The 56,691-nt window shown below is 67.4% G+C and carries 50 protein-coding genes (1 of these 50 only partly in view); 17 read left to right on the top strand and 33 right to left on the bottom strand.

Translation table 11 applies throughout. The features are described 5' to 3' along the window. The 3 genes in view from AC6CHL_RS00250 to ndk are tightly spaced (at most 10 nt apart) and all read right to left on the bottom strand, a layout consistent with a single transcriptional unit that may run on beyond the window. A protein-coding gene (locus AC6CHL_RS00250; protein ID WP_038688785.1) for a tetratricopeptide repeat protein crosses the window boundary here: on the bottom strand, positions 1-794 show its 5' portion. It extends 4 nt beyond the left edge of the window; only the first 794 of its 798 coding nucleotides appear in the window; its start codon is at positions 792-794; its stop codon lies beyond the left edge, outside the window. Then, positions 781-1,986 carry a dual-specificity RNA methyltransferase RlmN gene (rlmN, locus tag AC6CHL_RS00245; protein WP_038688786.1) on the bottom strand — a complete coding sequence of 402 codons (1,206 nt, stop codon included), beginning with the start codon at positions 1,984-1,986 and terminating at the stop codon, positions 781-783. Before rlmN ends, AC6CHL_RS00250 begins: the two co-directional genes overlap by 14 nt. 10 nt (positions 1,987-1,996) lie before the next feature. Then, positions 1,997-2,422: a nucleoside-diphosphate kinase gene (gene ndk, locus AC6CHL_RS00240; RefSeq protein WP_038688788.1), complete on the bottom strand. Its 426-nt coding sequence runs from the start codon at positions 2,420-2,422 to the stop codon at positions 1,997-1,999. A 321-nt stretch (positions 2,423-2,743) separates the two neighbouring features. Here ndk and AC6CHL_RS00235 point away from each other — a divergent pair, with 321 nt between their 5' ends. From AC6CHL_RS00235 to AC6CHL_RS00225, 3 genes are all read left to right on the top strand, one after another. Beyond that, positions 2,744-3,406, top strand: coding sequence for a TetR/AcrR family transcriptional regulator (locus AC6CHL_RS00235; RefSeq protein ID WP_498292718.1), 663 nt, complete (start codon positions 2,744-2,746; stop codon positions 3,404-3,406). Between the two features lie 75 nt (positions 3,407-3,481). Beyond that, complete coding sequence (locus AC6CHL_RS00230; RefSeq protein ID WP_447593185.1) at positions 3,482-5,854, top strand: 3-hydroxyacyl-CoA dehydrogenase/enoyl-CoA hydratase family protein; 2,373 nt, start codon at positions 3,482-3,484, stop codon at positions 5,852-5,854. 132 nt (positions 5,855-5,986) lie between these two features. After that, the gene (locus tag AC6CHL_RS00225) at positions 5,987-7,195 is read left to right on the top strand and encodes an acetyl-CoA C-acyltransferase (protein WP_038688794.1); all 1,209 of its coding nucleotides are present in this window, start codon (positions 5,987-5,989) and stop codon (positions 7,193-7,195) included. A 211-nt stretch (positions 7,196-7,406) separates the two neighbouring features. On the opposite strand, the gene galU is transcribed toward AC6CHL_RS00225, so the two are convergent. From galU to cmk, 8 genes are all read right to left on the bottom strand, one after another. Beyond that, complete coding sequence (gene galU / locus AC6CHL_RS00220; RefSeq protein WP_081797227.1) at positions 7,407-8,291, bottom strand: UTP--glucose-1-phosphate uridylyltransferase GalU; 885 nt, start codon at positions 8,289-8,291, stop codon at positions 7,407-7,409. Further along, a complete protein-coding gene (locus AC6CHL_RS00215) occupies positions 8,288-10,195 on the bottom strand; it encodes a polysaccharide biosynthesis protein (RefSeq protein WP_038688798.1) in 1,908 nt (635 codons plus the stop codon). Before AC6CHL_RS00215 ends, galU begins: the two co-directional genes overlap by 4 nt. 16 nt (positions 10,196-10,211) lie before the next feature. Next, positions 10,212-11,186 carry an MraY family glycosyltransferase gene (locus tag AC6CHL_RS00210; protein WP_498292715.1) on the bottom strand — a complete coding sequence of 325 codons (975 nt, stop codon included), beginning with the start codon at positions 11,184-11,186 and terminating at the stop codon, positions 10,212-10,214. Positions 11,187-11,189: 3 nt separating this feature from the next. Then, entirely contained in the window at positions 11,190-12,368 is a 1,179-nt protein-coding gene (gene lapB / locus AC6CHL_RS00205) for a lipopolysaccharide assembly protein LapB (protein WP_038688802.1), read from the bottom strand. Between the two features lie 6 nt (positions 12,369-12,374). After that, on the bottom strand, positions 12,375-12,665 hold the full coding sequence (locus tag AC6CHL_RS00200) for a LapA family protein (RefSeq protein ID WP_038688804.1): 291 nt from the start codon (positions 12,663-12,665) through the stop codon (positions 12,375-12,377). Between the two features lie 82 nt (positions 12,666-12,747). Continuing rightward, positions 12,748-13,053: an integration host factor subunit beta gene (locus AC6CHL_RS00195; protein WP_017355596.1), complete on the bottom strand. Its 306-nt coding sequence runs from the start codon at positions 13,051-13,053 to the stop codon at positions 12,748-12,750. 87 nt (positions 13,054-13,140) lie between these two features. Further along, a complete protein-coding gene (gene rpsA / locus AC6CHL_RS00190; protein WP_038688807.1) occupies positions 13,141-14,826 on the bottom strand; it encodes a 30S ribosomal protein S1 in 1,686 nt (561 codons plus the stop codon). 193 nt (positions 14,827-15,019) lie between these two features. After that, positions 15,020-15,700, bottom strand: a complete 681-nt coding sequence (gene cmk / locus AC6CHL_RS00185) for a (d)CMP kinase (protein ID WP_038688809.1) — start codon at positions 15,698-15,700, stop codon at positions 15,020-15,022. 194 nt (positions 15,701-15,894) lie between these two features. On the opposite strand from cmk, the gene ykgO reads away from it, so the two are divergent. The 6 genes from ykgO (at position 15,895) to AC6CHL_RS00155 (ending at position 20,837) form a co-directional block, all read left to right on the top strand. Beyond that, a complete protein-coding gene (gene ykgO, locus AC6CHL_RS00180; RefSeq protein ID WP_005409283.1) occupies positions 15,895-16,020 on the top strand; it encodes a type B 50S ribosomal protein L36 in 126 nt (41 codons plus the stop codon). 155 nt (positions 16,021-16,175) lie between these two features. Then, complete coding sequence (locus AC6CHL_RS00175) at positions 16,176-16,502, top strand: hypothetical protein (protein WP_038688813.1); 327 nt, start codon at positions 16,176-16,178, stop codon at positions 16,500-16,502. Positions 16,503-16,551: 49 nt separating this feature from the next. After that, on the top strand, positions 16,552-17,589 hold the full coding sequence (locus tag AC6CHL_RS00170; RefSeq protein ID WP_498292707.1) for an agmatine deiminase family protein: 1,038 nt from the start codon (positions 16,552-16,554) through the stop codon (positions 17,587-17,589). 583 nt (positions 17,590-18,172) lie between these two features. Further along, the gene (locus tag AC6CHL_RS00165) at positions 18,173-19,060 is read left to right on the top strand and encodes a carbon-nitrogen hydrolase (protein ID WP_498292705.1); all 888 of its coding nucleotides are present in this window, start codon (positions 18,173-18,175) and stop codon (positions 19,058-19,060) included. An 18-nt stretch (positions 19,061-19,078) separates the two neighbouring features. Beyond that, the gene (locus AC6CHL_RS00160; protein WP_498292704.1) at positions 19,079-19,609 is read left to right on the top strand and encodes a GNAT family N-acetyltransferase; all 531 of its coding nucleotides are present in this window, start codon (positions 19,079-19,081) and stop codon (positions 19,607-19,609) included. Continuing rightward, complete coding sequence (locus AC6CHL_RS00155; RefSeq protein WP_038688820.1) at positions 19,602-20,837, top strand: TraB/GumN family protein; 1,236 nt, start codon at positions 19,602-19,604, stop codon at positions 20,835-20,837. The genes AC6CHL_RS00160 and AC6CHL_RS00155 overlap by 8 nt, the downstream gene beginning before the upstream one ends. Before the next feature lie 560 nt (positions 20,838-21,397). Here AC6CHL_RS00155 and AC6CHL_RS00150 read toward each other — a convergent pair. The 3 genes from AC6CHL_RS00150 to AC6CHL_RS00140 are packed head-to-tail and all read right to left on the bottom strand — an operon-like array spanning position 21,398 to position 29,135. Further along, a complete protein-coding gene (locus AC6CHL_RS00150) occupies positions 21,398-24,487 on the bottom strand; it encodes an efflux RND transporter permease subunit (protein ID WP_038688822.1) in 3,090 nt (1,029 codons plus the stop codon). After that, the gene (locus AC6CHL_RS00145) at positions 24,484-27,990 is read right to left on the bottom strand and encodes an efflux RND transporter permease subunit (protein ID WP_498292702.1); all 3,507 of its coding nucleotides are present in this window, start codon (positions 27,988-27,990) and stop codon (positions 24,484-24,486) included. Before AC6CHL_RS00145 ends, AC6CHL_RS00150 begins: the two co-directional genes overlap by 4 nt. Beyond that, positions 27,987-29,135: an efflux RND transporter periplasmic adaptor subunit gene (locus AC6CHL_RS00140; protein WP_447593164.1), complete on the bottom strand. Its 1,149-nt coding sequence runs from the start codon at positions 29,133-29,135 to the stop codon at positions 27,987-27,989. The genes AC6CHL_RS00145 and AC6CHL_RS00140 overlap by 4 nt, the downstream gene beginning before the upstream one ends. Positions 29,136-29,340: 205 nt before the next feature. Here AC6CHL_RS00140 and AC6CHL_RS00135 point away from each other — a divergent pair, with 205 nt between their 5' ends. After that, a complete protein-coding gene (locus AC6CHL_RS00135; protein ID WP_038692290.1) occupies positions 29,341-29,751 on the top strand; it encodes a c-type cytochrome in 411 nt (136 codons plus the stop codon). Between the two features lie 9 nt (positions 29,752-29,760). Further along, positions 29,761-30,222 carry a c-type cytochrome gene (locus tag AC6CHL_RS00130; protein WP_038688828.1) on the top strand — a complete coding sequence of 154 codons (462 nt, stop codon included), beginning with the start codon at positions 29,761-29,763 and terminating at the stop codon, positions 30,220-30,222. Between the two features lie 198 nt (positions 30,223-30,420). Here the strand turns inward: AC6CHL_RS00130 and AC6CHL_RS00125 are convergent, their stop codons facing one another. Continuing rightward, on the bottom strand, positions 30,421-32,307 hold the full coding sequence (locus AC6CHL_RS00125; RefSeq protein ID WP_463600794.1) for an ATP-binding cassette domain-containing protein: 1,887 nt from the start codon (positions 32,305-32,307) through the stop codon (positions 30,421-30,423). 36 nt (positions 32,308-32,343) lie between these two features. Beyond that, entirely contained in the window at positions 32,344-33,246 is a 903-nt protein-coding gene (locus AC6CHL_RS00120) for a LysR family transcriptional regulator (protein WP_498292700.1), read from the bottom strand. A gap of 210 nt (positions 33,247-33,456) precedes the next feature. Between AC6CHL_RS00120 and AC6CHL_RS00115 the strand changes: the two genes are divergently transcribed. Genes AC6CHL_RS00115 through dbpA form a run of 3 tightly spaced genes read left to right on the top strand, consistent with a single transcriptional unit; the run spans position 33,457 to position 36,168 of the window. Then, positions 33,457-34,431 (top strand): YeiH family protein, encoded by a 975-nt coding sequence (locus AC6CHL_RS00115; RefSeq protein WP_498293478.1) that lies wholly within the window; start codon positions 33,457-33,459, stop codon positions 34,429-34,431. A 27-nt stretch (positions 34,432-34,458) separates the two neighbouring features. Beyond that, entirely contained in the window at positions 34,459-34,743 is a 285-nt protein-coding gene (locus tag AC6CHL_RS00110) for a hypothetical protein (protein WP_038688837.1), read from the top strand. A gap of 48 nt (positions 34,744-34,791) precedes the next feature. Further along, entirely contained in the window at positions 34,792-36,168 is a 1,377-nt protein-coding gene (gene dbpA / locus AC6CHL_RS00105) for an ATP-dependent RNA helicase DbpA (protein ID WP_038688839.1), read from the top strand. A gap of 185 nt (positions 36,169-36,353) precedes the next feature. On the opposite strand, the gene AC6CHL_RS00100 is transcribed toward dbpA, so the two are convergent. Continuing rightward, entirely contained in the window at positions 36,354-36,890 is a 537-nt protein-coding gene (locus AC6CHL_RS00100; RefSeq protein WP_038688841.1) for an adenine phosphoribosyltransferase, read from the bottom strand. Positions 36,891-37,197: 307 nt separating this feature from the next. Here AC6CHL_RS00100 and AC6CHL_RS00095 point away from each other — a divergent pair, with 307 nt between their 5' ends. Further along, the gene (locus tag AC6CHL_RS00095) at positions 37,198-39,639 is read left to right on the top strand and encodes a membrane-bound PQQ-dependent dehydrogenase, glucose/quinate/shikimate family (RefSeq protein ID WP_498292698.1); all 2,442 of its coding nucleotides are present in this window, start codon (positions 37,198-37,200) and stop codon (positions 39,637-39,639) included. Positions 39,640-39,734: 95 nt separating this feature from the next. Continuing rightward, positions 39,735-40,589: an IclR family transcriptional regulator domain-containing protein gene (locus AC6CHL_RS00090; RefSeq protein WP_141058436.1), complete on the top strand. Its 855-nt coding sequence runs from the start codon at positions 39,735-39,737 to the stop codon at positions 40,587-40,589. A gap of 174 nt (positions 40,590-40,763) precedes the next feature. On the opposite strand, the gene pcaC is transcribed toward AC6CHL_RS00090, so the two are convergent. The 16 genes from pcaC to AC6CHL_RS00010 all read right to left on the bottom strand — a co-directional run bounded on the left by pcaC (position 40,764) and on the right by AC6CHL_RS00010 (position 55,708). Further along, a complete protein-coding gene (gene pcaC, locus AC6CHL_RS00085; protein ID WP_038688847.1) occupies positions 40,764-41,156 on the bottom strand; it encodes a 4-carboxymuconolactone decarboxylase in 393 nt (130 codons plus the stop codon). Positions 41,157-41,362: 206 nt separating this feature from the next. Continuing rightward, on the bottom strand, positions 41,363-42,139 hold the full coding sequence (pcaD, locus tag AC6CHL_RS00080; RefSeq protein WP_498292696.1) for a 3-oxoadipate enol-lactonase: 777 nt from the start codon (positions 42,137-42,139) through the stop codon (positions 41,363-41,365). Positions 42,140-42,158: 19 nt separating this feature from the next. Further along, positions 42,159-43,502 (bottom strand): 3-carboxy-cis,cis-muconate cycloisomerase, encoded by a 1,344-nt coding sequence (locus tag AC6CHL_RS00075; protein WP_498292694.1) that lies wholly within the window; start codon positions 43,500-43,502, stop codon positions 42,159-42,161. 69 nt (positions 43,503-43,571) lie between these two features. Continuing rightward, positions 43,572-44,135: a protocatechuate 3,4-dioxygenase subunit alpha gene (gene pcaG, locus AC6CHL_RS00070; protein WP_498292692.1), complete on the bottom strand. Its 564-nt coding sequence runs from the start codon at positions 44,133-44,135 to the stop codon at positions 43,572-43,574. 4 nt (positions 44,136-44,139) lie between these two features. Next, positions 44,140-44,850 carry a protocatechuate 3,4-dioxygenase subunit beta gene (gene pcaH / locus AC6CHL_RS00065; RefSeq protein WP_038688855.1) on the bottom strand — a complete coding sequence of 237 codons (711 nt, stop codon included), beginning with the start codon at positions 44,848-44,850 and terminating at the stop codon, positions 44,140-44,142. Positions 44,851-44,956: 106 nt separating this feature from the next. Continuing rightward, the gene (gene pcaF, locus AC6CHL_RS00060) at positions 44,957-46,168 is read right to left on the bottom strand and encodes a 3-oxoadipyl-CoA thiolase (protein WP_498292690.1); all 1,212 of its coding nucleotides are present in this window, start codon (positions 46,166-46,168) and stop codon (positions 44,957-44,959) included. A 1-nt stretch (position 46,169) separates the two neighbouring features. After that, on the bottom strand, positions 46,170-46,817 hold the full coding sequence (locus AC6CHL_RS00055; protein ID WP_137189252.1) for a 3-oxoacid CoA-transferase subunit B: 648 nt from the start codon (positions 46,815-46,817) through the stop codon (positions 46,170-46,172). Then, positions 46,814-47,509, bottom strand: coding sequence for a 3-oxoacid CoA-transferase subunit A (locus AC6CHL_RS00050; protein WP_038688858.1), 696 nt, complete (start codon positions 47,507-47,509; stop codon positions 46,814-46,816). Before AC6CHL_RS00050 ends, AC6CHL_RS00055 begins: the two co-directional genes overlap by 4 nt. Before the next feature lie 150 nt (positions 47,510-47,659). Further along, positions 47,660-48,979 (bottom strand): MFS transporter, encoded by a 1,320-nt coding sequence (locus AC6CHL_RS00045; RefSeq protein WP_498292688.1) that lies wholly within the window; start codon positions 48,977-48,979, stop codon positions 47,660-47,662. Between the two features lie 49 nt (positions 48,980-49,028). Then, complete coding sequence (locus AC6CHL_RS00040) at positions 49,029-49,337, bottom strand: type I 3-dehydroquinate dehydratase (RefSeq protein WP_498292686.1); 309 nt, start codon at positions 49,335-49,337, stop codon at positions 49,029-49,031. Then, entirely contained in the window at positions 49,310-49,918 is a 609-nt protein-coding gene (locus AC6CHL_RS00035) for a type I 3-dehydroquinate dehydratase (protein ID WP_498292684.1), read from the bottom strand. The genes AC6CHL_RS00040 and AC6CHL_RS00035 overlap by 28 nt, the downstream gene beginning before the upstream one ends. Further along, complete coding sequence (locus AC6CHL_RS00030; protein WP_498292682.1) at positions 49,918-51,213, bottom strand: carbohydrate porin; 1,296 nt, start codon at positions 51,211-51,213, stop codon at positions 49,918-49,920. The genes AC6CHL_RS00035 and AC6CHL_RS00030 overlap by 1 nt, the downstream gene beginning before the upstream one ends. A 23-nt stretch (positions 51,214-51,236) precedes the next feature. After that, on the bottom strand, positions 51,237-52,748 hold the full coding sequence (locus AC6CHL_RS00025; RefSeq protein WP_498292680.1) for a right-handed parallel beta-helix repeat-containing protein: 1,512 nt from the start codon (positions 52,746-52,748) through the stop codon (positions 51,237-51,239). A gap of 300 nt (positions 52,749-53,048) precedes the next feature. Beyond that, positions 53,049-54,614, bottom strand: a complete 1,566-nt coding sequence (locus AC6CHL_RS00020; RefSeq protein WP_498292678.1) for a protein adenylyltransferase SelO — start codon at positions 54,612-54,614, stop codon at positions 53,049-53,051. A 37-nt stretch (positions 54,615-54,651) separates the two neighbouring features. Further along, positions 54,652-55,344 (bottom strand): glutathione S-transferase family protein, encoded by a 693-nt coding sequence (locus AC6CHL_RS00015; RefSeq protein ID WP_137189246.1) that lies wholly within the window; start codon positions 55,342-55,344, stop codon positions 54,652-54,654. Positions 55,345-55,498: 154 nt separating this feature from the next. Next, positions 55,499-55,708, bottom strand: a complete 210-nt coding sequence (locus AC6CHL_RS00010) for a cold-shock protein (RefSeq protein WP_017356920.1) — start codon at positions 55,706-55,708, stop codon at positions 55,499-55,501. 300 nt (positions 55,709-56,008) lie between these two features. Here AC6CHL_RS00010 and AC6CHL_RS00005 point away from each other — a divergent pair, with 300 nt between their 5' ends. Then, a complete protein-coding gene (locus AC6CHL_RS00005; protein WP_447593131.1) occupies positions 56,009-56,485 on the top strand; it encodes a YaiI/YqxD family protein in 477 nt (158 codons plus the stop codon). Positions 56,486-56,691 lie beyond the last annotated feature (206 nt).

Raw genomic sequence — 56,691 nt, 5'->3', positions numbered from 1 at the left:
CCCCGGGAATTAGGAGCCGCATCCTGCGGAAATTCGTCGCGAATTCGCTGCAGATAGCGACCGGATGCAACCGTGTCACCCAACTGCGCCTCGATTTCAGAGGCAAGTTGTAACACGGAACGTGTGGCCGGTGCAGCCGCAAGACGACGTTGGGAGAAGGCGCGCGCCTCGAAATAGCGGCCTTGGGCGTACTCGCTGCGCGCCATCGACTCCAGCGCATAGGCGTTGCCCGGCTCAACCTGCAGGGCGGCACGCAGGTCGCGGGCGGCCCGTTCGGACTGGCCCGCCTCCAGCGCACAGCCACCGGCATTGGCCAGCGCCGAGGCCGGTGTGGCATAGCCCGGCGCAGCAAGCGCGCGGTCAAACCAGACCAGCGACTCGGCGGCGCGGCCATGTGTACATAGCCAGGCGCCATAATTGTTGAGCACATCGCCGCGTTCGGGCGCCAGTTCGGCCGCCTTGCGGTAGAGCCCGCCCGCAGCGACATCTTCGCCGCGCCGGGCCGCCAGGGTGGCCAGCATCAGATAGGCCTCTGGCCGGTCGCCGTCCAGCTTGAGCGCCGAACGGGCGTTTTTCTCCGCCGCTGCCAGCGAGCCGGATTGATAGGCCCGGTCGGCCAGCGTCATCTGGTCCTGGTAATTGAACCGGCGACGCGTTGCCGCGTTGTCGCGGACCTCATACGTGGGGGCTACCCCCAGCGCGGAGGCGGGGGGCTTCATGCCTTGTTTGCCGCAGCCGACCAATGCCAGCGCGATGAAAACAACGGCTGGCAATCGGAAATCAGGCAGCGGCATCCCGGCTTTTCCCATCCTGGAGTGTCTTGTTGAACTCGGCCTGGCGACGCGTGCGGTCCATCACCTGGCCCTTGAGCTGGCCACAGGCGGCGTCGATGTCGTCGCCGCGGGTGCGTCGGACCATCGTCAGGACCTGCGAATCCAGCAGGATCTTCTGGAAAGCACGGATCTCGGTGTCACCGGAGCGCTCGTAGCGGGTGCCCGGGAACGGATTGAAGGGAATCAGGTTGACCTTGCCCGCGTGCGACGTCTGCACGGCGTTGTCGAACTGGCGCATCAGCCGCGCCAGCTGGCGGGCGTGTTCGGGCTGGTCGTTGATGCCCTTCATCAGGGTGTATTCGAAGGTGACCGATTCGCGGCGCTTGTTGGCGCGCAGGTAGCGTGCGCACGAGGCCATCAGCTCGACGATCGGGTACTTCTTGTTGAGCGGCACGAGGGTCTCGCGCAGCGCATCGTTGGGCGCATGCAGCGACACCGCCAGCGACACGTCGCTCTCGGCGGACAACCGGTCGATCTGCGGCACCAGGCCGGAGGTGGACAGGGTCACGCGCTTGTTGGCCAGGCCGTAGCCCAGATCGTCGCGCATCACGCTCATGGCGCGCACGACGTTGTCGAAATTCATCAACGGCTCGCCCATGCCCATCATCACCACGTTGGTGAGACGACGCTGCTTGTGCGGGATGTTGCCCAGATGCCGCGCCGCCACCCACACCTGGCCGATGATCTCGGCGGTGGACAGGTTGCGGTTGAAGCCCTGGGTGGCGGTCGAACAGAACGTGCAGTTCAGCGCACAGCCGACCTGCGAGGACACGCACAGCGTGCCGCGGTTCTTGTCCGGGATGTAGACCGCCTCGATGGCGTTCTTGCCATCGTTGCCCATCGCCAGCAGCCACTTGTGGGTGCCGTCGTTGGAGGGTTTGTCGAACACGATGTTCGGGACCAGGACCTCGGCGTGCTGCTTGAGCTTGGCGCGCAGCGCCTTGCCCAGGTCGGTCATCTCGTCGAAATCGGTGACGTAGTGATGGTGGATCCACTTCATCACCTGGTGGGCACGGTAGCGCGCTTCGCCGAGTGTCTCGGCGAAGAAGCGCTCCAGACCCTCGCGATCGAGGTCGAGCAGGTTCTGCTTGGCCACAGCCACGCTCGGGATGAGCACGGATGGGATGGCGGTTGGCTGTACGACCTCGTTCACGGCATCACTCTCAGCGCGAGACGACTTCGGTCGCGGCGAAGAAGTAGGCGATTTCGATCGCGGCATTCTCAACCGAGTCCGAGCCGTGGGCGGCATTGGCATCGATGGATTCAGCGAAGTCGGCGCGGATGGTGCCCGCAGCGGCTTCCTTCGGATTGGTGGCGCCCAGCAGGTCGCGGTGGGCCAGGACGGCGTTGTCGCCTTCCAGGGCCTGGATCATCACCGGGCCGGAGATCATGAACTCGACCAGCGCGTTGAAGAACGGGCGCTCGCGGTGCACGGCGTAGAAGCCTTCGGCTTCACGGCGCGACAGCTGCTTGTACTTGGCGGCGACGACCTTCAGGCCGGCCTTTTCGAAGCGGGCGTAGATTTCACCGATGACGTTCTTGGCGACGGCGTCCGGCTTGATGATGGAAAGGGTGCGCTCCAGCGCCATGGGAATTCTCCGTTGGGCGGGCCACTGATCGGCCCGAGAGTAACATGAAAAAAACCCGCGTCGAAACGCGGGCTTAGCCTGATATACGTGAGGCAATTCTAACGTGTAACCCGCCCCCGCGGTAGTGCCGGCCGCTGGCCGGCAACCCCATGAACCCCAAGCGACGCGCCCCCGTTCAGCTGTCTTGGGTTGCCGGCCAGCGGCCGGCACTACCCCCGGGGCAGATGAACGAACCCCTCCCTCCATTGTGCGCCGCACAATGCGCCCGCGCAGCCCCGGGTCTAATATCAAACAATCGTTTGATTGAACCCTGCCCGACCCATGGCCAAGCCCGCACATTTCTCCACCAAGGACCGCATTCTCGGCGCTGCCGAGGAGCTGTTCGCGCAGCATGGCTTCGCCGGGACCTCGCTTCGCCAGGTCACCAGCCAGGCCGATGTGAACATCGCGGCGGTCAACTACCACTTCGGCTCCAAGGAAAACCTGGTCAATGAGGTGTTCCGTCGGCGCATGGACGAGATGACCACCGCCCGCCTGGCCCAGCTGGACAGCGCCCGCCGCGAGCACCCCGGCCAGCTGCGCCCGGTGCTGGCCGCCTTTGTCGAGCCGGCGCTGGCGATGGCCCAGGACCGCCAGACCGGGGGCGCCTTCGTCCGTGTGATCGCCCGCGCCTACGCGGAAAAGAACGACAACCTGCGCAAGTTCCTGTCCGACCACTACGGCCACGTGCTGCGCGACTTCGGCAAGGCCATCGCGGGCTGCGTGCCGGAGTTGAGCAAGGAAGAGCTGTATTGGCGGCTGGACTTCCTGGCCGGCTCGCTGACCTATGCGATGGCCGACTTCGGCCTGATCAAGCGACCCGCCGGTGTCACCGAAGCGGCGCATCGTGCCCATGCCGCCCGCGAATTGATCCACTTCGCCGAAGCCGGTTTCCGCGCCAGCGCGGTCACCGACGCTCCGTCGATCTCCATTTCCACCCCGTAGAGCCGGGCTCTGCCCACTGAACCCTCCGTAGAGCCGGGCCCTGCCCGGCTGCCAGACCAACAAAGGCTTATCGACATGTCCAATTCCCTGCTAGTCCGCCGCGCCGCCGTGTTGGGTGCCGGCGTCATGGGTGCCCAGATTGCGGCCCACCTGACCAACGCCGGCGTCGACACCGTGCTGTTCGATCTTCCCGCCAAGGAAGGTCCGGCCGATGGCATCGTGCTCAAGGCAATCGCCAACCTGGGCAAGCTCAGCCCTGCCCCGCTGGCCAGCAAGTCCTACGCCGAGGCGATCACCCCGGCCAACTACGAGACCGGCCTGGAGCAGCTCAAGGACTGCGACCTGATCATCGAAGCCATCGCCGAACGGATGGACTGGAAGCAGGACCTGTACAAGAAGATCGCCCCGTTCGTGGCCGACCACGCCGTGCTGGCCTCCAACACCTCGGGCCTGGGCATCAACAAGCTCGCCGACGTGCTGCCCGAGCAGCTGCGCCACCGCTTCTGCGGCGTGCATTTCTTCAACCCGCCGCGCTACATGCACCTGGCCGAGCTGATCCCGGCCAGCACCACCGACGCGGCCGTGCTGGAAGGCCTGGAAGCGTTCCTGGTCACCACGCTGGGCAAGGGCGTGGTGTACGCCAAGGACACCCCGAACTTCATCGGCAACCGCATCGGCGTGTTCTCGATCCTGTCCACCATCCACCACACCCAGGAATTCGGCCTGGGCTTCGATGAAGTGGACGGCCTGACCGGTCCGCTGGTCGGCCGCCCGAAGTCGGCCACCTACCGCACCTCCGACGTGGTCGGCCTGGACACCATGGCGCACGTGATCAAGACCATGGGCGACACCCTGCCCAACGATCCGTGGCATGAATTCTTCAAGTCGCCGAAGTGGCTGGACGCGCTGATTTCCAAGGGCGCACTCGGCCAGAAGACCGGTGCCGGCATCTTCCGCAAGGTCGGCAAGGACATCGTGGTGCTGGACCTGGAGAAGCAGGACTACCGCCCTGCCGACCGCACCGCCGCACCGGAAGTGGTCGAGATCCTGAAGATCAAGAACCCGGCCGAAAAGTTCGCCAAGCTGCGCGAAAGCCAGCACCCGCAGGCGCAGTTCCTGTGGGCGACGTTCCGTGACCTGTTCCACTACAGCGCCTACCACCTGGCCGACATTGCCGAAACCGCGCGCGACGTTGACCTGGCGATCCGCTGGGGCTACGGCTGGTCGCTGGGCCCGTTCGAAACCTGGCAGGCCGCCGGCTGGAAGCAGGTGGCGCAGTGGATCGCTGATGACATCGTGGCCGGCAAGAGCATGAGCAACGCTCCGCTGCCCGATTGGGTGTTCGACGGCCGCGACGGCGTGCATGCCGCCGAAGGCAGCTACAGCCCGACCCGCAACGCCAAGCTGCCGCGTTCGGCGCTGCCGGTGTACCAGCGCCAGCGCTTCCCGGATCCGCTGTTGGGCGAGAAGTTCGCTCCGGGCGAAACCGTGTTCGAGAACGACGGCGTGCGCATGTGGCATGACGGCGACGGTATCGCAGTGGTCAGCTTCAAGACCAAGATGAACACCGTCTCCGACCACGTGCTCAACGGCCTGCAGGAAGCGATCAAGCGCGCCGAGCAGGACTACAAGGGCCTGGTGATCTGGCAGCAGAAGGAGCCCTTCTCCGCCGGTGCCGATCTGGCCGGCGCGCTCGGCCTGCTGCAGGCCGGCAAGGTCGACCAGTTCGAAGAGATGGTGCACAACTTCCAGCGCACCAGCCAGGCCATCAAGTACTCGCTGGTGCCGGTGGTGACCGCGGTCCGCGGCCTGGCCCTGGGCGGCGGCTGCGAGTTCCAGATGCACAGCGCCAAGAGCGTGGCTGCGCTGGAAAGCTACATCGGCCTGGTCGAGGCCGGCGTCGGCCTGCTGCCGGCCGGTGGCGGCCTGAAGGAACTGGCCGTGCGCGCCTCGCAGGCTGCAGGCCCGGGCGGTGACGTGTTCGCCGAACTGAAGAAGACCTTTGAAACCGTGGCCATGGCCAAGGTCTCCAACTCGGCGGTCAACGCCAAGGAACTGGGCCTGATGCGTGCCACCGACAAGGTGGTGTTCAACAGCTTCGAAGCGCTGCATATCGCCAAGGCCGAAGTGCTGGCGCTGGCCGAAGGCGGCTACCGTCCGCCGATGCCGGCCCGCCGCATCCAGGTGGCCGGCGACGTGGGCATCGCCACCTTCAAGATGATGCTGGTCAACATGCTGGAAGGCCGTTTCATCAGCCCGTACGACTACGAGATCGCCGTGCGCATCGCCACCGTGCTGTGCGGTGGCGAAGTGGACCGCGGCACGCTGGTCGACGAAGAGTGGCTGCTGACCCTGGAACGCAAGCACTTCGTCGAACTGGCCCAGCAGGAAAAGACCCAGGCCCGCATCGCGCACATGCTCAAGACCGGCAAGCCGCTGCGCAACTGATGGCGCGCCGGGCGCGACGGCCCCCCGTCCGCGCCCGGTAGGTGCCGACCGTTGGTCGGCACACCTGTCCGCTTCTGGTAGGTGCCGACCGTTGGTCGGCACTCCGGCTAAAAATCTAGAGAGATCACTGCAATGACCAAGCAAATCCAGGACGCCTACATCGTCGCCGCCACCCGCACCCCGGTGGGCAAGGCGCCCAAGGGCGTGTTCCGCAACACCCGTCCCGACGACATGCTGGCCCACGTGCTCCGCTCCGTGGTCGCACAGGCGCCGGGCATCGACCTCAACCGCATCGATGACGCCATCATCGGCTGCGCGATGCCGGAAGCCGAGCAGGGCATGAACGTGGCCCGCATCGGCGTGCTGCTGGCCGGCCTGCCCGACACCATCGCCGCGCAGACGGTGAACCGCTTCTGCTCCTCCGGCCTGCAGGCCGTGGCCATGGCCGCCGACCAGATCCGCCTGGGCAATTCGGACCTGATGCTGGCCGGCGGCACCGAGTCGATGTCGATGGTGCCGATGATGGGCAACAAGATCGCCATGGCACCGAGCGTGTTCGACAACGACCACGTCGCCATCGCCTACGGCATGGGCATCACCGCCGAGAAGGTCGCTGAAGAGTGGAAGGTCTCGCGCGAGGAGCAGGACGCCTTCGCACTGGCCTCGCACCAGAAGGCCATCGCCGCGATCCAGAACGGCGACTTCAAGGACGAGATCAGCCCCTACGACGTGCGCACCCGCCAGCCGGACCTGGCCGACGGCCGCCGCATCATCACCCGCGACACGGTCGTCGATACCGACGAAGGCCCGCGCCTGGATTCGTCCGCTGAAGGCCTGGCCAAGCTGCGCCCGGTGTTCCGCAACGGCCAGTTCGGCGGCACCGTCACGGCGGGCAACTCCTCGCAGATGAGCGATGGCGCCGGTGCGGTGCTGCTGGCCTCCGAGCAGGCGATCAAGGATTACGGCCTGACCCCGCTGGCGCGCTTCGTCAGCTTCTCGGTCGCCGGCGTGCGCCCGGAAGTGATGGGCATCGGCCCGATCGCCGCGATCCCCAAGGCGCTCAAGCAGGCCGGCCTGACCCAGGACCAGCTGGACTGGATCGAGCTCAACGAAGCCTTTGCCGCGCAGTCGCTGGCGGTGATCCGCGATTGCGGCCTGGACCCGTCCAAGGTCAACCCGCTGGGCGGCGCCATCGCCCTGGGCCACCCGCTGGGCGCGACCGGCGCGATCCGCACCGCCACGCTGCTGCACGGCCTGCGCCGTCGCCAGCAGAAGTACGGCATGGTGACCATGTGCATCGGCACCGGCATGGGCGCGGCGGGTATCTTCGAGTCGCTGTGATGTAGCGGGCGGTGCCGGCTCCAGGGCCGGCACCCTGCCCTGCTGGACGGCATCGACGGTTGGTTGATGCGGGAACACCAACGAAATGCAAAAAGGGCAGCCGCGAGGCTGCCCTTTTTTTGCTGGCGCGTGTACCGACCAACGGTCGGTACCTACCGGGGGCCGCGTGCCGACCGACGGTCGGTACTTACCCGGGTGATCGCGACCGCGATCAACCCTCGGCCAGCGCCTTCTTCATGATCTCGCGCGCCGGGCCGGCCAGCTTGTCGTTGTTCAACGCAAAGCGGATGGTGGCTTCGACCAGACCCAGGTGCGTGCCGCAATCGAAGCGCGTTCCTTCGAAACGGTACGCATCCACGGGCTCGCTCTTGAGCAGCTCGGCGATGGCGTCGGTGAGCTGGATTTCACCGCCGGCACCAGTGCCGGTGGCTTCCAGCAGCTCGAAGATCTTCGGGCTCAGCACATACCGGCCGACCACGGCCAGGTCGCTGGGCGCGTCTTCCGGCTTGGGCTTCTCGACGATCGCGCTGATATGGCCCTGGCGGCCATCGAACGCGTCGGTGGCAACGATGCCGTAGCTGCCGGTCTTTTCATGCGGCACGTCTTCCACCGCGATGATGCTTGCACCGCTGGCCTGGTTCGCATCGGCCATCTGCTTGAGCGCACCATCGCCACGGTTCCAGATCAGGTCGTCGGGCAGCAGCACCGCGAACGGTTCGTCACCGACGATCGCCTTGGCACACAGCACCGCGTGGCCCAGGCCCAGCGCTTCGGCCTGGGTGACGAAGATCGCACGCACGCCGTTGGGCAATACGTGGCGCACCAGCTCCAGCTGTTCCAGCTTGCCGGCACGCTCGAGCTTCTGCTCCAGCTCGTAGGCCTTGTCGAAGTAATCGGCCACCGCATGCTTGTAGCGGTTGGTGATGAAGATCAAGGTGTCACAGCCGGCTTCGATCGCCTCGTCGACGGCGTACTGGATCAGCGGCCGATCGATGATCGGGAGCATCTCCTTGGGCACCGTCTTGGTCGCGGGGAGGAACCGGGTACCGAGTCCTGCCACGGGGAAAACCGCCTTGCGAATACGCTTGTTCGTCACAGCCTGTTGGCCTCTCGTGCCGGGAAAGGAAGTACTTTAGCCGACGCGACGTGATCGTCTTGTTGCAGGGGCGAGAACTCCGGCATGGTGGCGAACAGGATGCTGTTGATGGCGTCGGTGTCGTAGGTGGCGATGGCGTCGCGCAGGCGCGGTATGTTGCCCAGCACCTGATCGCGCGCGAACGTGCGCACGCCAGCCTCGAGAATCTTGGGATGCGCGGTCGGCCGGTAGTCCTCGTCGGAATAGAACAAGGTCTCGTGCAGCTTTTCGCCCGGGCGCAGCCCGGTGTAGATGATGGCGATGTCCTTGTACGGCTGCTTGCCCGCCAGACGGATCATCTGCTCGGCCAGCACCCGGATCGGCACCGGCTCGCCCATGTCCAGCGTGTAGATCGCGCCATGCGATGCCGACGCGGCCGCCTGCAGGATCAGCTGGCACGCCTCGGGAATGGTCATGAAGTAACGGGTGACTTCCGGGTCGGTCACGGTGACCGGCCCGCCCTTCATGATCTGGTCGCGGAACAGCGGCACCACGCTGCCGGCCGAGGCCAGCACGTTGCCGAAGCGCACCGTGACAAACCGCGTGTGGCTGGTTTTCTGGTCCAGGCTCTGGCAGATCATCTCCGCGTAGCGCTTGCTGGCGCCCAACGCGTTGACCGGATCGACCGCCTTGTCGGTGGAGATGAACACGAAATGCTCGATGCGCGCTTCCACGCAGGCACGCGCCACCGTTTCGGTCGACAGGATGTTGTTGCGCACGGCTTCGCGAAGCTGGCGCTCCAGCACCGGCACCTGCTTGTAGGCCGCCGCATGGAATACCGCATCCACGCTTGCCAGCGACAGCGCATGCCGGATCACCGACGGATCGCCGCAGTCGCCCAGCACGGCCTGTACATCCAGGTCCGGGAAGCTGCGCGTCAGCTCGGCCTCGATCGTGAGCAGCAACAGCTCGCTCATCTCAAGCAGGATGATCCGGCCGGCACCGTGGCGCGCGCACTGGCGGCACAGCTCCGAACCGATCGAGCCGCCTGCCCCGGTCACCAGCACCGTGCGCCCGCCCAGCCAGCCGCGGATCAGCGACCAGTCCGGCAGGATCGGCTTGCGCCCGAGCAGGTCCTCGATCGCGACCTCTTTCAGTTCACCGGGCAGCGAATGCCCGAGCAGCACATCGTTGAGCTTGGGCACCATGCGGAAAGGCACGCCGGTGGCTTCGCACAAGGCGACCACCCGCTGCATGCCGACCGCATCCAACGACGGAATGGCGATCACCAGCAGCTTGGCTGCGGTCTCGCGCACCACCGACGGGGCATCGTCGAGCGTGCCCAGGATGGGCAGGCCCTGCAGCTTGGCGCCCTGCAGGTGCGGCGCATCGTCGAGCAGGCCCACCGGGTGGAAGTCGCCCGAGCGGCGCAGGTCACGGACCAGGGCTTCAGCCGCCTGGCCGGCACCCAGGATCAGTACGCGGCGGGCGCTGGCATCCGATTGCAGCGCCTGATAGTCCTTCCACGCGCGGTACAGCAGGCGCGGCGCGCCGAGCAGGGCCGACAGCGCGAACGGATAGATCACCAGCACCGACATCGGCACGCCGGCGAAGCGCTTGTAGGCCAGTGCCACGACAATGGCCAACAGGCCGATGAAGCTGGCCTTGAAGATGTTGAGCAGGTCGGCCACGCTGGCAAAGCGCCACAGGCCGCGGTACAGGCCCACCCGCCAGAACACCACGGCCTGGATCGCCAGCACCAGTGAGGTGTCGATGTTCCAGAGTGGGAGGGAGGGGGCGTCGGCCAGCATCGAATAGCGGCCGGCATGCAACAGCTGCCAGCATGCCCAGACCATGAAGAGGTCGTGGGCCACGATCGCGGCGCGCGGGAGCAAACTGGTAAGACGGTCCTGCCAAGGCGTCATAAAACAAACAATCCTTCTAGTTGCGCATTCCATTGCGCAGGAGTAGCCACAAGCCGGTCGCGAACATCATCCACGCACCCGCTACGGCAGCCTCCCACCTCGGCTGCAGATCACTGCAAGCATTAAACACTGTAATACTGAACAGGCCAAAAACAAAATACAACCCGGTCACCAAGGTGTGACTTGCACCCCTTTTGACCGCGCGCTGGTAAAGGTGTTGGGTGTGGGCTTCCATCCACCGTTGCCCGGACAGCATGCGCGAAAGCAGTGTGAAGCCTGCGTCCACGAGGAAGGCCGAAAGGGGCACCAGTAACAGCAGCCAGTTGATCTCGGTGACCACGCTGGCCAGGCACACCAGGGCCGCGATCGCATAGCCCAGCGCGCCGCTGCCGACGTCCCCCATGAAGATGCGTGCCCGCGGGAAATTGAAGGGCAGGAAGCCCAGGCAGGCCAACGCCAGCACCACGCCGGCCAGCGCGAACGGGAGCGGCATCACCATCGCGAAGGCCAGCCCGGCCAGAATCGCCTGGGTAGTGGCGAGGCCGTTGATGCCATCCATGAAGTTCCAGATGTTGATCAGCGAGGTGGTGAACAGGACCGCCAGCACGGCGTGCACCAGGCTGCCACTGGCCTGCCAGACCAGGCCGCCGAGCAGCGCGGCCGCCACCATGTGCACCAGCAGCCGGCGGATGGCCGGCAGCGGGCGGTGGTCGTCCCACCAGCCAATGCCGGCCACCAGCGCCAGCCCCAGGCTGAACACCCCCAGCGTGATGCGCGCGGCCGGCCACGCCACGGCGGCCGCGACGGCAGCCAGCAGCAGGGTCAGCACGATGGCGATCCCGCCCCCGCGCGGGGTCGCCACGCCATGGCTGCGGCGTTCGCCGGGCTGGTCCATCAGGTTGCGGCGCAGCGCGTAGTGGCGCGCGCCCCAGGTGAGCGCCGCCGCGATCGCCAGCACCGCTGGCAGACCGATCATCCAGGCCACGGGCATGGCTTAGAGCACCGCGTAATTCAGCAGCGGCTTGACCGTTCCCCACTCCTTGCAGCTGGGGCATTGCCAATGGTGGGTACGGGCGCCGAAGCCGCAGCGGGTGCAGCGGTAAGCCGGGTTGCGCACCAGCAGCTGGTCGGTGATGTGCTTGAGGTCGTGCAGGGTGGCCGTGGAGTCGGCACCTTCGGCCAGGGTCAGGTCGATCAATGCCGACTCGCCGCGCACCGAGGGGCGATCCTTGAGCTGGCGGCCAAGGTAGGCACGCGCCGGGGCCACGCCCTCCTGCTCTTCCATCAACTGGGTCAACGCCAGCACCGGGGCGATGCCCCGATAGTGCTCGGTCATCTCCGACAGGAACGCACGTGCACCGCCGAGGTCGCCGACCTTGCGGTAGTTCTGCATGAGCGGCTGCAGCACTTCGGGCAGGTACTCGGGATCATTGCGTGCGGCACGCTCGAACGCGCGCACGGCCGCTTCGGCATTGCCGGCATCGGTTTCCAGACGCCCTTCAATGATGCCGGCGCGGACCGACATGGCATCGGCCTGGTAGGCGCGCGCGATGGCCGCCCTCGCCTCTTCGATCTTCCCGGCGCCCCGGAACCGCTCGGCCAGCTCGCATTCGAACTGCCCGATCAGCTTGCCCATCGGCTCGCCGGTGACCTCTTCGAAGCGACTGGCGTTGTCGATCGCCTTTTCCCAGTCGCGCTCGGCCTGGTAGATGCCGATCAGGTGCTTGAGCGCCTGCGGCGCCCGCTGGTCGAGCTGGGCCAGTTCGGTGAACACGGTTTCGGCGCGGTCCAGCAGGCCGGACTTCATGTAGTCCTCGCCCAGCGCCAGCAGCGCCTGGACGCGCTGTGCATCGGTCAGGTCGGCACGGTTGACCAGGCCCTGGTGCAGGCGGATGGCGCGGTCCACTTCACCGCGGCGGCGGAACAGATGGCCCAGGGCGACCTGGGTCTCAAAGGTTTCCTTGTCCAGCTCGGCGATATGCAGGAACAGCTCGATGGCCTTGTCCGGCTGCTCGTTGAGCAGGTAGTTCAAGCCACGGAAATAGGTGCTGGACAGGCGGCTGACCTGGTTGTCGCCATGGCGCTGACCGCCGCGACGCCCGATCACCCAGCCGGACAACGCGGCCAGCGGAAGGAACAGGAAGAACCAGAACCACTCGGAGACAAATTCCATCGGGGCTCAGCGTCCGTCGAAAGTAGAAGAAGGGGTGGAAGCAGGTGCCACGACCACGGTCGGGCTTGCCTTCTGCGCTTTGCGCAGCTTGGCGTACAGCGGGATCACCAGGCTGGCCAGCACGATGCCGCCGCCGATGAGCGCACCGGTCAACAGGGCGACAATGATCGCCAGGCCGGTGGTGGTGGTGATCTGGGTAAAGCCCAGACTCAGGACCATCTTGTCCGAGTTGAGCGCACCGATGATGAGCCCGGCGACGAGAACCGCCAGCAGGATAAGGAGACGTACGACTTTCATGGAGCAGCTCCAGTTCCGGGGGATTCAAGAGTAGCGGAATATAGAGCAGCGGGACAAAAGATCAGCGGACCGATAGTCCGTGCTACGCGGGGTCGCTTTCCAGCGGCACCACGGCGCTGACGCGCTCGCGCAGTTCTTTGCCTGGTTTGAAGTGCGGGACATGCTTGCCCGGCAACGCGACCGATTCCCCGGTCTTGGGGTTGCGCCCCAGCCTGGGTGGCCGGTAGTGCAACGAAAAACTGCCGAACCCGCGGATCTCGATGCGATCCCCGCCAGCCAGCGCCCCACCCATCATTTCCAGCAACGACTTCACTGCCAGATCGACATCGTCCGACTTCAAATGCGCCTGTCGGCGCGCCAGGATTTCGATCAGCTCGGATTTGGTCATTACGGGCTCTTCGGGGGGAACTCAGACCCTGAAACGGCCCGGACTGATGTCCGGGCCGTCCAGGAAACTACGACAGCGTGAGGCCGATTACTCGGACTTGTTGCTGTTCAGCTGTGCACGCAGCAGCGCGCCGAGCTGGGTGGTGCCGCTGGAAGCCGAAGAGGACTGGTATTCCTCCAGCACTTCGCGCATTTCCGCGTCGTCCTTGGCCTTGATCGACAGCTGCAGGGTACGACCCTTGCGATCCATGCCGACGAACTTGGCTTCCACCTTGTCGCCGACCTTCAGGAACTGGGTCGCGTCGTCGACGCGCTCGTTGGCAACGTCGCGTGCAGCCACGTAGCCTTCGATGCCGTCAGCCAGTTCGATGGTTGCGCCCTTGGCGTCCACTTCCTTGACCACGCCTTCGACCTTGGAACCCTTCGGATTGGCAGCCATGTACTGGCCGAACGGATCCTGCTCCAGCTGCTTGACGCCCAGGCTGATGCGCTCGCGCTCCGGATCGACGGCCAGGACGACGGCGTCCAGGTTGTCGCCCTTCTTGTAGTTGCGGACCACGTCTTCGCCAGTGGTGTTCCAGCTGATGTCGGACAGGTGCACCAGGCCATCGATACCGCCGTCCAGGCCGATGAAGATGCCGAAGTCGGTGATCGACTTGATCTGGCCCGACACCTTGTCGCCCTTCTTGTGGATGGCAGCGAAGGTTTCCCACGGATTGGCGGCAACCTGCTTCATGCCCAGCGAGATGCGGCGACGCTCCTCGTCGACGTCCAGGACCATGACTTCAACTTCGTCACCGACCTGCACAACCTTGGACGGGTTGACGTTCTTGTTGGTCCAATCCATTTCGGAGACGTGCACCAGACCTTCGACGCCCGGCTCGATCTCGACGAATGCGCCGTAATCGGTGACGTTGGAGACCTTGCCGAACACGCGGCTGTTGGCCGGGTAACGACGGGCGATGTTGTCCCACGGATCTTCACCCAGCTGCTTCAGACCCAGCGAAACGCGGTTGCGCTCGCGGTCGAACTTCAGCACGCGGACGTCCAGCTCGTCGCCGACGTTCACGACTTCGGACGGATGGCGCACGCGCTTCCATGCCATGTCGGTGATGTGCAGCAGGCCGTCGATACCGCCCAGGTCCACGAATGCGCCGTAATCGGTCAGGTTCTTGACGACACCCTTCAGGATCGCGCCTTCCTGCAGCTTGTCCATCAGCTGCTCGCGCTCTTCCGAGTGCTCGCTTTCGACGACAGCGCGGCGCGAGACCACGACGTTGTTACGCTTGCGGTCCAGCTTGATGAGCTTGAATTCCAGCTCCTTGCCTTCCAGGTAGGCCGGATCGCGCACGGGGCGCACATCGACCAGGGAACCCGGCAGGAACGCGCGGACATCCTTGATGTCCACGGTGAAACCACCCTTGACCTTGCCGCTGATGCGACCGGTGATGGTTTCGTTCTTTTCCAACGCTTCTTCCAGCTCGTCCCACACCATCGCGCGCTTGGCCTTCTCGCGCGACAGGACGGTTTCACCGAAGCCGTTCTCGATGGAATCGAGGGCGACCTTGACGACGTCGCCTTCAGCAACGTCGATCTCGCCAGCGTCGTTACGGAACTGTTCGATCGGCACGATGCCTTCGGACTTCAGGCCGGCGTTGATCACCACGACATCGCCGCGGACTTCAACAACGACACCGCTGACGATCGAGCCCGGCTTCAGCTTGGCCAGATTGGCCTGACTGGCTTCGAACAGCTCTGCAAATGATTCGGTCATTAGATTTACTCTGTTGGACACATGGGCATTGGCCCCCGAAGGGAACCGCTTACTGCCCGCCTGTTGGTCGACCCCGGTACGGCGAGTCGTGTGTTAAGTAGGAAAACCGCCACGCACTATTGCGGGACGGAGCTTTTGTTGCCTTGCGATGTGCGACACCGCCGATGGGCTGGCGGTTCTCCTGTACAACGGATCAGGCACCCGAAACCGGAAGCAGATCCAACACGTTGGCAACGACTGCGTCGATGCCGATGCCACTGGTGTCGATGATGACGGCATCGTCTGCCGGCTTCAGGGGCGCCACTGTGCGCTGTGCATCACGGGCGTCGCGGGCCATGATCTCGCGCAGGAGGTCTTCAAAGTTAACAGAAACCCCCTTGTCTTTCAACTGCTTATGCCGGCGCCCGGCACGCTCCTCGGCGCTGGCGGTCAGAAAGACCTTGAATGGGGCATCGGGGAAGATCACCGTGCCCATGTCGCGGCCATCGGCAACCAGACCGGGGAGAACCCTGAATGCGCGCTGGCGCTCTTTCAGGGCCGCCCGCACCTCCGGGATGGCCGCAATGGCCGAGGCCAGCGCGCCGGTGGTCTCCAGGCGCAGCTCATCGGTGGCATCGGTATCGTTGACCACCACCCGCAGCCCGCCATCGGCCGCTTCGACGAACCGCACATGGGTGTCGAAGGTGCAGCGCACCAGCGCGGAAGCGTCGGAGGTATCGATATCGGCCCAGCTGGCGGCCACGCCCACGGCGCGGTACAGGGCGCCAGAATCCAGGTAATGCCAGCCCAGGCGGCGTGCGACAATGCGGCTGACAGTCCCCTTGCCGGCCCCGGACGGGCCGTCGATGGTGAGCACGGGAGGAAGCTGGTTCATGGGTTTCCCTGTGGAATGGACCGCCCATTCTAGCCCCCGCCCGGGGCCGCCTGAGACCTTTTTCGTGCAACCACTTGAAAGGATGGAAAAAAGACCGGTACAATTGCGGGCTTGAACGGGCGTCACCTGCCGATTGTCATCTGCATATCGCGGCCGCGCTCCAACCGAATCCAACGTTTACGCCGAGGTATGCAATGAAAGTCCTGTCTTCCCTGAAGTCGGCCAAGGCCCGTCACCGCGACTGCAAGGTCGTCCGTCGCCGCGGCAAGATCTTCGTGATCTGCAAGTCGAACCCGCGTTTCAAGGCTCGCCAGCGCTGAGCCTGAAGGCGTCACGGCCCACGGCCGCGACCAACCTGAATAAAAAGCCGCCTCCGGGCGGTTTTTTATTGCCGTTTTTGTTGTAATCGCCGGGTGGGTCACGACCGTCGGTCGTGGCCCCTTCCGTATTCTTGACCACTGGGGAGTAGATCGAGATGAAGCGTTACCTGACCACCCTGCCGTTGCTGGCCCTGCTGGCCTGCGCCAGCGCCCATGCCGACACGCTGCTGATCGACCGCAGCCAGGAAAAGCCCGCCACCGCCCTGCCCGTGCGCGGCCAGAGCATGCAGCAGGTGCAGTCGCAGTTCGGCGACCCGGGCGAGCGCCTGGAGCCGCGCGGCGGACAGAAGCGCCAGTGGCCGACCATCAACCGCTGGGTGTACCCGCAGTTCACCGTCTACTTCGAGAAGCAGAAGGTGATCGACGTGGTGGCCAACAAGGCCGACGCCAACGAGGTCGGCCCGAAGCCGCCGATCCGCTGATTCTTTCCTTTCTCCCGCCCGCCACACGGCGGGCCATCGCACCGAGACCATGAACGACACGCTCCGCTTTCCGGCCGAATGGGAAACCCAGTCCGCCATCCTGATCGCCTGGCCCCACGCCGACACCGACTGGGCCGACCGCCTGGGTGACGTCGAGGACACCTACATCGCCCTGGTGGCGGCCATCACGCGCTTCCAGCCGGTGCTGATCATCGTTGCCGACGATGATCTGGAGGCCTACGCCGATGCGCGCCTGCGCTCCAACCGGATCGACGTGGACCGGGTCCGGTTCGTCACCGCGCAGTACGACGACACGTGGCTGCGCGATTCGGGCCCGATCACGCTCAAGCGCGCCGACGGCGGCTTCCGGCTGCTCGATTTCCGCTTCACTGGCTGGGGCGGCAAGTTCGACGCGAGCCTGGACGACCAGCTGGTCGGCGTACTGCACGCTGCGGGCGTGTTCGCGCCGAACGCGGAGGTGCAGAGCATTCCGTTCGCGCTGGAAGGCGGCGGTATCGAAACCGACGGTGCGGGCACGCTGCTGACCACCTGGCAGTGCCTGCACGAACGCCATCCGGACCGCGAGCGTGCCGCGCTCAGCACCGACCTGGCGGGCTGGCTGCAGCAGGATCGTGTGTTGTGGCTGGACCACGGTTATCTCGAAGGCGACGACACCGACGCGCACATCGACACGCTGGCACGCTTCGCCTCGGTGGACAGCATCGTCTACCAGGCCTGCGATGACAGCAGCGATTCGCACTTCGCCGAACTGCAGGCGATGGGTAACGAGCTGGCCGCGCTGCGGACCGCCGACGGTGCGCCGTACCGCCTGTTCCCGCTGCCGTGGGCACAGCCGGTGATCGACGACGGCCGCCGGCTGGCGGCGTCCTACGCCAATTACCTGATCCTCAACGGCGCGGTGCTGATGCCGGCCTACGGGGATGTCGCCGACGAGGCCGCCCGCGCCGTGCTGGCGCAGGCCTACCCGGACCGCGAGATCGTCCCGGTGCCGTGCCGCTCGCTGATCTGGCAGAACGGCAGCCTGCACTGCATCACCATGCAGTTGCCGGAAGGGTTGCTGGCGTAACGCCACACCGCAGATCGACACACTGGCGCCGGGCTTTGTCCCGGCGCTTTTCGTTTTCGGCAACGCACGGGTGTCTGCGCGCTCGCGGGACTGGCAGGTCGGGGCGAGCTTGCGGGGGACGCCGTGAACCCATCCTTGGGGGCTTGGTCGCCGCATCCATGCGGCTCACACCCCCGCAAGCCCGCCCCGACCCGCCTTCGACAGTGATCAGGTGGCCACGGAAAAAGACAGTGCGCATGACGGCGATTGCTCTCCCGTGGCCTCCTGCACACCGTCTGGGGCCGGCGGGGATGGGGGTGCGGGACCGTAGAAAACATGGATGTTTTCTACGAGCCCCCATGGATGGGTTCACGGCGTGTCCCGTACCCCCATCCCTGCCGGCCCAGCTCGGGCATTCCCAAGCCACGGCTGTCGGTTTGACGTGGTGGTGAGGCAGCCGGGCAGAGCCCGGCTCTACGGATACGGTCCAGCCGGGCAGAGCCCGGCTCTACGAGCAGGTGCCCGCCGCGCATTTAGCGCCCAGCACGCTGCGTGCACCCATCCGCGATAAACTGGGTTTTTCCCCCTGCAGGACCGCACCCGGATGAGCTCACGCCACACCCTTTCCGTCGCCCTGATCCAGGAGCGCAACCACGGTGACGCCGCCGCCAATCTGGCCGTGATCGAAACGCGCGTGGCGGAAGCGGCCGCCCAGGGTGCCAAGCTGATCCTGCTGCAGGAACTGCACAACGGCGCGTACTTCTGCCAGCACGAGTCGGTGGACGAATTCGACCTCGCCGAGCCGATCCCCGGCCCCAGCACCAAACGCCTTGGCGCACTGGCCAAAAAGCACGGCGTGGTCATCGTCGGCTCCCTGTTCGAACGCCGTGCCGCCGGCCTGTATCACAACACCGCCGTCGTCTTCGAAAAGGACGGCACGCTGCTGGGCAAGTATCGCAAGATGCACATCCCGGACGATCCGGGCTTCTACGAAAAGTTCTACTTCACCCCAGGCGACATCGGCTTCAAGCCGATCGACACCTCCGTCGGCCGCCTCGGCGTGCTCGTCTGCTGGGACCAGTGGTACCCCGAAGCCGCCCGCCTCATGGCGCTGGCCGGCGCCGAACTGCTGCTCTACCCCACCGCCATCGGCTGGGACCCGGACGACCAGCAGGACGAACAGGGCCGCCAGCGCGATGCCTGGGTGCTCAGCCACCGCGGCCATGCCGTGGCCAACGGCGTGCCGGTACTGAGCTGCAACCGCGTGGGCCATGAAGCCTCGCCGCTGGGTGCCTCGGGCATCCAGTTCTGGGGCAACAGCCACGTCCTCGGCCCGCAGGGCGAGTTCATCGCCGAAGCCGGTGGCGAGCCCACCGTGCTCCTGTGCGAGGTGGACCTGCAGCGCAGCGAGCACGTGCGCCGCATCTGGCCGTTCCTGCGTGATCGCCGCATCGATGCATACGGCGACCTGCTCAAGCGCTACATCGACTGACCCCAGGACCCCCACCCCGTGACCGTGCTGCTGCGCGACGCCCGCGATACCGACATCGATGCCATCACCGCGATCTACGCGGTGGAGGTCACCGACCTGGTCAACACCTACGAGTACGACGTGCCCGACGCAGCGGAAATGCGGCGGCGCATGCACGACATCGTGGGCCGCGGCTTTCCCTACATCGTGGCCGAGGTCGATGGCCAAGTGGCCGGGTATGCCTACGCCAACACCTACCGCGGGCGCATCGCCTACCAGTGGACCGTGGAAAACTCGGTCTACGTGGATGCCGCCTTCCAGGGCCGTGGCGTCGGCACCGCGCTGATGCAGGGCCTGATCGACGCCTGCGTCGCACGCGGTTACCGGCAGATGGTGGCGGTGATCGGTGAGCCGACCAACACCGCCTCGATCAAACTGCACGAGCGCTTCGGTTTCCACACCGTGGGCATTTTCCGCGGCCTCGGCCGCAAGCATGGCCGCTGGCTGGACACCGTCCAGATGCAGCGCGCGCTCGGCGATGGTGCCGACAGCGCCCCTTCGAATGAATGATGCAATGACTGAACCCCAACTCGATGACACCGGCGACACCCTGTTCGCCGGCCAGCCCGTCCGCGTGGTCGAACGCGACGGCGTGCGCTACACCCTGCTCGGCACCGCGCACGTGTCCCAGGCCAGCGTGGAAGCGGTGGAACGGGCGATCGGCAGTGGCCGCTTCGACGCCGTCGCCGTGGAACTGGACGCCCAACGCCTGCAGGCACTGACCAACCCCGATGCACTGGCCAAGCTGGATCTGGTCGAGGTCATCCGCAAGGGCCGCGTGGCGCTGTTCGCCGCCAACCTGGCGCTGGCCGCCTACCAGCGTCGGCTGGCCGAGCAGCTCGGCATCGAGCCGGGCGCCGAACTGAAGCGTGCGGTGACCCTGGCCAACGAACACAACCTGCCGGTGCACCTGATCGACCGCGAAGTGGGCCTGACCTTCAAGCGCGCCTCGCAGCGGCTGGGGTTCTTCGGCCGGATCAAGCTGGTGATGGGCCTGGGCGCCGGCCTGTTCGCGTCCGACGAGGTTGGCGAAGACGAGATCGAAAAGCTCAAGCAGGGCGACATGCTGGAAGCCAGCTTCGGCGAGTTCGCCAGCGAAAGCCCCGCGCTGTATGAAACCATCATCGGCGAGCGCGACCGCTACATGGCCACGCGCCTGCGCGAAGTGCACGACCCGGCCCAGCGCGAGGTGCTGGCGGTGGTCGGCGCCGGGCATCTGGCCGGCCTGGCCAAGTACCTGGAAACCGATACCGACGCCCCCGGCCCGCTGCGCGAGTCGCTGGAAGCGGTGCCGAAGAAGCGCAACATTCCCTGGATCACGCTGACCATCCTGGCGGTGGTGCTGGCCGGGATCGCACTGGGCTTCTACCGGGGCGGCCTGGGCATGGGCGGCGAGCTGCTGCTGACCTGGGCGATGTACACCGGCGGCCTGGCGGGCCTGGGCTGCCTGCTGGCGGGCAGCCATCCGCTGAGCATCCTGACCGCGATCGTGGTGGCGCCGTTCAAGCCGTTCCGTTTGAGCATTCCAACCGGCGCGTTCGCTGCGCTGGTGGAAACGCGCCTGCGCAAGCCGGCGTATGAGGATTTCCTCAAGCTGCGCGACGACGCGCAGAGCGTGAAGGGCTGGTACCGCAACCGGGTAACCCGGGTGGTGTTGACCTTCATGCTGACCAACCTGGGCAGCATGTTGGGGTTGTGGCTGACCGGGCTGCAGGTGTGGGGCAAGGTGGCGGGGTAAGCGCTGCGCGCCGGCACAAGCAAGAGGCCACGCACTGCGTGGCCTTTTTTGTTGTCGGACGGGGTGTTGGGTGTCGACCGTGGATCGGCTGTGGTTCGTTCGTGTACCGGGCAACGGCCGGCATCTACGCATTCCGTGGAGCCGGCCAGCGGCCGGCACTACCGGATCCGGGCAACGGCCGGTACCTACGCATCGTGGGCGAACGCGGATGCCCGGATACATCGGTAGAGCCGACCGTTGGTCGGCTGCGGTTCGTTCGTGTACCGGGCAACGGCCGGTATCTACGCATTCCGTGGAGCCGGCCAGCGGCCGGCACTACCGGATCCGGGCAACGGCCGGTGCCTACGCATCGTGGGCGAACGCGGATGCCCGGATACATCGGTAGAGCCGACCGTTGGTCGGCTGCCGTTCGATCGTGTACCGGGCAACGGCCGGTATCTACGCATTCCGTGGAGCCGGGCAACGGCCGGTGCCTACACATTCCGTGGCGCTGACCAACGGCCGGTGCCTACACATTCCGTGGAGCCGACCAACGGTCGGCTCTACCGGATTCTGTGGCGCTACGCGGCCGTTGCTGCTTCGCCCTTGGCCGGCAGGCCGCGGGCGCGGCGGATGATGCGGGAGACCGCGCTGCTCATGTCGTCGAGCATGGCGTAGATGGTCGGCAGGAACAGCAGGCTGACCACGGTGGAGAACGCCAGGCCGCCGGCGATGGCGCGGGCCATCGGGTAGTACGGCGGGCCGTCGCCGAGCAGCTGGGTGTCGGTCAGCGAGATCGGCACCATCGCCAGGATGGCCGTGCCCATGGTCATCATGATCGGGCGCAGGCGCTCGCGTGAGCCTTCCACCAGCGCCTGGGTGCGGCCCATGCCACGCCGGCGCAGGTTGTTGATGTGCTCGATCATCACGATCCCGTTGTTCACCACCACGCCCATCAGCACCAGGATGCCGATGAAGGACATGATCCCGAACGAGGTGCCGGTGATCCAGAACAGCCAGAACACCCCGAAGATCGAGAACAACACCCCGCTCATGATAGCCGCGGGGAACAGCAGCGATTCGAACACTGCGGCCATCACCACATAGATCATCACCAGCGCGATGATCAGGTTGAACAGCATCTGCTGCATGGCCTCGTTGTCGTTGCCGTAATCGCCGCCATCGAAGGTGAAGGTGTAGCCGGCCGGGAAGCTCATCGGCGTGAGGGTTTCCTCCATCGCCTTGCGTGCTTCAGGCGCGGTGACCTTCTCGGCCAGGTTGGCCTTGATGGTTAGCGTGGTCTGGCGGTTGGTACGGCCCACCTGGGTGGCCGAGGGCTTGATCGAGACATCGACCAGACTCAGCAGCGGCACCGAGCGACCGTCGCCGGTGCGCACGGTGAAGCTGGCCAGGTCTTCCGGGCTGCTCTGCTCGGCCCCGGCGAAACGCACCCATACCGGCACCTCGCTGTCACCGCGGCGGAACTCGCGCAGCGGTGCGCCACGCAGCGCCAGGCCGACGAAACTGGCCACCTGCTCGGCATTGAAGCCAAACGCGGCCGCGCGTTCGCGGTCGACGTGGATGGACAGCTCGCTGCCCTTCTCGCCATTGTCGATGCGCACGTCGCGCAGTTCCTTGCGCCGCGCCAGCAGCGGCACCACGTCTTCGCCGATCTCCTGCAGCATCTTGGTCGAGTCGCCCACCAACTGCACCTGCACCGACTGGTTGCCACCGCCACCGCCACCATCGCCGCCCTGGTTGCCGACGATGTAATCGGTGCGCGCCGATCGCGGCAAGCCCTTGCGCAGCGCCTCCTGCACGGCGGGCAGGTTGTCGGCATGCTTCTCATCGAAGGTCACGGTGGTGCTGCTGCCTTCCTGCTCGCTGTACCAGGAATAGACCTGGGTGATGTGCAGCTTCTCGCGATTCTCGTCCAGATAGCGCTCGACCCGCGCGACCTCCTCGGACATCTGGCTGTAGGTGTAGGCCCCCTTCCAGTTGTAGCCGATGAAGATGTCCTTGCCGCCCTCGCCACCGAACATGTCGATCTTGGTCAGCTTCATCGGCACCAGGCTGACCAGCACCACCATGAGGATGCCGAACACGCTCCAGCCGCGGTGTTCCAGCGTCCACTGCAGCACCTTGGCGTAGCGGCGCTGCAGGCGGGCGATCACGCCGGTTTCCGAATGCACCAGTTTGGGCGTCTGCATGCGTGCGGACAGCATCGGGATCAGGCTGACCGCGACCAGCCATGAGGCCAGCAGCGACACCGAGATGGTGATCGCGATCTGCGCCATGAAGATGCTGATGTTGTTGGTTTCGCCGAACAGGTTGGGCACGAACACGATGCAGTGGCACAAGGTGCCGGCGCTCAGCGCGATGGCCACGTTGCGGGTGCCGATGATCGAGGCCAGCCGCGGCTGGTCGGGCATGCGCTCACGTTCCTGGTAGATGCTCTCCACCACCACCACGGCGTTGTCCACCAGCATGCCCACCGCCAGCAGCAGGCCCATCATGGTCAGAATATTGAGGGTGACCCCGGCGAAGTACATGAAGCCCAGCGTGATCACGAAACAGATCGGTATCGCCAGCGTCACCATCAGCGTAGACGGCCAATGGCGCAGGAAGAAGAACAGCACCGTCACCGACAGCAGCAGGCCCACCGCGCCGGCTTCGGCCAGTTCCAGCAGCGAGGAGGTCACGGTCTTGCCCTGGTTGTCGATGACCTTGATCTGCACGTCGCGCATCGACGGCTGGGTGCGGATGGCCTCCACTTCCGCCAATGCGGCGCGCGAGACCTCCACCAGGTTGGCGCTGCGTTCCTTGTAGATGTCCAGGCCCACCGCCGGGTTGCCGTCCAGGCGACGGCCGTAGTTCATGCGGGTGGGCTTGAGCCGGATCTCGGCGATGTCGCCCAGGCGCAGGCCCTTGGTGTCGATCACCAGGTCGCGCAGCTCCTGCAGGTCGGTGATTTCACCCACCGGCTGGATGCGCACACGCTGGCCGTTATCGTCGATCTGCCCGGCCGAGATGGAGAAGTTCAGCGTGCGCAGGCGGTCGCTGAGCTCGTTGATGCTGAGGTTGTGCGCGGTGAGCCGGTCGGGGCTGATCGCGATTTCCACTTCGTTCGGCGGTGCACCGGAGATGTTGACCCGGGCCACGCCGGGGATGCGTTCGATGCGCCGCTTGAACTCGCGGTCGAGCATGTCGTACGCGCCGGTCAGGTCGGTACTGCTGGCCAGCCGCACCTTCAGTACCGGTTCGTCGCTGCTGGACCACTTGAACACGTTGTAGCGTTGCAGGTCGTCGGGCAGGTCGCTGCGGATCGCATCGATGCGCTCACGTGCATCCGAGGCAGCGATGGCGATGTCACGGTCCCAGTCGGTGAACTCGATGAAGATGCTGGCGCCTTCGGCGGTGGCCGAGGAGCGCATGCGCTTGATCCCGGTCATGGTGGCCAGCGCTTCTTCGGTGGGGCGGATGATGTTGCGCTCCACCTCCTCCGGGGTGGAGCCGGTATAGGGCACCTGCACGAACAAGAACGGCGCGGAGATGTCCGGCAGCGCTTCCAGCGGCAGCCGGAACGAGGCGATCAGTCCCACCACCACCAGCGACACGAAACACATGATGGTGGTGATGGGGCGGCGGATGGAGAACTCGGCGATGCTCATGCCGGCTCCTGCGCGGCGCCACCGACGGGCTCGGCGTGGCCGGCATGCTTGCGGCCGCGCTCGCGGTAGTAGGCATCACCGCGGCGGTCGAGCAGGTCGTATACCACCGGGATCACCACCAGGGTGAGCAGCGTGGACACCAGCAGGCCACCGATCACGGTGATCGCCATCGGCGCGCGCACTTCGGCACCCTCGCCCATCGCCACCGCCAGCGGCAGGAAGCCGAACAGCGTGCACAGGGTGGTCATGATGATCGGACGCAGGCGCGAGCGGGCGCCTTCCACCAATGCGTCCTGCTTGGGTACCCCGGCTTCGCGCAGCTGGTTGACCTTGTCGATCAGGATGATCGCGTTCTTGGTCACCAACCCCACCAGAAGGATCAAGCCGATGAACACCACCACCGAGATCGGCTTGCCGGTGAGCATCAGGGCCAGGATCGCCCCGACCAGCGCCAGCGGAATGGTGAACAGGATGACGAACGGGTGCAGCAGCGACTCGAACTGCGAGGCCATCACCAGGTACACCAGGAAGATCGCCAGGCCGAAGGCGAAGATCAGCGAGCGTGCCGATTCGGCCAGCTCCTCGCCCTGCCCGCCGATGTGCATGCCCACGCCGGCCCCCAGCGGCTGCTTGGCCACCATGTCGTGCACCTCGCGCACCGCGCCGCCCAGGTCGATGTCGCGCAGGTTGGCCGAGACCACCGCCACGCGGGTCTGGTCGGCGCGATGGATCTCGCTGGGGCCGTTGGTGGCGACCACTTCGGCCACCGCGTCCAGCGTGACCGGACGACTGCTGCCCGGGTTGACGATCAACCGGCGGATGCTCTCCACGCTGGCGCGGTCGCCTTCCTGTGCACGCACCAGCACGTCGATCTTACGGTCGCGGAAGCTGTAGCGGGTGGCGACGTCGCCGCGCACTTTCTTCACCACCACATCGGCGATCTGGCGGGTGGTCAGGCCCAGCGCACCGGCGCGTTCCTGGTCGAAGCGGATCTGGATTTCCGGGAAGCCCTCTTCCACCGTGGATTTGACGTCGGCGTAGTGCGGGTTGTTGCGCAGCATCGCAGCCAGTGCCTGGCCCGCGCGCTCCAGCGTGGCCATGTCCTGGCCGCGCAGCTCCACTTCCAGCGGGGTGGAGAAGCTGAACAAGGCCGGTCGTGCGAAATCGACCTGCACACCCGGGTGCTGCTGCATCGAATCGCGCAGGCGCTCGGTGATGGCCGCTTCCGTGCGCGCATCGCCGCCACCGGCCATCACCACGGTGAGCTTGCCGATGTTCTCACCGCTTTCGGTCGGGCTGGCATCCAGCCGCGTGCCGCTGCCGCTGACGCCATACAGCGACGCGATCTGGTCGTCCTTGGCATGGGCCAGCTGCAGTTCGCGGACCAGCGCATCGGTCTGCTTGAGCGGCGTGCCGGCCGGCAGCTTGGCGGTCATTTCAAAGCGGTCCTGGGCCAGCTGCGGGATCAGGTCGGCGCCCAGCATCGGCACCAGCGCCATGGTGGCTACAAAGGCCAGCGCGGCAAAGCCCAGGACCTTGCCCGGATGATGCAGCGCGCCCGGCAGCAGCTTGAGATAGCCGCGTTCGGCGCCCGCATAGGGCTTCATCGCCACGTCGCTGGCCTTGCGCATCACCGGCCCGACAACGGCCACCACGCCGCGCCACACGCGGATGATTGCCCAGGCCACGCCGAAGCAGGCCCAGCGGACCAGCGCACCGACGCCGCGGCGGCCACTGGCCACCGGCTTGAGCCAGCGCTTCTCGGGCTGCCATGCTGCGTGTGCCGGCTCGTCCGGGAACGCCAGCGGCGGGCGGCCCTTGAGCGAGCTCAGCATCGGAATCAGGGTCATCGACACCAGCAGCGAGATCGCAATGGCGATTGCCACGGTCAGCGCCTGGTCGCGGAACAGCTGCCCGGCGATGCCATCGACGAACACCAGCGGCAGAAACACCGCGATGGTGGTCAGGGTCGAGGCGACCACCGCCATGCTCACTTCGCGGGTACCGGCAATGGCCGCCTGCAGGATGCCCAGGCCACGCTCACGCGCCTTGGCGATGCTCTCCAGCACCACGATCGAGTCGTCCACCACCAGGCCGGTGGCCAACGCCAAGCCGCCCAGCGACATCACGTTGAGGCTCAGGCCCATCTGGCCCATGAAGAAGAACGTGGTGATGATCGAGACCGGCAGCGACAGGCTGATCACGAACGTGCTCCAGCCATCGCGCAGGAACAGGAAGATGATCAGGATGGCCAGCAGGCCGCCGATCACCGCGTCCTTTTTGACGTCACTGATGGCGTGTTCGATGAAGCGCGACTGGTCTTCGATGGTGGTCAGCTGGGCGTCGCCCGGAATCTGCGCCTTGATCTGCTCCAGCTTCGCGCGCAGCGCCTCGGCGGTGGCCACGGTGTTGGCGTCGCCTTCCTTGTAGATTGCCAGTTCAACCGCTTCCTTGCCGCCCAGGCGGATGATCGCCTCGCGTTCCTTGTAGCCCTGGCGCACGCTGGCAACGTCCTTCAGCCGCACCGGCACGCCATTGGCGATGGTCGAGGAACTGCTGCTGGACGCGCTCTGCGCAGCCGAGGCGGCGGCAACGGCCGCATCCGAGCCGGTCGAGGCGGCAATGGCGAACATCTGCTGCATGGCCGCGTCGGCGGCGCTGCCGTTGCTGCCCTGGGTGGTCACCAGCAGGTTGCGGATGTCCTCCAGGTCGGCGAACTGGTTGACGGTACGCACCAAGAAGCGCTGCGAGCCTTCCTCCAGGCGACCGCCGGAGATATTGATGTTCTCTTCCTTGAGCCGCTTGATCACGTTGTCGATCGGCAGGTTGAGCTGGGCCAGCTTCTGCTGGTCGATGTCGACCTGGATCTCGTCTTCCAGGCCGCCGCCCACCTTGACCGCGGCCACGCCGGCCACCGGTTCGAGCTTCTTCTTCAGGTCTTCGTCGGCATAGCGCCGCAGCTCGGTGAGCTGGCGGACCGCGTCGGCATCGGTGGCGGCGTCGGCCTTGGCCGAGATCACCAGGCGCATGATCGGTTCGGTGGACGGATTGAAGCGCAGCAGCACCGGAGCCTTGGCCTCCAGCGGCAGGTTCAGCGCTTCCATCTTGTCGCGCACTTCCAGGCTGGCCTGGTCCATGTTGGTGCCCCAGGCGAACTCGAGCACGACGTCGCTCTGCCCGGTACGCGAGACCGACTTGAGCTTGCGCAGGTTCTTGACCACGCCCACGGCCTCTTCGACCGGTTCGCTGATCAGGGTTTCAATTTCGGTGGGGGCCGCGCCGGTGTATTCGGTGCGTACGGTCAGGGTGGGATAGCTCAGGTCGGGCAGCAGGTTGACCTTGAGGTTGCCCAGCGCGATGACGCCGAACAGCATCAGCGTCACCGTGCACATGGCGATGGTGACGCGGCGACGGGTGGCAAATTCCACCAGCCCCCCGCCCTGTGCACCCGGGCGGTCGCCGTGGTGCGGATCGTTGCCGTGGTCGTTGCCGGCCGAGGTCATTGACGGCTCTCCGCCTTTTTCGCCGGTTGCGCCGATGCGGTGGCGGTGGCCGGCTTGTCGCCGATCACCTGCACCGCCGTGCCATCACGCAGCGCCACCTTGCCAGCGGTCACCACCTGGTCGCCTTCGGCCAGGCCCTCGCGGATTTCCACCCACGGGCCTTCGGCGTAGCCCAGCTTCACCGGCACCCGTGCCACCTTGCCCGCGCGCACCCGGAACACCGCCGGCTCGCCATCGTCGAGCAGCGCCAGGCGCGGCACCACCAGTGCATCGGCGCGCTGGTCGTAGTCGATGCGGATGCGGCCGAACATGCCCGGTTGCAGGCCCTGTGCGTCTTCGCCGAAGCCACTGACCACGCGGAAGGTGCCGCTGCCGGCATCGACCACCGGCGAGATGCGGTCGACCACGCCGGGGAACGACTTGCCCGGCAGCGCATCGGCCACCAGCGTCACCGGCTGGCCGGCGCGCAGCGTGGCCAGTTCGCGTTCGGGCACATTGAGGGTGGCCTCCAGGCGCGAGTTGTCGATGATGCGGAAGATCGGCGTGTTGATCTGCACGAAGTTGCCGGTCTTGATCGAGCGCGAGGCGATCACGCCGGAGATCGGTGCAACCACCGTGGTGTAGGACAGTTCCAGCGTGGCCAGGCGGTACTGCGCCCGGGCGTTCTCCACGTCGTACTTGATCTGGTCCACATCGGCGGCGCTGACCATCTGCTGGCCGATCAGCTTCTGCGCACGCTGGTAGTTGTTCTCCAGCTTGCGCATCACCGCTTCGCTCTGCGCCACGGCCAGCCGCGCACGGTCCGGGTCCAGGCGCACCAGCGGCTGCCCGGCACGCACGGCCTGGCCCTCTTCGACCAGGACCGCCAAGGCAACGCCGGATGTCTTGGCCACCACCTGCGATTCGGCGCGCGCTTCCAGCGCGGCGGTGCCGGTGTAGCTGGCAGCGACGGCGCGACGGCTGGCGGCGACCGCCTCGACCGGTACGGCGTCGACGGCTTTTTCAGCCTTGGGGTCTTTTTCGGCGGCTTGCGCATCGGTGGCGCCGGCGCCAGCGCCGCAGCCGCTGAGCAGCAGCGAGGTGGTGATCAGCAGTGCAGCGGCGCAGGTTCCGGTGCGGCCGTGCAGGAAAGAATTTCGCGACATCGTCGTGTCCCTGAGGGATGCGTGGGCAGGTGTGGTAGCAAAGTAATGCACCACGTCACGATCACACCATATCCCAAAGGTCATGGTGACCTGCGGCAACGCCCTTACCGACCCCGGTTTCAGCTAGATGAAAACGCAGGCTATACTCGGGCCAGTTCCGTACCCCACGCCGGAACGACCAGACCCGTACACCGGAAAGGACATCATGCGCCCGCAGCCGCTCGCCGCTTGTCTTCTGGCCGTCCTCCTGCCCCTCGGGGCCGCCGCACAGGCCGCAACTGCTCCAGCAGTACCCGCCGCACCTGCCGCACCCGTACCCGCCCCTGCCGCCACCCCGCCCGCCCCCGCCGCTCCGGCTGGGCTGACGGGCAGTTTCGACAATGGTCGGGTCCTGGCCTACACCTGCCAGGGGTGCCACGGCATCACCGGCTACAAGAACGCCTACCCCAGCTACAGGGTGCCCAAGATTGGTGGGCAGACCCAGCAGTACCTCAGCCAGGCGCTGAGCGAGTACCGCCAGGGCAAGCGCAAGCATCCGACGATGCAGGCGCAGTCCATGAGTTTCAGCGAACAGGAGATCGCCGATCTCGCTGTTTACCTGTCCACCGTCAAGTAAGCACCGCCCATGACGAAAGCCGCGCCCTTCAAGCGTTATGCCATCGCCCTGTCCGTTGCCCTGCTGCTGGCTGCGTGTTCGCAGTCGCAGGTGGAAAACAGCGCAGATTCCGCCGCCGACCCGGGCCACGCCAGTGGCGAGCACGGGTCCGGCTCATCGGCCGGTCTACCCACCGGACGCATCGCCGCCGGCGAGGCCCGTGCCCAGGTCAAGGGCAAGGCCACCGGCCAGAGCTGCATCGACTGCCACGGCGCCGACGGCAACAAGCCGATCGACCCGACCTACCCGAAGTTGGGTGGGCAGTACGGTGACTACCTGGCCCACGCACTGCAGGCGTACCGCGCCGGCGACCGCCAGCACGCGTTGATGACCCCGCAGGCGACCGACCTGAGCGACCAGGACATCGCCGACCTGGCCGCCTACTTCGGCTCGCGCCCCACGCAACTGCGGGACCTGCACGGGTTGAAATGACCACGGTAGAGCCGACCGTTGGTCGGCTGCCCTTCGTCCGGCGCCATGAACGCCTGACCGGTAGAGCCGACCGTTGGTCGGCTGCCTCCGTCCAGGCCATGAACCCCACCGGGTAGAGCCGACCGTTGGTCGGCTGCCCTTCGTCCGGCGCCATGAACACCCGACCCAAGCCGGGCAGAGCCCGGCTCTACGGGCGCGTCACGCGTCCAGTTCTTCCCAGCGCGCGTACGCCGCATCCAGCTCGGCCTGCACCTTGGCAAGCTTCGCATTGTGCGCCGCCATGTCCGCCGCGCTGCGCTGGTAGAACGCCGGGTCGTTCATCGCGGCGGTGAGGCCTTCGACGTCCTTCTCCAGGGTTTCAATCTTCAGCGGCAACTGTTCCAGTTCGCGCGCGTCCTTGTAGCTCAGCTTGCGCTTGGCAGCGGCCGGCTCGGCCGGTGCTGCCGCTACCGGAGCGGACGACTTGCCCGCCACCACCGGTGCCGCGGCAGCCGCCGCCGCCACGCGCGCGGCATGCTGCTGCCAGTCGCTGTAGCCGCCCACGTACTCGCCCACCACGCCGTCGCCTTCCATCACCATCGTGGAGGTCACCACGTTGTCGAGGAAATCACGGTCATGGCTGACCAGCAACAAGGTGCCCGCGTAATCGCTGAGCAGCTCTTCGAGCAGCTCCAGGGTTTCCACGTCCAGGTCGTTGGTCGGTTCGTCCATCACCAGCAGGTTGGACGGCTGCGCGAAGAGCTTGGCCAACAGCAGGCGGTTGCGCTCGCCACCGGACAGGCGGGTGATCGGCGCGCGGGCGCGCTCGGGCGAGAACAGGAAGTCCTGCAGGTAGGCATGCACATGCTTGCGCTTGCCGTTGAACTCGATGAAATCGCGGCCTTCGGCCACGTTCTCGATCGCGGTCCAGTCTTCGCGCAGCACCGCACGGTACTGGTCGAAGTAGGCGATCTGCAGGTTGGTGCCGGCGCGCACTTCACCGCTCTGCGGCTGTAGGTCGCCCAGCAGCAGCTTCAGCAGCGTGGTCTTGCCGCTGCCGTTGGGCCCGATCAGGCCAATCCGGTCGCCGCGCAGGATGACGGTTTCAAAATCCTTGACCATCACGCGTTCGCCAAAGGCGAAGGAGATGTCCTTGACGTCGATGACCTTCTTGCCGGAGTTCTCCGCCTGCGCCGCTTCCATGCGCACGTTGCCGCCGAGTTCGCGGCGCTGCGAGCGATCATTGCGCATCGCCTTGAGGCGGCGCACGCGGCCCTCGTCGCGGGTGCGGCGGGCCTTGATGCCCTGGCGGATCCAGATTTCTTCCTGCGCCAGCAGCTTGTCGAAGCGCGCATTTTCCTGCGCCTGCGCATTGAGGCGTTCTTCGCGGCGGCGCTCGTAGTTGGCCCAGTCGCCCGGCCAGCTGGTGACCTGGCCCCGGTCGATTTCGACGATGCGGGTGGCCAGTGCACGCAGGAAGCGACGGTCATGGGTGACGAACACCACGCTGCCGTTCCAGTTCTTGAGGAACATTTCCAGCCAGTCGATGGCTTCGATGTCCAGGTGGTTGGTCGGTTCGTCGAGCAGCAGCAGGTCCGGCGAGGACACCAGCGCGCGGCCGAGCAGCACGCGGCGCTTCATGCCGCCGGACAGGCGCGCGAATTCGGCTTCGCCGTCCAGGTCAAGCTTGGTCAGGGTTTCGCTGACGCGCTGGTCCAGACCCCAGCCGTTGGCAGCGTCGATCTTGGCCTGCACGGCCGACAAGGCATCGCCGTCGAACTCGTCGGCCATGCTCAGGTGATGGAACTCGGCCAGCCACTGGCCCAGCTCGCCCAGGCCGTCGGCCACCACGTCGAACACGCTGCCGGCGGCACCGTGTGGGACTTCCTGTTCCAGGCGGGTGATGCGCACCCCCTGCTGCACGCGGACTTCTCCGTCGTCGGGCTTGTGGTCGCCGGACAGCAGCTTGAGCAGGGTCGATTTGCCGGCGCCATTGCGGCCGATCAGGGCGATACGCTCGCCCGGTTCGATCGACAGTTCGGCTTTTTCCAGCAACAGGGGGCCGCCGACGCTGAAGTCGACGTTTTGCAGAGTAATCAGAGGCATCCGACCATTGTACGGTGTGGCGGTGTGCGGCGTCGCTCAACCGGACGCAAAAGCGTCCGCGGCCAGCCCCAGCAGGGCGCGCAGCGGCGGCGGTACGTGCTTGCCGGGGTGGTGGACCACCCACAACTGGCGCGACAGCGGCGGCAACGGGGTGTCCAGGATGCGCAGGCTGCCCAGCGCCACCAGATCGGCCACCGCGTGCCGCGACAGGCAGGCCACGCCCAGCCCGGCGGCGGCGGCCTGTTTGATGGCCTCGGTGCTGCCCAGCTGCATGGCGCGGGCGAAGTGGTGCAGGTGCGGCAGCAACGCCTGCTCCACTGCCTCGCGGGTCCCCGAGCCGGGTTCGCGCAGCAACCAGCGCGCGGCAGACAGGTCGGAAAGGTCGGGGCGGGCGCTCAGCGGGGACGCGGCGGCGGCCACGATCACCAGCGCATCCTGCTGCCAGGGCAGTACGTTCAGCCCGCTCTCGTGGCACGGGCCTTCGATGAGGCCCAGGTCGACCTCCAGCCGCTGCACCGCCGCGACCACCTCGGCGCTGTTGCCGATACGCAGGTCCACGTCCACGTGCGGCTGGTCGGCCAGCAGGGCGGCGACCCGGGCGGGCAGCAGGTAGTTGCCGATCGTGGTGCTGGCCCCGATCCGCAGCTGCAGCGGTACCCCGGTGGCCGATGCCGGCCGCCCTGCCCCGGCCATCGCCTCCAGGTCCGCGGACGCGGCCAGCAGCCCGCGCGCCGGGTCCAGCAGGGCCCGGCCCTGCGCATTGAGGACCAGGCGGCGGCCGATGCGGTCGAACAGCAGCGACGGCAACTGCGCCTCCAGTTCGTTGAGCGCCGCACTGGTGGCCGACTGCGACAACGCCAGCTGCGCGCCGGCGGCGGCGGTGGTGCCCGCGTCGGCCACGGCCACAAATACCTGCCATTGGCGAAGACTGATGCGCATGCGCGCATTAACCCATAAAACCGGTTGAAATCACATAAATAATGCGTTTTACAGGTTCATTGGCCAAGCGCAGGCTGGAGGCTCCCTACAAGGAGCCGCTTCGTGAACGCGTCCAGCCCCCGCCCTGCCCTGTTCCTGCCCGCCCTCGCCCAACGCTGGCGCGGGCGCCTGCCCGGCCTGCTGCTGGCCGGCGGTGTCGCCGTGGCGGCGATGGCGCTGGCCACCCTGCCGTGGCTGCAGGCGCACGGCATCAGTGCCCTCACCCTGGCCATCGTGCTCGGCATCGCGCTGGGCAACAGCGTGTACCCGCGCCTGGCATCCCGGGCTGCGGCGGGCGTGGGCTTTTCCAAGCAGTGGCTGCTGCGCGCCGGCATCGTGCTGTACGGCCTGCGCCTGACCTTCCAGGACATCGGCCAGGTCGGCGTGGCCGGGGTGCTGATCGATGCGCTGGTGCTGGCCAGCACCTTCGGGCTGGCGTGGTGGGCCGGCACCCGCTGGTTCGGGATGGACCGCACCAGCGCACTGCTGATCGGCGCCGGCAGCGCGATCTGCGGCGCGGCGGCGGTGATGGCCGCCGAACCGGTGGTGCGCGGGCGCGCCGAACAGGTCACCGTGGCGGTGTCGACGGTGGTGGTGTTCGGCACGCTGGGCATGTTCCTGTACCCGGCGCTGTACCAGCTCAACCTGGCGCACGGCGTGCTGCCGATGAGCGAGGCGTTCTATGGCGTGTTCACCGGCTCGACCGTGCACGAAGTGGCGCAGGTGGTCGCGGCCGGGCGCGCGGTCAGCGAAGGGGCCGCCGATACCGCGGTGATCGCCAAGATGGTGCGGGTGATGATGCTGGCCCCGTTCCTGATCGCGCTGTCATTGCTGCTGGCCCGCGGCGGCAGCGCCCAGCCCGGGGCAGCGCGCGCGAAGATCGTGGTGCCCTGGTTCGCCTTCGGGTTCGTTGCGGTGGCCGGGTTCAATTCGCTGCACCTGCTGCCCGCCAGTTGGGTGGCCGTGGCCATCGAGGTGGACACGGTATTGCTGGCCATGGCCATGGCGGCGCTGGGGTTGACCACCCACGTTTCGGCGCTGCGTCAGGCCGGCATGAAGCCGCTGCTGCTGGCCCTGCTGCTGTTTGCCTGGTTGCTGGCGGGGGGCCTGGGTATCAACGTGGGCGTGCACGCGCTGCTGGGGTGAGCGCGTGCCGCATGCAACACTGGGGCGATGAAGCGTGAGCGCGTTCCCCCCGTCGATCGCCGCCGCCTGCACATCCCGTACCGGCTGGTGCTGGATCGCTATGGCGCCGTCGATGAAGCCGAAGACGACCTGATCGACCTGCTGCAGCGGGTGCTGGGCCCGGATGTCGTGGTCCGCTGGGAGCAGGATGTCAGCCACCCCAATCCCTGGTTCCACACGCTGATTCTGGATGTCAGCGACGGCCCGGGCGCGTTCAGCCATGCCCAGCACACCGCGTTGATGGAGGGGCTGCGGGCGCTGGATCTGGCCTGAGCAGCGCCGGCACACGCCCGACGGGCGGCGCAGCGGGTAGAATGCGCCATGAATGAATTCTCCGAACTGCCCCTGTCGGCCTCGCTGGCGGCGGGCATCGACGCGCTGGGCTATACCCAGATGACCCCCGTGCAGGCGCAGAGCCTGCCGGCGATCCTTGAGCGCCGCGACCTGATCGCCCAGGCCCCTACCGGCAGCGGCAAGACCGCCGCCTTCGGGCTGGGCCTGCTGCAGGCCCTGGACCCGTCGGTGATCCGCGCCCAGGCACTGGTGCTGTGCCCCACCCGCGAACTGGCCGACCAGGTGGGCAAGCAGATCCGCAAGCTCGCCACCGGCATTCCCAACCTGAAGCTGGTGGTGCTCACCGGCGGCATGCCGCTGGGCCCGCAGCTGGCCTCGCTGGAAGCGCACGACCCGCACGTGGTGGTCGGCACGCCCGGCCGCATCCAGGAGCTCGGCCGCAAGCGCGCCCTGAAGCTGGGCGGTGTCACCACGCTGGTGCTGGACGAAGCCGACCGCATGCTGGACATGGGCTTTGAAGAGCCGATCCGCGAGATTGCCGGGCGCACCAGCAAGGACCGCCAGACGCTGCTGTTCTCGGCCACCTACCCCGATGAGATCCGCGAGATCGCCCGCGTGCTGCTGCGCGATCCGGTGGAGGTGACTGTCCAGGGTGCCGACAACGCACCGGCGATTCGCCACCTGTTCTGCGAAGTGGACCTGGCCAGCAAGCAGAAGGCGCTGGCCGGCCTGCTGCTGAAGTACAACCCGGAATCGACGGTGGTGTTCTGCAACACCCGTCGTGACGTGGACGACGTGGCCAATTCGCTGCAGCAGTTCGGCTTCTCGGCACTGCCGTTGCACGGCGAAATGGAACAGCGCGACCGCGATGAAGTCCTGGTGCGCTTCGCCAACCGCAGCTGCAACGTGCTGGTGGCCAGCGACGTGGCCGCGCGCGGGCTGGACGTGCAGGACCTGGCGGCCGTGATCAACTACGAGTTGCCCACCGACATCGAAACCTACGAACACCGCGTGGGCCGCACCGGACGCGCCGGCGCGTCCGGCCTGGCGGTGAGCCTGGTGACCGGCCGCGAGCGCAACCGCGCCGATGCGCTGGAAGCCGCGCAGGGCAAGCCGCTGGACTGGCAGAAGACCCCGCTGGCGACGGCCCGCCCTGCCGTGCTGCCGCAGGCCGCGATGGAAACCCTGCGCATCGATGGCGGCAAGACCGACAAGCTGCGCCCGGGCGACATCCTGGGGGCGTTGACCGGTGAGGCCGGGCTGTCGGCCAAGGTGATCGGCAAGATCGACATCTACGCCACCCGCTCGTACGTGGCCATCGCGCGCGAGCAGGTAGGCCGCGCGATCGACCGGCTGGAAGCAGGCAAAATCAAGGGCCGCCGCTTCCGCGTCCGCCGGATGTAATGGGGTAGAGCCGACCGTTGGTCGGCTTCCACCATGTCGAACTGCCGGGCAGAGCCCGGCTCTACGTGCCTGCCCGGTAGAGCCGACCGTTGGTCGGCTTGCGCCATGTCGAGCAGCCGGGCAGAGCCCGGCTCTACGCACCTACCCGGCTTACGCCATGTCAAACCACCAGGCAGAGCCCCGCCTCAATACACCAGGTTGGCCAACAACGGCACATCGCCGTCCCAGCGCTCGCGTCCGCCCAGCCCGGCCAGTTCCACCAGCACCGCCGCGCCCACGACCTCCACCTGCAACTGGCGCGCCAGCGACAACGCCGCCAGCAACGTGCCGCCGGTTGCCAGCACATCATCGACCACCAGCACACGCGCACCGGCCGGCAGGGCGTCAGCGTGCACTTCAATGGTGTCGGTGCGGTATTCCAGCGTGTATTCCTGCTTCAGCGTGCGGCCCGGCAGCTTGCCCGGCTTGCGTACCGGCACGAAGCCGACGCCCAGCACGCGCGCCATGGCCGCGCCCAGGATGAAGCCACGCGATTCGATGCCCATCACCGCCTGCAGGTTCGCCGTGCGCCACGGCTGCACCATCGCATCGACGGCCGCGGCGAAATCATCGCCATTGGCCAGCAGCGGCATGATGTCCTTGAACAGGATGCCCGGCTTGGGGAAATCGGCGATATCACGCAGGCGGCCGGCCCAGGCGGGCGTGGCGGAAGACTCGGTCATGGGGCAGGCAACGAACGGGGTGGCATAGGGTAAACGCTTCGGCGCGGCACTGCCCGCCTGGCCAGGCCGCTGCGTTGCTGCGTTCCATCGGTGGCACCCCGGGTTCACGCCTAAATCGCACAACGGTGCGATAATCGCCCTAACCGGCCGTTCACTCCGTTTCCGCGATAAGCAGCGAAGCATTTCCGCGCCCCTGCAGGGCAAGGCAATGCCGGGGTGAGATGGCCAACGGTCCCCGCCACGCATGGCGCGCGCGGGCCTGCCCGGTGCCGGTCGGTACCGGGTTTCCTGTAGAGGTTCATGCAACGTGGACGAGAACACGAAACCGTCGGCCCTGTGCCGCACCCTGGTGGTCCTGATTGGCATCGTGGTGATGCTGTTCGGCCTGGTTCTGCTGGTGGGCGGTGTGCGCCTGGCCCAGCTCGGCGGCAGCTGGTACTTCCTGCTGATGGGCGCCGCGTCGCTGGTGGCCGGCGGCCTGTTGGCCCTGCGCCGCCCACTGGGCGCGCTACTGTATGGGGTGGCGTTCGTCGCCACCGTGGCCTGGGCACTGGCCGATGCCGGGCTGGAATTCTGGCCGCTGGTGTCGCGGCTGGTGATGCCCGCCGTGCTGGCGATGCTGGTCGCGCTGACCTGGCCGGTGCTGCGGCGCAGCCGTGGCCAGCGCCCCGGGCGCGCGGCCTATGGCGTGGCCGCGCTGTTGCTGGTGGGCCTGCTGGGCACGGCGGTGTCGGCGTTCCAGCCGCGCCCGGTGGTCACCGCGCAGGGCGCGTCACCGGCCGTGGTGCCGGTGGCCAAGGGCAGCGAGCAACGTGATTGGCAGCACTGGGGCAACACCACCGCCGGCACCCGTTTCGCCGCGCTGGACCAGATCACCCCGGCCAACATCACCCAGCTCCAAGTGGCTTGGACCGCGCATACCGGCGACGTGCCGCAGAGCGATGGCTTCGGCGCCGAAGACCAGAACACCCCGCTGCAGATTGGCGACACGCTGTACCTGTGCACGCCGCACAACCAGGTGGTGGCGCTGGACGTGGACAGCGGCAAGCAGCGCTGGGCGTTCGATCCCAAGGCGACCGCGCCGAACTGGCAGCGCTGCCGTGGCCTGGGCTATTTCGACGCAGGCCAGCCGCTGGTCGGCGCCCCCACCGTCGCTGCCGCACTGAGTCCTGCCGCACCGAGCCCTGCCGCACCGGCCACCGTCGCTGCCGCAACGGCCCCGGCACTGTGCGAGAAGCGCATCCTGATGACCTCGATCGACGCCCGCCTGTTCGCACTGGACGCTACCACCGGCGCGCCCTGCCCGGACTTCGGCGAAGGCGGCGTGGTGGACCTCAAGCGTGGCATGGGCGAGATCAAGCCCGGCTTCTACACGCTGACCGCCGCGCCCCTGGTGGCCGGTGAACTGGTGATCGTGGGCGGGCGGGTGGCCGACAACATCGAGGTCAACGAACCCTCCGGTGTGGTGCGTGCCTACAACGTGCGCAGCGGCGCGCTGGCCTGGGTCTGGGACCTGTCCCGGGAAACCCCGGACGTGCCGCTGGATCCGTCCATCCACTACACCCGCGCCACCCCGAACGTGTGGACCTCGATGGCTTATGACCCGCTGCTGGGCCTTGTCTACCTGCCCACCGGCAACACCACGCCGGACCAGTGGGCCGGCGAGCGCACCCCGCAGGACGACAAGTACAGCTCGGCGGTGGTGGCACTGGATGTGGCCACCGGCAAGGAGCGCTGGGTCTACCAGACCGTGCACCACGACCTGTGGGATTACGACCTGCCCGCGCAGCCCACCCTGACCGACGTGCCCGACGGCAAGGGCGGCACCCTGCCCGCGCTGCTGCAGATCACCAAGGCCGGCCAGGTGTTCATGCTCAACCGCGCCACCGGCCAGCCGATCACCGAGGTGCGCGACATCCCGGCACCGCAGGGGAACGCCACGGGCGAGCGCTACTCGCCTACCCAGCGCCTGTCGGTGGGGCTGCCGCAGATCGGCGCGCAGACCCTGACCGAATCGGACATGTGGGGCGCCACGCCGATCGACCAGATGATGTGCCGCATCCAGTTCAAGGGCTTCCGCTACGACGGCATGTTCACCCCGCCGGGCGAGGACCTGGCCCTGCAGTGGCCCGGTTCGCTGGGGGGCATGAACTGGGGCAGCGCGTCGGTGGATCCCACCACGGGCTACCTGTTCGTCAACGACATGCGCCTGGGCCTGTGGACCAAGCTCATTCCGCGCGCGGACATGACCGAAGGCGCCGGCGGCGTGGAAATGGGCGCGGCCTCGCAGACCGGCACGCCGTATGGTTCGCTGCGCGACCGCTTCCTGTCCAAGCTGGGCATTCCGTGCCAGAAGCCGCCGTTCGGCACGCTGTCGGCGATCAACCTGGCCACCCACCAGCTGGTCTGGCAGGTGCCGGTGGGCACGGTGAAGGACACCGGCCCGATGGGCGTCAAGATGCGCCTGCCGATTCCGATCGGCATGCCCACCCTGGGCGGTTCGCTGGCCACCCAGTCGGGCCTGCTGTTCTTCGCCGGCACCCAGGATTACTACCTGCGCGCCTATGACAGCCGCACCGGCCAAGAAGTGTGGAAGGCACGCATGCCGGTGGGCAGCCAGGGCACGCCGATCACCTATGTGTCGCCGAAGACCGGTCGCCAGTACGTGGTGATTTCCGCCGGCGGCGCACGCCAGTCGCCGGATCGCGGCGACTATGTGATCGCCTACGCGTTGCCGGCCACGCGCTGAGCCACGCGCGCCACGGTCTTCGCACCGTGGCGCGCAGCTTCGCTTCGTCGCGTGCAGCCCTTACCATGCACGATCACCGAGCACGAACCACCGCCATGTCTGCCGCACCTCCCAGCCGTCGCCCCAAGCGCGCCCCTGCCCCGCCGCAGGATCGCGGGCTCAGCCACGAGCTGATGCAGCTGATCCAGGACAACCAGGGCGATCCGGATTTCATGACCTCCCTGGGTCGCGGGCTGGTGGTGCTGAGCGTGTTTTCGCAGCACCCGCGTGAAGTGACCATGTCGCAGATCAGCACCGAAACGGGCATCTCGCGCGCGGCGGTGCGGCGCGTGCTGTACACCCTGGAGAAGCTGGGCTACGTGGGCGAACAGGGGCGCGGTTTCGTGCTGCTGCCGCGCGTGCTGGGCATGGGCGGGGCGTATGTGGCGTCGTCGTCGATGACCGCGGCGGCGCAGCCGGTGCTGGATGCCCTGCGCGACGACGTGCACGAGTCCTGCTCGCTGGGCGTGCTGGATGGCGATGACGTGCTGTATGTGGCCCGCGCCGAAACCGTGCGGATCATGTCGATCGGGCTGCGCGCGGGCAGCCGCCTGCCCGCGTACTGCACCTCGATGGGCCGCGTGCTGCTGGCCGCGTTGCCGCACGACACGCTGGAAAGCTACTTGGAACGCAATCCGCTGCGGCCGCGCACCGAGCGTACCGTGACGCGCATGGACGAGTTTTTGGACACGCTGGAACGCGTGCGCCGCGAAGGCGTTGCGCTGGTGGACCAGGAGCTGGAAATCGGGCTGCGCTCGATCGCCGTGCCGGTGCACGCGCGCAGTGGCGCGGTGGTGGGCGCGCTGAATATCGGGACCCAGGCCGGGCGGATCAGCCTGGGGGTGATGCAGTCACAGCTGCTGCCGCGGCTGCGGGAAGCGGCGCAGCGGTTGGGTACGTTGCTGCATTGAGGGGGGGTGCCGGCGGTATCCGGTTTCGTTCGGGTGTATCGGGTTGCCGGCCGGGGGCCGGCGGTGTCCGGTTTCGTTCGGGTGTATCGGGTTGCCGGCCAGCGGCCGGCGGTATCCGGTTCCGTTCGGGTGTATCGGGTTGCCGGCCAGCGGCCGGCACTACCGGTGCTGGGCTTACCGCGGTGGTGCGTTGGCTTGTTCCTCGAGGATGGGCTTGGCCAGCGCGAAGGCGTGGTTGGCGGCTGGTACGCCGCAGTAGATGGCGGCCTGCAGCAGCACTTCCTTGATCTCGTCCGGGGTGACACCGTTGTTGCGCGCGGCGCGGATGTGCAGTTTGAACTCTTCGTCATGGCCCAACGCCACCATCATCACGATGGTCAGCAGCGAGCGGGTGTGCCGTGGCAGGCCGTCGCGGGTCCACACCGTGCCCCACGCGGTACGGGTGATGAAGTCTTGGAATTCGTGGGTGAAGTCGGTGCGCGCCTGCAGCGAGCGCTCGACGTGGGCCTCGCCGAGTACGGCGCGGCGCACGGTCAGGCCGGCTTCGTAGCGTTCCTGTTCGTCCATTGGGGATGCCTCGTTTTGGTGGGGTGTACCGACCAACGGTCGGTACCTACGGTGTCTGGATGTACCGACCAACGGTCGGCACCTACGGTGTATGGGCGTGCCGGTGACGATCGGTGTCTGGGCGTACCGACCAACGGTCGGTACCTACGGTGTGGGGGCGTGCCGGTCACGATCGGTGTGGGGGTGTACCGACCAATGGTCGGTACCTACGATGTGTGGGCGGTCAGGGCGGCGGTGAATGCGTCGGCCGATTCGATGTTGCAGATGTGGCGGCCGGGCACGGCGACGGCGTGGCCGTGGGCGACCCCGCGCGCGATGGCCTGCAGGTCTGCGGGCGGGCAGACCGGATCGTCGTCGCCGGCGATGGCCAGGGTCGGCACGCCGATCTGTGCCAGCTGGTCACGGAAGTCCGCAGTGGCCACGGCATGACAGCAGCCAACGTAGCCCGCCACGCTGGTGGCGACGAAGCGCTGCAGGATGTCCTCTACCTGCGCCGGTTGCGCCGCGACGAAGGCCGGCGTGAACCAGCGTTCGGCCGTGCCTTCGCGCAACGGCAACAGGCCCTGCGCACGCACCTGCGCGATGCGCGTCTCCCAACTCTCGGCCGTGCCGATCTTCGCGGCGGTGGCCGCCACCGTCAGCGTGTGCAGGCGCGTGCCGGCATGCACGCCCAGCCATTGCCCGGTCAGGCCGCCGATCGACAGCCCGCAGAAATGGCTGCGTGCCACGCCCAGGTGGTCCCACAGGGCCAGTACGTCCGCGCCCAGGTCGGCCACACTGTACAGGCCTGGCGGCGCGCTGGAGTGGCCATGCCCACGGCGGTCATAGCGCAGGATCCGGAACCGCCCCGACAAGGCGGCCACCTGCGGGTCCCACATGTGCAGGTCGGTGCCCAGCGAGTTGCAGAAGGTCAACCACGGCGCATCGTCCGGCCCGTCAATGCGGTAATGCAGGCGATGTGCGTCCAGTTCGAGAAAATCCATTGCACCCCTCCAATAAGTTTCAGCGCTGCGCCAGCACCCGGTTGATCCAGGTGTCGGCCATGCCACGCCAGCTGTCGGGCGCGAACAACGCTGCCAGCTGCGTCGGCGACAGCTGCGCGCTTACGTCCGGCATCTCCTGCAGCACCTCGCGCAGGTGCCGCGACTGCGCCAGCGCCTGGCGCGCGGCCTGTTCCACCAGCGCATGCGCGGTGGCCTTGCCCAGCGTTTCAGCCAGCGTCACCGCCACCGCTTCTGCGTAAAGCAGCCCCCCGTGGCTGTCCAGGTGGTCGCGCATGCGCGCCCGGTCCAGCTGCAGGCCCTGCACCACCACGGTCACCTGGGCCAGGCTGCCGGCGCACAGGCGCACGATCTCCGGCACGGTTTCCCACTCGGCATGCCATTGCCCGGCCGCGCGCTCATGCGGTTGCGGCATCGCCACGAACAAGGTGGACAACAGGCCCGGCACCCGCGTGGCCGCGGCAATGGCCGCCACGCAGCCCACCGGATTGCGCTTGTGCGGCATCGCCGACGACCCGCCCCTGCCCTCGCCGGCCGGCTCGAATGCTTCGGCCACTTCGGACTGCATCAGCAGCACGATGTCGGTGGCGATCTTGCCCAGCGTACCGGTGAGCAGCGCGAACGTGCTGCCGAGTTCGGCCACCCGGTCGCGGGCGGTGTGCCACGGCAGCGCCGGTACCGGCAACTGCAGTTCGTCGCCCAGTGCCTGGGCCACGTCCAGGCCGCGCGCCTGCAGCGAGGCCAGGGTACCGGCCGCACCGCCGAACTGCAGCACCAGCGTGTCGGCGTACAACGCCTGCAGACGCCCTTGGCTGCGGTGCAATGCGTCGAGCCAACCGGCGGCCTTCAGACCGAAGGTCACCGGCACCGCCTGTTGCAGCAGCGTGCGCCCGGGCAGACCGGTATCGCGCTCGGCATCGGCCAGCACCGCCAGCGCGGTGCACAGCACATGCAGCCGCTCCTGCACCAGGCCTACTGCCTCGCGCAGCTGCAGCATCGCGCCGGTGTCGATGATGTCCTGGCTGGTGGCACCCCAGTGCACCCAGCGCGCGGCGTCGGCATCGGCGTGGCGCACCTGCGCGGTCAGCGCCTTGACCAGCGGAATGGCGGGATTGCCAGCCAGCAACGTGGCCTGGCCCAGTGCGGGCACGGCATACAGGTCGGCCCGGCAGGCCGCTTCGATCGCGCCGAGCGCGGCCGGCGGAATCACCGCGCAGCGCACCTGCGCGCGTGCGAGCGCGGCTTCCACGTCGAGCATCGCCTGCAGGCGCGCGGTGTCGGTGAACACCGCGTCCACCTCCGGCGCGCCGAACAGGCCGCCAAGCAGCGAGGGGAAATCGCTCATCAAACGCCATCCAGTCAAAGGTGGACCCAGCTTACCCGCGCGTCGCCAGGCCGCGCGTGCAGGCCGGCATCAGTAGTCGAAGAACACGGTTTCCAGCTCGCCCTGCATGCGCACGTCCCAGTGGTACAGGCCGTTGCCCTGCGCCTGGGCGATGAGCGTGGCGCGGCGTTCGGCCGGCACCAGGGCCAGGATCGGATCGTCGGCATTGCCCGGCGCGTCGCTGAAATACACCCGCGCACTGGCCGCGCGCAACAGACCGCGCATGAACACCAGCACCATCAGGTGCGGTGCCTGCGGCTGCCCCTTGGGGCCGGCCACACTGCCCGGGCGCACGGTGGTGAAGGCGAAGCGGCCCTGCGCGTCGGTGGGCACCCTGCCCCAGCCATCGAAGGCCGGGTCATGCGCGTCGTGGCGCGGGTCTTCCCGATGCGCGTAGATGCCCTGCGCGTCGGCCTGCCAGATTTCCAGCACGGCATCGGACACCGGCACGCCCAGGCCATCGAACACCTGGCCCTGCACCTGTACGCGCTCACCGTGCGCCTGGGCCGGCGCGATGTCGGTGCGGTACAGCGGTTCCAGGCCCAGCCGGTAGTACGGGCCCACGGTCTGCCACGGAGTGGATTGGAAACTCATCTGCTTACTCCCACACGGTCATCTTGCGACCGCGCAACACGATGTCGAAACGGTAGCCGAGGGCGAATTCATTGGCGGTGTTTTCCCAGTCGAACGAGGACACCATGCGCTCGCGGGCCTTGGCGTCGTCCACGCAGTTGTAGATCGGGTCGTACGCCAGCAGCGGGTCGCCGGGGAAATACATCTGCGTGACCAGGCGCTGGCCGATGCCTTCGCCATGCAGCGAAAAGTGGATATGCGCTGGTCGCCACGCGTTGTAGTGGTTGCGCCACGGGTAGGCGCCGGGCTTGATGGTGGTGAAGCGGTAACGGCCGTGGTCGTCGGTGAGCACCTGGCCGGTGCCGGTGAAGTTGGGGTCCAGCGGTGCGTCATGCTGGTCGCCCTTGTGCAGGTAGCGACCGGCGGCGTTGCACTGCCATACCTCGACCACGCTGTTGCGCACCGGGCGGCCGTTCTCGTCCAGCACCCGGCCACTGACCACGATGCGCTCACCCAGCGGCTGGCCCTTGAAGCCGGCGGTCAGGTCGGCGGCGTGCTCGCCCAGGGTGATGCGGTCCAGCGTGGGCCCGGTCACTTCGGACAGCGTGGCCGGGATCTGGATCGGGTCACGCCCGGGGCCGCGCAGGCGGGTGGATGCATACGGCAGGTGGATGCGGTCCGGCTGGGTGCCGGGATAGGGCCTGCGATAGCCGCGCAGGTCAGTGGGATCGCTCATGGCGTACTCCGGTTGGCGGGCGGCCGTTGGGGCCGCAGCTGAAAGGCAGTGGCACGCTGCCATGCGAAGGCGGCAGCGGCCGTGAAGCAGGAAAAAACAGGGGCGGTCACACGCGCTCGATGGCCAGCGCGACCCCCTGGCCCACGCCGATGCACATGGTGGCCAGGCCACGCCGACCCCCGCTGGCTTCCAGCTGGCGCAGCAGGGTCAGCGCCAGGCGCGCACCGCTCATGCCCAGCGGATGGCCCAGCGCGATGGCACCGCCGTTGGCGTTGACGTGTGCGGCATCGTCGGCGACACCGAACTGGCGCAGGCACGCCAGTCCCTGCGAGGCGAACGCTTCGTTGAGCTCGATCGCATCGAAATCGCCGATGGACAGTCCGAGCCGCGCCAGCAGGCGTTGTGTGGCCGGCACCGGGCCCATGCCCATCACCGCCGGTTCGACCCCGGCACTGGCAAAGCCCAGGATGCGCGCGCGCGGGGTCAGGCCCAGTGCACGTGCCTGTGCGCCCGACGCCAGCAGCAACGCGGCGGCGCCATCGTTGATGCCCGACGCATTGCCGGCGGTCACCGTGCCGGGCTGGCGGAACAACGGCTTGAGCGCGGCCAACGCGTCCAGTGTGGTGTCCGCGCGCGGGTGTTCATCGCGCGCCACACGCACGGTTTCACCGCGCTTGCGCCCGGGTGCGTCCACCGCCACGATTTCGCCGTCGAAGAACCCGCGTTGCTGGGCGGCGGCCGCGCGCTGCTGGCTGCGCAGCGCAAACGCGTCCTGGTCGGCGCGCGACACCGCGTAACGCTCGGCCACGTTCTCGGCGGTCTGGCCCATGGTCTCCACGCCATACAGCGCGCGCAGCTGCGGGTTGATGAAGCGCCAGCCGGTGGTGTCTTCCATCACCTGGTCGCGCGCGAAGGGCGTGCCTGCCTTGCCCATCACGTAAGGCGCGCGCGACATCGACTCCACGCCGCCGGCAATGGCCAGCCCGAGTTCACCGGCGGCGATGCCGCGCGCCACCGTGCCGATCGCATCCAGGCCCGAGCCGCACAGCCGGTTGACGGTGCTGCCCGGCACGCTCACCGGCAGGCCGGCCAGCAGCAGGCTCATGCGGGCCACGTTGCGGTTGTCTTCGCCGGCCTGGTTGGCGCAGCCCAGGTAGACCTCGTCGATCAACGCCGGGTCCAGCTGCGGATGGCGCGCCAGCAACGCCTTCAACGGAATCGCGCCGAGGTCATCGGCGCGCACGCCGGCCAACGCACCGCCGTAGCGGCCGATCGGGGTACGGATGCCATCGATGATGTAGGTATCGTGCAGGGTCATGTCAGGCTCCTTCGCTCATCTGCAGCGGCAGGCCGGTGAGCTCACGCAGCTGCTCCAGGCTCACCCCGTCCACCATTTCCAGCACGCGCGCGCCCGCCTCGCCCAGGTCGAACACGGCCACGTCGGTATACACGCGCGACACGCAGCGCAGCCCGGTGAGCGGGTAGCTGCACGCCTCTACCAGCTTGCTCTGCCCCTGCTTGGTCAGCAGGTCCATCATCACGAAGACCTGCTTGGCGCCGATGGCCAGGTCCATCGCCCCACCGACGGCGGGAATGGCATCGGCCGCACCGGTGCTCCAGTTGGCCAGGTCGCCCTGTGCCGACACCTGGAATGCACCCAGCACGCAGATGTCCAGGTGACCGCCGCGCATCATCGCGAACGAATCGGCATGGTGGAAATAGCAGCCGCCGGTGAGCAGGGTCACCGGCTGCTTGCCGGCATTGATCAGGTCTGGATCTTCTTCGCCCGCTGCCGGTGCCGGGCCCATGCCGAGCAGGCCGTTTTCCGACTGCAGGAAGATCTCCTTGTCGGCCGGCAGGAAGTTGGCGACCGTGGTCGGCAGGCCGATGCCCAGATTGACGTAGGCCCCTTCGGGAATATCGCGCGCCACGCGCGCGGCCATCTGTTCGCGGCTCAGGCGGTTCATGCGCGGGCTCCAGCGGTGGCGGTGGCGGTGGCATCCAGGGCAACGACGCGCTGCACGAAGATGCCGGGGGTCACCACGGCTTCCGGGTCCAGGTCGCCCAGCGGCACCACGGCGTCCACCTGCACGATTGCACAGCGCGCGGCCATCGCCATCAGTGGGCCGAAGTTGCGCGCGGTCTTGCGGTACACCAGGTTGCCCCAGCGGTCGCCGTGGTGGGCCTTGATCAGCGCGAAGTCGGCGTGCAGCGGATACTCCAGCACATAATGGCGCCCGTCGATCTCGCGGGTTTCCTTGCCGTGGGCCAGTTCGGTGCCGTAGCCGGTGGGGGTGAAAATCGCGCCCAGGCCCGAGCCGGCGGCATGGATGCGCGCGGCCAGGTTGCCCTGCGGCACCAGCTCCAGTTCGATCTCGCCGGCGCGGTAGGCCGCATCGAAATGCTGCGAGTCGGCCTGGCGCGGGAACGAGCAGACGATGCGGCGCACGCGCTTGTGCCGGATCAGCGCGGCCAGCCCGGTGTCGCCGTTGCCGGCGTTGTTGTTGATGATGGTCAGCCCGCGCGCGCCCTGCGCGATCAGGGCATCGATCAGGGCGTCGGGCATGCCGGCGGTACCGAACCCGCCAATCATCACCGTCGCCCCGTCGTGGATGTCGGCCACCGCTGCGTCAGCGTTGGCCACGGTCTTGTCGATCACTGCGTTGCTCCTTGCCGTGCCCTGCAGGCGGCGGCGACATACGGGGGAAAACGGGACGCGGACATGGTGCGCAGCGGCGACGACGCGGTCAATCCGATAATCGGACTCATGATGCGATAATCGCACACGCGGATGTCCATACCCGTCGGCTCAGTTGCGCGTCTGGCCAACGCCGACGCGCAGGCCCAGGCAGGCCCACGCCGCCAGTGCCAACGGCAGCGCACACAGCACGTAAAGCGCGGTGGGCGACCAGCCTGCATCGACCAGCAGGCCGACGGTAAGGGGCGACAGGATGGCGCCGACCCGGCCAATGCCGATCGCCCAGCCCAGCCCGGTGGTGCGCACGTCGGCGGCAAATACCACCGGCGCGGCGGCATACAGCCCGGCCATGGCGCCGAACAACGCCGCACCGATCACGAATGCCACGGGGAAGGCGATACCGAGTTGGGTGTTGAAACCGGCGAAGGCCAGCATCGCCACCATCGCCAGCAGCAGGCTGGCTGCGGTGAGCCGCGACAACGCCCAGCGCGACGCCAGCCAGCCGAACAGGCTGCCACCGACAATCCCGCCCAGGTTGAGCAGCACCCCGCCGGTGATGCCCTGCTGGGCCGACACGCCGGCCGACACCAGCAACTTCGGCGTCCAGCTCAGCACGAAATAGAACGCGAACATGTGCAGGAAAAACGCCATCGCGATCAGCACCGACACCCGGCGCAGGTCGCCGACGAACAGCGCGGCGTAGCCCTTGCGCCCATCGGCGCGCACCGGTGCCGGCGGCAGCGCCTGCAGCGCGGGCATGTGCATGCGCGCCAGCAACGCGTTGAGCCGCGGCAAGGCATCCGGCGGACGCCGGGCCACCAGGAAATCCAGCGATTCGGGCAGGCACTTGAGCACCAGCGGGATGCACAGCAACGACGCGCCGGCGCCGATCAGGAATACGCTGTGCCAGCTGAAATGCTGCAGCATCCAGGCCGCCAGCACGCCGCCCAGGGTGGCGCCGATGGGGTAGCCGGTGGCCTGCAGCGCCACCGCGGTGCTGCGCCATTTGGGGTTGGCGTACTCGGCGGTGATCACGCCTACGCCGGCCAGCATGCCGCCGATGCCCACGCCGGTGAACACCCGCAGCGCGCCCAGTTGCCACGCGTTGCCGGCCAGCGCCGACAACGCCATGCCCACGGTGAGGATCACCAGGCACAGCATGATCATCGGCCGCCGGCCCCAGCGGTCGGCCAGCGGCGCCAGCAGGAACGAGCCCAACGCCATGCCGACCAGACCGGCGCTGAGCATGATGCCCAGCAGCTTGCCCGACAGCGCCCAGTCGGCCGACACGTGCGGCGCGGTGAACGCCATGACCATCACGTCGAAGCCATCGAGCATGTTCAACAGCACGCAGATGGCGATCGCCGTCCATTGGAAGGGAGTCATCCGCTCGAGCACGAGCGGGGAAGCGGCGGCGGTGGCATGGCTCATACGGGGATCCTGCGACGACGTAGTGCGGGGAGCGTCCGGCGGGGAGGTCTCAACGACCGGCCTGGCTGGAGGCATGGATGACCTGGAGCACCTGCTGCAGCTGCTCGACCTCGACCTGGCCCGGCGCGGACGGGGTGCCGATCATGCCGAAGGTCAGCGCCTGGCCGAAGGTCTCCCCGGCCAGCCGCGAGACCACGCCGGTGCCGCCCATGGACATGGTCAGCAGCGGCTTGCTGCTGCGCTGGCGCACCTGCCAGGTGGCATCCAGCAGGGCAAGCACGTCGCCGGCGTCGCGCGGCATCACCGCGATCTTCAACACGTCCGCGCCCATCACCTCCTGGCGCAGCAGCCGCGCCACGATCTCCTCGCGCGCGCGGGGGTGGCATGGAAGTCGTGGCTGGACATCACCACCTTCACCCCGGCCGCATGCGCCTGCGCGACCAGTGCCGCCACCCGCTCCGGATCGCGGAACATCTCCACGTCGATCAACTGGGTGAAGCCGCCGCGCAGCAGCGTGGCGTACAGCGCGGCGTAGTCGGCGTCGCTGATCGGCTTGCTGCCGCCTTCGGCCTGGGTGCGGAAGGTGAGGATCATCGGCTTGCCGTCCAGCGTGCGCGCGATGCGCTTGCCAAGGGTCACCAGCGCCTTGCCGTCGGTGGCGATGTCCAGGTAGTCGATGCGCCACTCGGCCAGGTCGGTGGCCGGGCTGGCGGCGATCACGGCGGCCTGCTGCAGGGCCTGTTCGGCGGTGGCACCGGTGATCGGCACGATGGTGCGCGGTGCGCCTTCGCCGATGCGCAGCGTACCTACCTGCAAGGGCGTGACCGGTACCGGTGCGGCGTGGGCAACGGCGGCCGCGCCGCCGAGCACGGCGGCCAGCATGAAGGGAGTGAGCGGACGCATGCGGTTCACCAGGAACGAGGGAAGGAAGGCGCGCATCAGAAGGTCACCTTGGCCTGCACGCCCACGGCCCACGCGTTGTCGGTGCGGGTGTAGGCGAACGTGCCGGGGTTGACGATGTACTGCACGTCGGGGCGGACCATCAGCCAGGGATTCACCTGGATGCTGTAGGACAGTTCGAACAATTCCTCGGCCTGGCTGAGCTGGTACAGCGGCGAGTCAAGCGGCACGCCCGCGTCGGCCAGGGTGGCGCGGCGGGCGTCGACCAGGCGGCGGTTGATGTCCGCGCCCACGTAGCCCAGCGCGATGCTGTCCTGCGCGCGTGAGCCGATGCCCTGGTAGACGCCACCCAGCGCGTACCAGCGGCGGATCTGCGCGGTGTCGGTGTCCGACACCATGTACTGCGCGAAGGCGGTCAGCCCGCGCTGCGGGTCGCCGGCTTCGCGGGTAAGCCGCTGCTCGGCCAGCACATACGCACCGTGGCGGCCGGTGGTGGGCGAGGTATCCAGCCCGCGCTGGTCCACCCGCGAGGTGTCGTAGTAGCCGCCGAACTTGTACACGCCCGGGTGCGCCCCGCCCTTGTCCGGCGTCCAGGTCACTTCCAGCGGAATCAGCGAACCGGTGGTGCCCGACACGAACGGACGGAACGCATTGCGTTCGATGTTGCCGCCCAGGTTCGGGTTGACCTGGAACCAGCCGGTGCGCACGTTCAGCGCCGGGCTCACCTGCTGGGCCACTTCACCGCCCCAGCGCGCCGTGGGGTAGTTGTACCAGCCGCTGTTGCCGGACATCGCCAGCGGATGGGCGCAGAAGGCGGCGTTGACGAAGTGGGTCAGCAGGCTGTGCAGGCCGAACTGGTTGCCCATCGCGTAGTAGCCCAGCTTGAAATACGACTGCCCGCCGTTGAAGGTCTGGTCGTAGCTGGCCTCGGTGAGCCGGGTGTACTGCCCGCCGTAGGCTTCCTGGATCGGGAAGCGGTTGCCGACCAGGTCGGCCGAGGTGCTGTTGCCGCGGCGGTCGTTGAGGGTGACGTGGAAGGCGCCGCCGTCCCAGCCGGCCAGGCGGCCCATGTCCAGGTCGACGCCGACCCGGACCTGCTGCGCATAGCGCGCGCCGGTGCGGCCGTAACCGCCGTCGACCACACCCATCGCCTCGCCCACGTAGTCGCCACGGAAGCGGATGCCGCGTTCGTCCAGCGCGGTACGGGTGCCGCCCCAGTCGCCCGTGAGGGTCTTGCCGTCGTAACGATTGCTGTCCTGCGCGTGGGCCAGCGTGGGCGCCAGCACGGCGGCGGACAACAGCAGGGCCAGCGGAGTGGGGTTCGGAAATCGCATCGGAGTCTCTCGGGGTCGACGGGTCAGCGCAGCGACAGCGGCGCGCTCAACGGGGAGGTGGCGCCCAGCACGGACGTCGCGGTGGCGGTGAGCGTGGCGATACCGGCAGCCTCGCCGGTGGTCGGCAGCGCCAGCGTGAAACGGCCCTGCCCCTGCGCATCGGTGACGGCGTCGACGGTGCCGAGCAGGCGTTCGGCGTCGCTGCTGTTCGCGGCACGGTTGCCGAACACCTCCAGCTGGTAGCGCTGCGCCGGCACGCCTTGGAACACCCCCTGCACGGTGCGTGCGGTGCCGGTGCCCTGCACCGCCTGCAACACCGGCGCGGCCTGGCCCAGGTTGGGCGCCGGCTGGCACCCTGCGGTATCGGCGCCGCTGCAGATGCGCGCGCGCTTGGACGGGTCGGTATCCACCCCGCGCCCGCGCGAGCCCACGAAGTTCGCGTGTTCCAGCCCCGGTACGCCGAACACGATCGCCCCGCGCGGCTGGCCCGTGGCACAGGCGCCACCGGCTTCGCAGCGCGCGATCTTCAGCCCGTTGCCCACCATCTGGTTGGCGCTGAAGCGGTTCGGTGCGCTCACCGGCTGCGGACGCACCGCGATGCCGATGCCGTTGCCGGTGATCGTGTTGCCGTCCACCACGTTGTCGCTGCCGGTCACGCTGACCCCGATCGAATTGCCGGTGAAGGTGTTGGCTGCGATGTAGTTGCGGTTGCCCCAGTTGATCTGCAGGCCGTCGGAATAGTCGACGAAACGGTTGCGCACCACCGTGTTGTCGTTGCCCCACAGAATTTCGATGCCCTGCGACGGCTCCGGGTTGGCGGCGGTGGACTGGAACAGGTTGTCGGCCACCAGGTTCCAGGCCGCGCCGCGGGTCAGTTCCAACCCATCGCCGTTGTCGACGAACTGGTTGCGCACGATGCGGTTGTGCACGGTGGTGGTGGCGGTGGACTGGCCCTTGCCGTCGTCGCCGGTCAGCATGATGCCGGCGCCGCCCTTGTTGGCCACGATGCGGTTGTCGTGGATGTCGCTGTGGCTGCTGCGGTTGATCAGCACGCCGATGCAGAAGTTGCGGATCTCAAGGCCGCTCAGCTCAACGCCCGTGGTGTCGCGCAGGACCAGCCCCGGCAGCGTGGTGGTGCGCACGTTGGTGCCGGACTGGCCCGGCTCGGCACCCGGGCAGGCATCGGTGCCGGTACCGGTGACGTAGCCGCCGCCATCGATGGCGACGTACTGGCCGGCGCTCGCCCACGGCGTGCCGACGATCTGCACCGGGCCGACGATCTCCGGCAGCGGCGATGCCGGGCGGATCACGTACGGCGCGCTGCCCACCGCGGCAATCTCGATGCGGTAGCGGCCGGGGGCCTGGTTGGCGGTGATGATCGCCCAGCGCAGCGACCCGGGGGCGGCGTCGTCGGCATAGCGGTCCACATGCAGGACCTGCAGCGCCTCGCGCGGCGGCTCGGCCTGGTAGGCCAGCGCCAGCGATGGCAGCACGGCAAGCAGGGTCAGGGAAACAACAGACAGACGGCAACGCATGCGCAGGCTCCGCACAGGGAAAGGGACTCCGGCGGTCTTTCCCCTGTACCTGGCTTCAGTACCGTAGTGGCACTGCCCTCGCCCGCCAGAGGTGGATCGCTTGGAACGGGATTGAAAGTAGGTTTATCGCACTGCACCATTCAAGTGCGTTTATCGACTACGTGTGCGATTATCGGATTTCACCGCTACGACCATTGTCGTAGACGCAGGCACGACAACGGCCACCGCAGGCGCGGCGGCATGCAATGGCGTGTAGTCAGAAGGGTCGCAGTGAAGGCGCGGCGTACCGCGCACCCGGGTTCAGGAGCTGCAGGAAAGCATCGAACAGCCGGCCTTGTCGCGCGCCCAGTCAGGGCGCTTGCCGGCGAAATGCGCGCGGCCCGGCTGCACGTGATAGGGATGCCGCAGCACCTCCAGCAGCGTGTGCACGCCGCTCATGTCGCCCTGCTCGGCCTGTTCGATGGCCTCCTGCGCCAGCCAGTTGCGCAGCACATACACCGGGTTGGCCGCCGCCATCCGCTGCTGGCGCACGGCCGCATCCAGCGTATCGGCACGCAGGCGTGCGGCATACTGCTGCAGCCAGGCCTGCACGGCGGGCACGACGGCCTCGCGCCGCTCGGCGCTGTAGAAGGCCGCGTCCAGCACCTGCACCGACGGCGCCTGCGGATCGAGCGCCATCAGGCCGCGGAAGGCCAGCGTCATGTCCATCTCGCCGTCCTGCAGGATCTGCAACCAGGCGGCCATCATCGCCACGTCGTCATCGCCGCACTGGGCCAGCCCGAACTTGGCCGCGATGTCCTCGCGCTCGCGCTGGGCGTGCACGGCCTGGAAACGGGCCAGCCCGTCGTGCAGCGGTGCGACGTCGTCGAACAGCGGCGACAGCGCCTGCGCCAGCCGGGTCAGGTTCCAGTACGCCACCTGCGGCTGGGTGCCGAAGCGGTAGCGGCGGCCCTGTGCGTCGGTGGTGTTCGGGGTCCAGTCGGGGTCGTAGTCGTCCACCCAGCCATACGGGCCGTAGTCGATCGTCAGGCCCAGGATGGACATATTGTCGGTGTTCATCACCCCATGCACGAAGCCGACCCGCATCCAATGCGCCACCAGGATCGCGGTGCGCTCGCAGATCTGCGCGAACCACTGCGCATAGCGCTGCGCGCCGGCATCGGCCAGCGCCGGAAAATCACGGGCGATGCAGGCATCCGCCAGCTGCCGCAGCAGGCCCACGTCGCCGCGCGAGGCGGGCAGTTCAAAGGTGCCGAATCGGATGAAAGACGGCGCCACCCGGCACACCACGGCGCCGGGTTCGGCCTTCGGGTGGCCGTCGTAGAACATGTCGCGCACCACCGTATCGCCAGTGCCCACCAGGCTCAACGCGCGCGTTGTCGGCACGCCCAGGTGGTGCATGGCTTCGCTGCACAGGAATTCGCGGATGGACGAGCGCAGGACCGCGCGGCCGTCGGCCCCGCGCGAGTACGGGGTGCGCCCGGCCCCTTTCAACTGAAGTTCCCAGCGCGCGCCGTCGGGGGCCAGCAGCTCGCCCAGCGAAATGGCGCGGCCATCGCCAAGCTGCCCGGCCCAATGCCCGAATTGGTGGCCCCCGTAGTTGGCCGCCCACGGCTGCATGCCGGCATACAGCGCGTTGCCGCCGAACACGCGCGCGAAATCCGGGCTGTCGGTTAGGTCCGGGCCAAGGCCCAGCAGTTCGGCCACCTCGGTGGAAAGCGCCAGCAGCTGCGGCGCGGCCACCGGCGTGGGCATCACCGACGACCATGCGGCACCGCGTACCTCGCGCACGCGCGGGCCGGTTTCCTCGTCGCCGGGAAGGTCGCCGATGAATCGGTTGTCGAAGCGCAGGGGCTGGGTATCCATGCTCACCAGATGGGGGCGCCGCTGCGCCCCCGCAAGTTCACGCCGCGCCCGCGCCCAGGTCCAGCGCCCCGCCGCGCTCGGTGGCGCGCTGGTAGGCCGGGCGCTGTTCGATGCGCTGCAGGAAGCCCTGCAGCTTCGGGTACGCGTCCATGCTGCCTGCACGCGACGCGGCTGCCTGGATCGGGAAGCTCATCTGGATGTCGGCGGCGGTGAAGCGTTCGCCGGCGAACCACGGCGACTGGCCCAGCTCGCGCTCCATCCATTGCAGGTGCAGCTTCAGCTGCGGGCCCACGAACCCCTTCATCACCTTGTCGGCAATGCCACGGGCAATCGGCTTGGCGAAGAACGGCATGGGCGCCTTGCGTACCCGCGCGAACACCAGGCTCAACAGCAACGGCGGCATCGCCGAGCCTTCGGCGTAGTGCATCCAGTAGCGGTAGCGCACGCGTTCGGCGGCCTGGGCCGGCAGCAGTTCAGGCGACAGCTGGCGGGCGCTGTCGTAGCGGTCGGCCAGGTATTCCAGGATGGCCCCGGACTCGGCCAGCACCAGGGTGTCGTCCTGCAGCACCGGCGATTTGCCCAGCGGGTGGATCTCGCGCAGCGCCGGCGGCGCCAGCCAGGTGGTGGGGTCGCGCTGGTAGTTGACCAGCTGGTACGGCAGGCCCAGCTCTTCGAGCATCCACAGCACGCGCTGCGAGCGCGAGTGGTCCAGATGGTGCACCTTGATCATTGACGGGTCCGCAGGTTCAAAGCGACATCGTAACGAGGTACATGCCCTGCCGATGTCATCGGCCGCCCGCGGATGAAAAAACAGCACGCATAAAAAACGCCGGAAGCTTTCGCTCCCGGCGTTTCATTGCAACCTGACGGTAGCGGGGGGTCGATTAGACCGCCTGCACCTGATCAGCCTGCATACCCTTCTGGCCCTGCACGGCGACGAAGGTCACCTTCTGGCCTTCCTGCAGCGACTTGAAGCCGGTGCCCTGGATGGCACGGAAGTGCACGAAAAGGTCCGGGCCGCTTTCCGGGGTGATGAAGCCGAAGCCCTTGGCATCGTTGAACCACTTCACGGTGCCCTGCTGACGATCAGACATGTACTAACTCCTGAAACAATAGTTGAAATAATCGCGGCCGCCGCTTATCGGAGCCGAGACTGAGTTGCAGGCGTTGGTAAAGCGGATCGATGAGCAGATCGTGAGATCAACTGCACCAGGCCACGATTCACGGTGACCCTAGCAAACACAGTGTGGGTGACGATACTCGTGTTTTACCTAAAAAGCGATAGCTGGTTTATTCAGCCATCCCCCCGTCACGCCTGACGGGACAAGGGATTGGCGCATCCTACACGATTTCGCACGCCCCATTCAGACTTTTCCTACCTTAAGATCAGCCAAATGCCCGATTCAAGTTCCGCCATATGCCGCATCTGGGTTGATGCGGACGCCTGCCCCGGGGTGATCAAGGAGATCCTGTTCCGGGCCGCCGAGCGCGTGCAGGTGCCGCTGACCCTGGTAGCCAACCACTGGCTGCGCACCCCGCCCTCGCGGGTGATCGATTTCCTTCAGGTGCCGGCCGGGCTGGACGTGGCCGACAGCGCCATCGTCGAGCGGGTAACCGCCGGCGACCTGGTGGTCACCCAGGACATCCCGCTGGCGGCGCTGGTCATTGCCAAGCAGGGCGTGGCGCTGAACCCGCGCGGGCAGCTGTATACCCCCGACAACATGGCCGAGCGGTTGTCGATGCGCAATTTCATGGAGGAACTGCGCGGCGCCGGCGTGCAGACCGGCGGCCCGCCGCCGCTGGGCCCGCGTGAACGGCAGGCGTTCGCGGCCGAACTGGATCGGTGGCTGGCGAAGCGTTCAGGGCGATGAACCGGGAAGGCGGCCGCTGGCCGGCTCTTCATGAAATCCGGGCAGAACGTGCGCTGTCGGCCGCTGGCCGGCTCCTCATGAAATCCAAACGCCACGGTAGTGCCGGCCGCTGGCCGGCTCCTCATGAAATCCGGGCACCCCTGGTAGTGCCGGCCGCTGGCCGGCTCCTCATGAAATCCGGGCACCCCTGGTAGTGCCGGCCGCTG

This window comes from Stenotrophomonas sp. GQ19 (assembly GCF_059758695.1).
The sequence above is the reverse complement of the archived record's forward strand: the minus strand, read 5'-3'. Positions and strand labels throughout refer to the sequence as shown.

Excerpts from the sequence above, each read along its gene's own strand:
- ndk (WP_038688788.1), bottom strand. The coding sequence starts at position 2,422 with ATGGCGCTGGAGCGCACCCTTTCCATCATCAAGCCGGACGCCGTCGCC.
- AC6CHL_RS00235 (WP_498292718.1), top strand. The coding sequence starts at position 2,744 with ATGGCCAAGCCCGCACATTTCTCCACCAAGGACCGCATTCTCGGCGCT.
- AC6CHL_RS00230 (WP_447593185.1), top strand. The coding sequence starts at position 3,482 with ATGTCCAATTCCCTGCTAGTCCGCCGCGCCGCCGTGTTGGGTGCCGGC.
- AC6CHL_RS00225 (WP_038688794.1), top strand. The coding sequence starts at position 5,987 with ATGACCAAGCAAATCCAGGACGCCTACATCGTCGCCGCCACCCGCACC.
- AC6CHL_RS00215 (WP_038688798.1), bottom strand. The coding sequence starts at position 10,195 with ATGACGCCTTGGCAGGACCGTCTTACCAGTTTGCTCCCGCGCGCCGCG.
- AC6CHL_RS00210 (WP_498292715.1), bottom strand. The coding sequence starts at position 11,186 with ATGCCCGTGGCCTGGATGATCGGTCTGCCAGCGGTGCTGGCGATCGCG.
- lapB (WP_038688802.1), bottom strand. The coding sequence starts at position 12,368 with ATGGAATTTGTCTCCGAGTGGTTCTGGTTCTTCCTGTTCCTTCCGCTG.
- AC6CHL_RS00200 (WP_038688804.1), bottom strand. The coding sequence starts at position 12,665 with ATGAAAGTCGTACGTCTCCTTATCCTGCTGGCGGTTCTCGTCGCCGGG.
- AC6CHL_RS00195 (WP_017355596.1), bottom strand. The coding sequence starts at position 13,053 with ATGACCAAATCCGAGCTGATCGAAATCCTGGCGCGCCGACAGGCGCAT.
- rpsA (WP_038688807.1), bottom strand. The coding sequence starts at position 14,826 with ATGACCGAATCATTTGCAGAGCTGTTCGAAGCCAGTCAGGCCAATCTG.
- cmk (WP_038688809.1), bottom strand. The coding sequence starts at position 15,700 with ATGAACCAGCTTCCTCCCGTGCTCACCATCGACGGCCCGTCCGGGGCC.
- ykgO (WP_005409283.1), top strand. The coding sequence starts at position 15,895 with ATGAAAGTCCTGTCTTCCCTGAAGTCGGCCAAGGCCCGTCACCGCGAC.
- AC6CHL_RS00175 (WP_038688813.1), top strand. The coding sequence starts at position 16,176 with ATGAAGCGTTACCTGACCACCCTGCCGTTGCTGGCCCTGCTGGCCTGC.
- AC6CHL_RS00170 (WP_498292707.1), top strand. The coding sequence starts at position 16,552 with ATGAACGACACGCTCCGCTTTCCGGCCGAATGGGAAACCCAGTCCGCC.
- AC6CHL_RS00165 (WP_498292705.1), top strand. The coding sequence starts at position 18,173 with ATGAGCTCACGCCACACCCTTTCCGTCGCCCTGATCCAGGAGCGCAAC.
- AC6CHL_RS00155 (WP_038688820.1), top strand. The coding sequence starts at position 19,602 with ATGAATGATGCAATGACTGAACCCCAACTCGATGACACCGGCGACACC.
- AC6CHL_RS00150 (WP_038688822.1), bottom strand. The coding sequence starts at position 24,487 with ATGAGCATCGCCGAGTTCTCCATCCGCCGCCCCATCACCACCATCATG.
- AC6CHL_RS00145 (WP_498292702.1), bottom strand. The coding sequence starts at position 27,990 with ATGACCTCGGCCGGCAACGACCACGGCAACGATCCGCACCACGGCGAC.
- AC6CHL_RS00140 (WP_447593164.1), bottom strand. The coding sequence starts at position 29,135 with ATGTCGCGAAATTCTTTCCTGCACGGCCGCACCGGAACCTGCGCCGCT.
- AC6CHL_RS00135 (WP_038692290.1), top strand. The coding sequence starts at position 29,341 with ATGCGCCCGCAGCCGCTCGCCGCTTGTCTTCTGGCCGTCCTCCTGCCC.
- AC6CHL_RS00130 (WP_038688828.1), top strand. The coding sequence starts at position 29,761 with ATGACGAAAGCCGCGCCCTTCAAGCGTTATGCCATCGCCCTGTCCGTT.
- AC6CHL_RS00125 (WP_463600794.1), bottom strand. The coding sequence starts at position 32,307 with ATGCCTCTGATTACTCTGCAAAACGTCGACTTCAGCGTCGGCGGCCCC.
- AC6CHL_RS00120 (WP_498292700.1), bottom strand. The coding sequence starts at position 33,246 with ATGCGCATCAGTCTTCGCCAATGGCAGGTATTTGTGGCCGTGGCCGAC.
- AC6CHL_RS00115 (WP_498293478.1), top strand. The coding sequence starts at position 33,457 with ATGGCGCTGGCCACCCTGCCGTGGCTGCAGGCGCACGGCATCAGTGCC.
- AC6CHL_RS00110 (WP_038688837.1), top strand. The coding sequence starts at position 34,459 with ATGAAGCGTGAGCGCGTTCCCCCCGTCGATCGCCGCCGCCTGCACATC.
- dbpA (WP_038688839.1), top strand. The coding sequence starts at position 34,792 with ATGAATGAATTCTCCGAACTGCCCCTGTCGGCCTCGCTGGCGGCGGGC.
- AC6CHL_RS00100 (WP_038688841.1), bottom strand. The coding sequence starts at position 36,890 with ATGACCGAGTCTTCCGCCACGCCCGCCTGGGCCGGCCGCCTGCGTGAT.
- AC6CHL_RS00090 (WP_141058436.1), top strand. The coding sequence starts at position 39,735 with ATGTCTGCCGCACCTCCCAGCCGTCGCCCCAAGCGCGCCCCTGCCCCG.
- pcaC (WP_038688847.1), bottom strand. The coding sequence starts at position 41,156 with ATGGACGAACAGGAACGCTACGAAGCCGGCCTGACCGTGCGCCGCGCC.
- pcaD (WP_498292696.1), bottom strand. The coding sequence starts at position 42,139 with ATGGATTTTCTCGAACTGGACGCACATCGCCTGCATTACCGCATTGAC.
- AC6CHL_RS00075 (WP_498292694.1), bottom strand. The coding sequence starts at position 43,502 with ATGAGCGATTTCCCCTCGCTGCTTGGCGGCCTGTTCGGCGCGCCGGAG.
- pcaG (WP_498292692.1), bottom strand. The coding sequence starts at position 44,135 with ATGAGTTTCCAATCCACTCCGTGGCAGACCGTGGGCCCGTACTACCGG.
- pcaH (WP_038688855.1), bottom strand. The coding sequence starts at position 44,850 with ATGAGCGATCCCACTGACCTGCGCGGCTATCGCAGGCCCTATCCCGGC.
- pcaF (WP_498292690.1), bottom strand. The coding sequence starts at position 46,168 with ATGACCCTGCACGATACCTACATCATCGATGGCATCCGTACCCCGATC.
- AC6CHL_RS00055 (WP_137189252.1), bottom strand. The coding sequence starts at position 46,817 with ATGAACCGCCTGAGCCGCGAACAGATGGCCGCGCGCGTGGCGCGCGAT.
- AC6CHL_RS00045 (WP_498292688.1), bottom strand. The coding sequence starts at position 48,979 with ATGAGCCATGCCACCGCCGCCGCTTCCCCGCTCGTGCTCGAGCGGATG.
- AC6CHL_RS00035 (WP_498292684.1), bottom strand. The coding sequence starts at position 49,918 with ATGCGCGCCTTCCTTCCCTCGTTCCTGGTGAACCGCATGCGTCCGCTC.
- AC6CHL_RS00030 (WP_498292682.1), bottom strand. The coding sequence starts at position 51,213 with ATGCGATTTCCGAACCCCACTCCGCTGGCCCTGCTGTTGTCCGCCGCC.
- AC6CHL_RS00025 (WP_498292680.1), bottom strand. The coding sequence starts at position 52,748 with ATGCGTTGCCGTCTGTCTGTTGTTTCCCTGACCCTGCTTGCCGTGCTG.
- AC6CHL_RS00020 (WP_498292678.1), bottom strand. The coding sequence starts at position 54,614 with ATGGATACCCAGCCCCTGCGCTTCGACAACCGATTCATCGGCGACCTT.
- AC6CHL_RS00015 (WP_137189246.1), bottom strand. The coding sequence starts at position 55,344 with ATGATCAAGGTGCACCATCTGGACCACTCGCGCTCGCAGCGCGTGCTG.
- AC6CHL_RS00010 (WP_017356920.1), bottom strand. The coding sequence starts at position 55,708 with ATGTCTGATCGTCAGCAGGGCACCGTGAAGTGGTTCAACGATGCCAAG.
- AC6CHL_RS00005 (WP_447593131.1), top strand. The coding sequence starts at position 56,009 with ATGCCCGATTCAAGTTCCGCCATATGCCGCATCTGGGTTGATGCGGAC.